63 protein-coding genes (2 of these 63 only partly in view) are annotated in these 57671 nt (G+C 33.3%); 56 read left to right on the top strand and 7 right to left on the bottom strand.

Translation table 11 applies throughout. The features are described 5' to 3' along the window. On the top strand, window positions 1–87 hold the 3' portion of the coding sequence (locus tag PY770_RS05300; RefSeq protein ID WP_103428406.1) for a DNA translocase FtsK. 2223 nt of this gene lie to the left of the window's left edge; the window shows 87 of its 2310 coding nt (coding positions 2224–2310); the start codon falls outside the window, past its left edge; it ends in the stop codon at window positions 85–87. A 36-nt stretch (window positions 88–123) separates the two neighbouring features. Here PY770_RS05300 and PY770_RS05295 read toward each other — a convergent pair whose 3' ends face one another. After that, window positions 124–258: a DUF4044 domain-containing protein gene (locus tag PY770_RS05295; RefSeq protein WP_225361439.1), complete on the bottom strand. Its 135-nt coding sequence runs from the start codon at window positions 256–258 to the stop codon at window positions 124–126. Window positions 259–342: 84 nt separating this feature from the next. Here PY770_RS05295 and PY770_RS05290 point away from each other — a divergent pair, with 84 nt between their 5' ends. The 28 genes from PY770_RS05290 (at window position 343) to PY770_RS05155 (ending at window position 27495) form a co-directional block, all read left to right on the top strand. Then, a complete protein-coding gene (locus PY770_RS05290) occupies window positions 343–732 on the top strand; it encodes a DUF3397 family protein (protein WP_103428407.1) in 390 nt (129 codons plus the stop codon). 145 nt (window positions 733–877) lie between these two features. Further along, window positions 878–1303, top strand: coding sequence for a division/cell wall cluster transcriptional repressor MraZ (gene mraZ / locus PY770_RS05285; protein WP_014082275.1), 426 nt, complete (start codon window positions 878–880; stop codon window positions 1301–1303). Window positions 1304–1318: 15 nt separating this feature from the next. Beyond that, window positions 1319–2263, top strand: a complete 945-nt coding sequence (gene rsmH, locus PY770_RS05280; protein WP_056957551.1) for a 16S rRNA (cytosine(1402)-N(4))-methyltransferase RsmH — start codon at window positions 1319–1321, stop codon at window positions 2261–2263. 13 nt (window positions 2264–2276) lie between these two features. Further along, a complete protein-coding gene (locus tag PY770_RS05275) occupies window positions 2277–2648 on the top strand; it encodes a hypothetical protein (RefSeq protein ID WP_103428408.1) in 372 nt (123 codons plus the stop codon). After that, a complete protein-coding gene (locus PY770_RS05270; protein WP_139562621.1) occupies window positions 2645–4798 on the top strand; it encodes a penicillin-binding transpeptidase domain-containing protein in 2154 nt (717 codons plus the stop codon). Before PY770_RS05275 ends, PY770_RS05270 begins: the two co-directional genes overlap by 4 nt. A 27-nt stretch (window positions 4799–4825) precedes the next feature. Then, window positions 4826–5779, top strand: a complete 954-nt coding sequence (mraY, locus tag PY770_RS05265) for a phospho-N-acetylmuramoyl-pentapeptide-transferase (RefSeq protein ID WP_103428410.1) — start codon at window positions 4826–4828, stop codon at window positions 5777–5779. A 19-nt stretch (window positions 5780–5798) separates the two neighbouring features. Continuing rightward, window positions 5799–7172, top strand: a complete 1374-nt coding sequence (gene murD / locus PY770_RS05260) for a UDP-N-acetylmuramoyl-L-alanine--D-glutamate ligase (RefSeq protein ID WP_139562622.1) — start codon at window positions 5799–5801, stop codon at window positions 7170–7172. Between the two features lie 2 nt (window positions 7173–7174). Further along, window positions 7175–8281 (top strand): undecaprenyldiphospho-muramoylpentapeptide beta-N-acetylglucosaminyltransferase, encoded by a 1107-nt coding sequence (gene murG / locus PY770_RS05255; protein ID WP_014082269.1) that lies wholly within the window; start codon window positions 7175–7177, stop codon window positions 8279–8281. Window positions 8282–8293: 12 nt separating this feature from the next. Continuing rightward, window positions 8294–9109: a cell division protein FtsQ/DivIB gene (locus tag PY770_RS05250; RefSeq protein WP_103428412.1), complete on the top strand. Its 816-nt coding sequence runs from the start codon at window positions 8294–8296 to the stop codon at window positions 9107–9109. Between the two features lie 91 nt (window positions 9110–9200). Beyond that, the gene (gene ftsA, locus PY770_RS05245; RefSeq protein WP_103428413.1) at window positions 9201–10565 is read left to right on the top strand and encodes a cell division protein FtsA; all 1365 of its coding nucleotides are present in this window, start codon (window positions 9201–9203) and stop codon (window positions 10563–10565) included. 16 nt (window positions 10566–10581) lie between these two features. Next, a complete protein-coding gene (ftsZ, locus tag PY770_RS05240) occupies window positions 10582–11784 on the top strand; it encodes a cell division protein FtsZ (protein ID WP_103428414.1) in 1203 nt (400 codons plus the stop codon). Between the two features lie 15 nt (window positions 11785–11799). Further along, window positions 11800–12231, top strand: coding sequence for a cell division protein SepF (locus PY770_RS05235; protein WP_225361218.1), 432 nt, complete (start codon window positions 11800–11802; stop codon window positions 12229–12231). Further along, entirely contained in the window at window positions 12215–12496 is a 282-nt protein-coding gene (locus tag PY770_RS05230) for a YggT family protein (RefSeq protein ID WP_014082264.1), read from the top strand. Before PY770_RS05235 ends, PY770_RS05230 begins: the two co-directional genes overlap by 17 nt. Next, window positions 12496–13287, top strand: a complete 792-nt coding sequence (locus PY770_RS05225; RefSeq protein ID WP_056957543.1) for a YlmH family RNA-binding protein — start codon at window positions 12496–12498, stop codon at window positions 13285–13287. The genes PY770_RS05230 and PY770_RS05225 overlap by 1 nt, the downstream gene beginning before the upstream one ends. A 12-nt stretch (window positions 13288–13299) precedes the next feature. Further along, window positions 13300–13971 (top strand): DivIVA domain-containing protein, encoded by a 672-nt coding sequence (locus tag PY770_RS05220; RefSeq protein ID WP_014082262.1) that lies wholly within the window; start codon window positions 13300–13302, stop codon window positions 13969–13971. A 200-nt stretch (window positions 13972–14171) separates the two neighbouring features. Then, window positions 14172–16973 carry an isoleucine--tRNA ligase gene (gene ileS / locus PY770_RS05215; protein ID WP_103428415.1) on the top strand — a complete coding sequence of 934 codons (2802 nt, stop codon included), beginning with the start codon at window positions 14172–14174 and terminating at the stop codon, window positions 16971–16973. Between the two features lie 51 nt (window positions 16974–17024). Next, the gene (locus tag PY770_RS05210) at window positions 17025–17228 is read left to right on the top strand and encodes a cold-shock protein (RefSeq protein WP_041817883.1); all 204 of its coding nucleotides are present in this window, start codon (window positions 17025–17027) and stop codon (window positions 17226–17228) included. A 38-nt stretch (window positions 17229–17266) separates the two neighbouring features. After that, window positions 17267–17812 carry an NUDIX hydrolase gene (locus PY770_RS05205; RefSeq protein ID WP_103428416.1) on the top strand — a complete coding sequence of 182 codons (546 nt, stop codon included), beginning with the start codon at window positions 17267–17269 and terminating at the stop codon, window positions 17810–17812. 9 nt (window positions 17813–17821) lie between these two features. Then, window positions 17822–18088: a hypothetical protein gene (locus PY770_RS05200; protein ID WP_139562233.1), complete on the top strand. Its 267-nt coding sequence runs from the start codon at window positions 17822–17824 to the stop codon at window positions 18086–18088. A gap of 17 nt (window positions 18089–18105) precedes the next feature. Continuing rightward, window positions 18106–18795, top strand: coding sequence for a 5'-methylthioadenosine/adenosylhomocysteine nucleosidase (locus PY770_RS05195; RefSeq protein ID WP_103428417.1), 690 nt, complete (start codon window positions 18106–18108; stop codon window positions 18793–18795). 14 nt (window positions 18796–18809) lie between these two features. After that, entirely contained in the window at window positions 18810–19970 is a 1161-nt protein-coding gene (locus tag PY770_RS05190) for a cysteine desulfurase family protein (RefSeq protein ID WP_103428418.1), read from the top strand. After that, a complete protein-coding gene (locus tag PY770_RS05185; protein ID WP_041817881.1) occupies window positions 19970–20314 on the top strand; it encodes a hypothetical protein in 345 nt (114 codons plus the stop codon). The genes PY770_RS05190 and PY770_RS05185 overlap by 1 nt, the downstream gene beginning before the upstream one ends. Before the next feature lie 145 nt (window positions 20315–20459). Continuing rightward, a complete protein-coding gene (gene mnmA, locus PY770_RS05180) occupies window positions 20460–21584 on the top strand; it encodes a tRNA 2-thiouridine(34) synthase MnmA (protein ID WP_041817879.1) in 1125 nt (374 codons plus the stop codon). An 89-nt stretch (window positions 21585–21673) separates the two neighbouring features. Further along, complete coding sequence (locus PY770_RS05175; RefSeq protein ID WP_103428419.1) at window positions 21674–22330, top strand: histidine phosphatase family protein; 657 nt, start codon at window positions 21674–21676, stop codon at window positions 22328–22330. A 10-nt stretch (window positions 22331–22340) separates the two neighbouring features. Next, window positions 22341–23012 (top strand): tetratricopeptide repeat protein, encoded by a 672-nt coding sequence (locus PY770_RS05170; RefSeq protein WP_014082252.1) that lies wholly within the window; start codon window positions 22341–22343, stop codon window positions 23010–23012. Window positions 23013–23021: 9 nt separating this feature from the next. Beyond that, on the top strand, window positions 23022–25487 hold the full coding sequence (gene recD2 / locus PY770_RS05165; protein WP_103428420.1) for an SF1B family DNA helicase RecD2: 2466 nt from the start codon (window positions 23022–23024) through the stop codon (window positions 25485–25487). Between the two features lie 49 nt (window positions 25488–25536). Next, the gene (locus tag PY770_RS05160) at window positions 25537–26487 is read left to right on the top strand and encodes a ribose-phosphate diphosphokinase (protein WP_103423110.1); all 951 of its coding nucleotides are present in this window, start codon (window positions 25537–25539) and stop codon (window positions 26485–26487) included. Between the two features lie 12 nt (window positions 26488–26499). Then, the gene (locus PY770_RS05155; protein ID WP_103428421.1) at window positions 26500–27495 is read left to right on the top strand and encodes an aldo/keto reductase; all 996 of its coding nucleotides are present in this window, start codon (window positions 26500–26502) and stop codon (window positions 27493–27495) included. Window positions 27496–27584: 89 nt separating this feature from the next. Here PY770_RS05155 and rnjA read toward each other — a convergent pair whose 3' ends face one another. Then, the gene (gene rnjA, locus PY770_RS05150; protein WP_275045840.1) at window positions 27585–29273 is read right to left on the bottom strand and encodes a ribonuclease J1; all 1689 of its coding nucleotides are present in this window, start codon (window positions 29271–29273) and stop codon (window positions 27585–27587) included. 2 nt (window positions 29274–29275) lie between these two features. Further along, window positions 29276–29491 (bottom strand): DNA-directed RNA polymerase subunit epsilon, encoded by a 216-nt coding sequence (locus tag PY770_RS05145; RefSeq protein ID WP_014082247.1) that lies wholly within the window; start codon window positions 29489–29491, stop codon window positions 29276–29278. 177 nt (window positions 29492–29668) lie between these two features. Here PY770_RS05145 and PY770_RS05140 point away from each other — a divergent pair, with 177 nt between their 5' ends. After that, on the top strand, window positions 29669–30130 hold the full coding sequence (locus tag PY770_RS05140) for a hypothetical protein (RefSeq protein WP_103428423.1): 462 nt from the start codon (window positions 29669–29671) through the stop codon (window positions 30128–30130). A gap of 28 nt (window positions 30131–30158) precedes the next feature. On the opposite strand, the gene def is transcribed toward PY770_RS05140, so the two are convergent. After that, window positions 30159–30719: a peptide deformylase gene (def, locus tag PY770_RS05135; protein WP_103428424.1), complete on the bottom strand. Its 561-nt coding sequence runs from the start codon at window positions 30717–30719 to the stop codon at window positions 30159–30161. 221 nt (window positions 30720–30940) lie between these two features. Here def and PY770_RS05130 point away from each other — a divergent pair, with 221 nt between their 5' ends. From PY770_RS05130 to holA, 16 genes are all read left to right on the top strand, one after another. Beyond that, window positions 30941–31816: a Rossmann-fold NAD(P)-binding domain-containing protein gene (locus tag PY770_RS05130; RefSeq protein WP_225362108.1), complete on the top strand. Its 876-nt coding sequence runs from the start codon at window positions 30941–30943 to the stop codon at window positions 31814–31816. After that, window positions 31800–32096 (top strand): UPF0223 family protein, encoded by a 297-nt coding sequence (locus PY770_RS05125; RefSeq protein ID WP_056957530.1) that lies wholly within the window; start codon window positions 31800–31802, stop codon window positions 32094–32096. The genes PY770_RS05130 and PY770_RS05125 overlap by 17 nt, the downstream gene beginning before the upstream one ends. Before the next feature lie 204 nt (window positions 32097–32300). Next, entirely contained in the window at window positions 32301–34142 is a 1842-nt protein-coding gene (typA, locus tag PY770_RS05120; RefSeq protein WP_275045839.1) for a translational GTPase TypA, read from the top strand. Window positions 34143–34245: 103 nt separating this feature from the next. Then, window positions 34246–35424: an FtsW/RodA/SpoVE family cell cycle protein gene (locus tag PY770_RS05115; protein ID WP_168852537.1), complete on the top strand. Its 1179-nt coding sequence runs from the start codon at window positions 34246–34248 to the stop codon at window positions 35422–35424. Between the two features lie 14 nt (window positions 35425–35438). Continuing rightward, the gene (locus PY770_RS05110) at window positions 35439–35702 is read left to right on the top strand and encodes a YlbG family protein (RefSeq protein WP_014082240.1); all 264 of its coding nucleotides are present in this window, start codon (window positions 35439–35441) and stop codon (window positions 35700–35702) included. Between the two features lie 2 nt (window positions 35703–35704). After that, entirely contained in the window at window positions 35705–36259 is a 555-nt protein-coding gene (gene rsmD, locus PY770_RS05105; protein WP_056957526.1) for a 16S rRNA (guanine(966)-N(2))-methyltransferase RsmD, read from the top strand. 9 nt (window positions 36260–36268) lie between these two features. Further along, window positions 36269–36769 carry a pantetheine-phosphate adenylyltransferase gene (coaD, locus tag PY770_RS05100; RefSeq protein ID WP_103428427.1) on the top strand — a complete coding sequence of 167 codons (501 nt, stop codon included), beginning with the start codon at window positions 36269–36271 and terminating at the stop codon, window positions 36767–36769. After that, a complete protein-coding gene (locus tag PY770_RS05095; protein WP_156843364.1) occupies window positions 36744–37793 on the top strand; it encodes a SepM family pheromone-processing serine protease in 1050 nt (349 codons plus the stop codon). Before coaD ends, PY770_RS05095 begins: the two co-directional genes overlap by 26 nt. 93 nt (window positions 37794–37886) lie before the next feature. Continuing rightward, complete coding sequence (locus PY770_RS05090; RefSeq protein WP_103428428.1) at window positions 37887–38378, top strand: glutathione peroxidase; 492 nt, start codon at window positions 37887–37889, stop codon at window positions 38376–38378. A 420-nt stretch (window positions 38379–38798) separates the two neighbouring features. Further along, window positions 38799–39113: a hypothetical protein gene (locus PY770_RS05085; RefSeq protein WP_014082235.1), complete on the top strand. Its 315-nt coding sequence runs from the start codon at window positions 38799–38801 to the stop codon at window positions 39111–39113. 117 nt (window positions 39114–39230) lie between these two features. Then, the gene (locus tag PY770_RS05080; protein ID WP_103428429.1) at window positions 39231–39500 is read left to right on the top strand and encodes a GNAT family N-acetyltransferase; all 270 of its coding nucleotides are present in this window, start codon (window positions 39231–39233) and stop codon (window positions 39498–39500) included. A 40-nt stretch (window positions 39501–39540) separates the two neighbouring features. Further along, window positions 39541–39672: a hypothetical protein gene (locus PY770_RS05075; RefSeq protein ID WP_263850692.1), complete on the top strand. Its 132-nt coding sequence runs from the start codon at window positions 39541–39543 to the stop codon at window positions 39670–39672. Between the two features lie 278 nt (window positions 39673–39950). Next, on the top strand, window positions 39951–40634 hold the full coding sequence (locus PY770_RS05070) for a helix-hairpin-helix domain-containing protein (RefSeq protein ID WP_103428430.1): 684 nt from the start codon (window positions 39951–39953) through the stop codon (window positions 40632–40634). A 50-nt stretch (window positions 40635–40684) separates the two neighbouring features. Beyond that, on the top strand, window positions 40685–41170 hold the full coding sequence (locus PY770_RS05065) for a ComE operon protein 2 (RefSeq protein WP_103428431.1): 486 nt from the start codon (window positions 40685–40687) through the stop codon (window positions 41168–41170). A 119-nt stretch (window positions 41171–41289) separates the two neighbouring features. Then, the gene (locus PY770_RS05060; protein ID WP_103428432.1) at window positions 41290–43428 is read left to right on the top strand and encodes a DNA internalization-related competence protein ComEC/Rec2; all 2139 of its coding nucleotides are present in this window, start codon (window positions 41290–41292) and stop codon (window positions 43426–43428) included. Further along, on the top strand, window positions 43415–44443 hold the full coding sequence (gene holA / locus PY770_RS05055; RefSeq protein ID WP_103423101.1) for a DNA polymerase III subunit delta: 1029 nt from the start codon (window positions 43415–43417) through the stop codon (window positions 44441–44443). The genes PY770_RS05060 and holA overlap by 14 nt, the downstream gene beginning before the upstream one ends. 15 nt (window positions 44444–44458) lie before the next feature. On the opposite strand, the gene rpsT is transcribed toward holA, so the two are convergent. After that, a complete protein-coding gene (rpsT, locus tag PY770_RS05050) occupies window positions 44459–44719 on the bottom strand; it encodes a 30S ribosomal protein S20 (RefSeq protein ID WP_056957514.1) in 261 nt (86 codons plus the stop codon). A gap of 218 nt (window positions 44720–44937) precedes the next feature. Between rpsT and rpsO the strand changes: the two genes are divergently transcribed. From rpsO to yihA, 7 genes are all read left to right on the top strand, one after another. After that, window positions 44938–45207 carry a 30S ribosomal protein S15 gene (gene rpsO / locus PY770_RS05045; protein WP_014082227.1) on the top strand — a complete coding sequence of 90 codons (270 nt, stop codon included), beginning with the start codon at window positions 44938–44940 and terminating at the stop codon, window positions 45205–45207. A 157-nt stretch (window positions 45208–45364) separates the two neighbouring features. Further along, entirely contained in the window at window positions 45365–47071 is a 1707-nt protein-coding gene (locus tag PY770_RS05040) for a ribonuclease J (protein ID WP_103428433.1), read from the top strand. A 54-nt stretch (window positions 47072–47125) separates the two neighbouring features. Next, window positions 47126–48028 carry a hypothetical protein gene (locus PY770_RS05035; protein WP_103428434.1) on the top strand — a complete coding sequence of 301 codons (903 nt, stop codon included), beginning with the start codon at window positions 47126–47128 and terminating at the stop codon, window positions 48026–48028. A 168-nt stretch (window positions 48029–48196) separates the two neighbouring features. Then, the gene (gene tuf / locus PY770_RS05030; RefSeq protein ID WP_014082224.1) at window positions 48197–49384 is read left to right on the top strand and encodes an elongation factor Tu; all 1188 of its coding nucleotides are present in this window, start codon (window positions 48197–48199) and stop codon (window positions 49382–49384) included. A 151-nt stretch (window positions 49385–49535) separates the two neighbouring features. Beyond that, window positions 49536–50843, top strand: a complete 1308-nt coding sequence (tig, locus tag PY770_RS05025; RefSeq protein ID WP_103428435.1) for a trigger factor — start codon at window positions 49536–49538, stop codon at window positions 50841–50843. 148 nt (window positions 50844–50991) lie between these two features. Then, the gene (gene clpX, locus PY770_RS05020) at window positions 50992–52287 is read left to right on the top strand and encodes an ATP-dependent Clp protease ATP-binding subunit ClpX (RefSeq protein WP_103428436.1); all 1296 of its coding nucleotides are present in this window, start codon (window positions 50992–50994) and stop codon (window positions 52285–52287) included. 21 nt (window positions 52288–52308) lie between these two features. Continuing rightward, window positions 52309–52896: a ribosome biogenesis GTP-binding protein YihA/YsxC gene (gene yihA, locus PY770_RS05015; protein WP_103428437.1), complete on the top strand. Its 588-nt coding sequence runs from the start codon at window positions 52309–52311 to the stop codon at window positions 52894–52896. 36 nt (window positions 52897–52932) lie between these two features. Here yihA and PY770_RS05010 read toward each other — a convergent pair whose 3' ends face one another. Further along, the gene (locus PY770_RS05010) at window positions 52933–53109 is read right to left on the bottom strand and encodes an SPJ_0845 family protein (RefSeq protein ID WP_163601518.1); all 177 of its coding nucleotides are present in this window, start codon (window positions 53107–53109) and stop codon (window positions 52933–52935) included. Window positions 53110–53226: 117 nt separating this feature from the next. Here PY770_RS05010 and uvrC point away from each other — a divergent pair, with 117 nt between their 5' ends. Together uvrC and obgE are read left to right on the top strand one after the other, a co-directional pair. Next, window positions 53227–55035, top strand: a complete 1809-nt coding sequence (gene uvrC, locus PY770_RS05005; protein ID WP_275045838.1) for an excinuclease ABC subunit UvrC — start codon at window positions 53227–53229, stop codon at window positions 55033–55035. A 15-nt stretch (window positions 55036–55050) separates the two neighbouring features. Further along, a complete protein-coding gene (obgE, locus tag PY770_RS05000; protein ID WP_163601197.1) occupies window positions 55051–56361 on the top strand; it encodes a GTPase ObgE in 1311 nt (436 codons plus the stop codon). Window positions 56362–56399: 38 nt separating this feature from the next. Here obgE and PY770_RS04995 read toward each other — a convergent pair whose 3' ends face one another. Further along, window positions 56400–56687, bottom strand: coding sequence for a hypothetical protein (locus PY770_RS04995; protein WP_163601196.1), 288 nt, complete (start codon window positions 56685–56687; stop codon window positions 56400–56402). 102 nt (window positions 56688–56789) lie between these two features. Between PY770_RS04995 and rnz the strand changes: the two genes are divergently transcribed. After that, on the top strand, window positions 56790–57671 hold the 5' portion of the coding sequence (gene rnz, locus PY770_RS04990; protein WP_275045837.1) for a ribonuclease Z. Its footprint extends 57 nt past the window's final position; 882 of the gene's 939 nt are visible here — the first part of the coding sequence; it begins with the start codon at window positions 56790–56792; its stop codon lies beyond the right edge, outside the window.

Raw genomic sequence — 57671 nt, 5'->3', positions numbered from 1 at the left:
GATATGTACAATCGAGGTTATATTGGTGAACAACGAGGTAGTACACCGCGTCCAGTCTATAAGCAGAAATCTAAAAGTGATTCCTAATAAAAAAGACTGGGGCATAAACTCCAGTCTTTTTTATTACATATTTTCAAATACAGCAGATGCAGATACAAGAATCACACCTAAGAGAGTAATAATAATCATAATCCATACAAATATGTATAAAATCTTTTGAAAAGTTGTTTTATCACGCCATTTTGTCAAAGTTAACACCACTTTCGTTATCTAATATTCTTTATTTTAACTTTGGATTTAAGACATTGCAACTATCTAATTGAGAATGAAATGAGGTAAATTATGAGTTTAATTTCATATCCACAAACTTTAAGTGAATTATTTGCTAGCCAATGTAAACCACTATTGGGATTAATCATTAGTTGCTTAATTTTAAGCATTATAAAAAGGATGTTGAATAACCGGCATTTGAATCGTGTTAAATTAATTGATCTTTTTCCCGTTTTTGCAATTATTGCTATTCCAATCTTAACAATTAATGGTCAAGGAAATACATTTTTACCCATATTAATTTTTATTTGGATGATTATTGGAATTATTTGGATCATTTATTTAATTTTTTCAAGGGGAGAATTAGTTCTAAAAAAATATTTGATTGCCTTCTGGCGATTTGGCGATCTTTATTGGTTGTTTTTTTATTTTTTATCTTTTGCCATAAAAATCATAGTGTAGAAGTCTTTTAAGGACATTGAGAATTTGTTCTCAATGTCCTTTTTTTTATAAATTTTATTTTTGTGGTAAAAAGTTGGGGAAAAGTGGTTCAAAGTGACAGATTGTGGTAGACTAAAATTATTATTAGGAAGAAAGTGATGCTGCCATGTTTATGGGTGAATATCGTCACAATATTGACTCCAAAGGCAGAATCATCATTCCTGCTAAATTTCGGGAGCAATTAAGTCAAGTTTTTGTTATAACACGTGGTTTGGATGGATGTTTATTTGGATATTCCGCTGAAGAATGGGAAAAAGTTCAAGCAGAAGTTGATAAATTACCATTTAATAAAAAAGATGCAAGAACTTTTTCACGTTTATTTTTCTCGGCAGCAACTGAATGTGAAATTGATAAACAAGGACGAGTTAACCTCCCTTCTTCACTTGTTAAGTATGCTGGATTAGTTAAAAATTGCGTTTTAACTGGTGTATCAACGCGTTTTGAAATTTGGGATGCGGATAAGTGGGATACATATACAGAAGAATCTCAAGATGACTTTAATGAAATTGCAGAAAATTTATTAGATTTTTAGAAAAGGAGGTAAAAAATGACAGAATTTAATCATGTTACCGTTATGTTGAATGAGGCAATTGATGGATTAGAGGTTAAACCAGATGGTATTTATGTTGACTGTACACTGGGAGGAGGAGGACATAGTGCTTTATTGCTTTCCCATCTAACCAATGGTCATTTATATTCGTTTGATCAAGATGACCACGCAATTGAATACAATAAAGAACATCTAAAAAAATATTTAGCTGAAAATGAATTAACTTTTATTCATGATAACTTTCGTAATTTAGCCAAAGACTTGAGCGAACAAGGAGTTAGTGAAGTTGACGGAATTGTTTATGATTTAGGAGTTTCGTCGCCTCAGTTTGATGATGCTGAACGTGGATTTAGTTATCAAAAAGATGCTCGTTTAGATATGCGAATGGATCAACGCCAAAAACTTGATGCTTGGAAAGTAGTTAATGAATGGCCATATGAACAACTGGTAAGAATTTTTTTCCGATATGGAGAAGAAAAATTTTCTAAACAAGTAGCTAGAAGCATCGAAAGAATTAGAGCTGACCAACCAATTAATACTACTACTGAATTAGCCGAAATTATTAAAAATGCTATTCCAGCGGCTGCTAGACGACATGGTGGTAATCCAGCTAAAAAAGTTTTTCAAGCAATTAGGATTGCTGTTAATGATGAACTAGGAGCTTTAGAAGAATCTTTAGAGCAAGCGATTGACCGTTTGAAAATTCACGGAAGAATCAGTGTAATTACTTTTCAACCTTTGGAAGATCGGTTAGTTAAAAGAATGTTTAAAGAAAAAACAACTATCGAAAATTTACCGCCCAATATTCCCGTGATTCCTGAAGAGATGCAACCTCATTTTAAGATGGTCCAAAAAAAGCCCATCTTACCTAGTGAAGGTGAACAATTAGAAAATCGTCGATCACATAGTGCAAAATTAAGAATTATAGAAAGAATTAAATAGGGGGATTTAGGCTATGGCACAAGGTGGACTAGCTAGAAAGGAAATTTCTAGTCATACATATACAGTTTCACACGAACAAAAACCGGCTAATGTAACTACAATTGAAAATGGACAATTAACATTATCAGTATTTGAAAAAATGTTAATTGGAATTGGCGTATTTGTATCGTTTTTTTTACTTGTTTCAATTGTTTCAACTAAAAATGCAATTAACGTTTCACAACGTTCTTTACAGAATATTACATCACAAAATAATCGGCTTAATGATGAAAATCAAAGTATGAGCCAAACATTAGACGGAATGGAAAATGATGCTATTAATCGAGTGGTAAAAAAAGATAATCTTTCAATTGCCAATTCCAACGTAAGGGATGTAACAAGATGATAAATAAGCAAAATCAGCTGCATAATCAACAACAAGCCGCAAGAAATCGAAGAAACTTTGGAAGAATCTTTTTGTTTTCGGTATCTTTAATCTTTGTTGCGATTATCGGCTCTTTTTCGACTAAAGCACTTTTTAAAACTGCAAACGGAGTTGACTTAGTTCATAAAACGAAGCTTTTATACAACCAAAGTAGTATCATACAAGCTCAACGTGGAAAGATTGTTGCTAATAACAATGATCCTTTGGCAGAGGATACTAACACATATTCGCTTTACGCTGTAATTAGTAAAAAACAAAAAAGTGCTTCTGGGAAACCTGAATATGTACAGAATAAAAAGAAAACAGCAAAGATTTTATCAGAAAACTTACCTGTTTCTTATGATGCTGCATATAAGGTACTAAACCCTAAAAATAAAAAAGCTTTTCAAGTTGAGTTTGGTAACGCTGGAAATAATATTGGTTTGATGACTAAGAAGAAAATTGAAGCCCATCATTTGACGGGCTTAAACTTTGTTGCTAAACCTGCTCGTTTATATCCAAACGGTGTTTTTGCTTCTCATATTGTTGGACTAGCGTCGCTAATTCAGAATGTTAAAACGAAACAAAATAATTTAGTTGGTCAAATGGGTATTGAACAATCGTTTAACAAATTTTTAACAGGGAAAAACGGATTTAAATCTAGTCAAGAAGATAATTATGGATATAAAATTCCATCTGGTGATAGCAAAGAAATCCCCGCTAAAAATGGAGATAATGTTCATACTACAATTAACCCTAGTCTTCAGTTGTTGCTAGAAAATCAAATGAATAAGGCCCAACAAGAAGCAAACCCTAAAAGTATGAATGCAATTTTAATGGATGCCAAAACTGGAAAGATTGTAGCAGCTTCACAACGACCAACTTTTAATCCAGAAACTGGTAAAGGACTGGGGGATGTTTGGCGAGATACATTAACCCAAGATCTTTATGAACCAGGTTCAACTATGAAAGTCTTTTCGCTTGCCTCAGCCATTGATAGTGGTCACTACAATGGGAAGGCTACATACCAATCTGGTAAGTTTCAAATTGGAGATGCAATTGTTCCCGATTGGAATCCAAATGGTTGGGGAATTATCTCATTTAACCAAGGTTTTGCTATGTCAAGTAACGTTGCCATGGCTCATGTTGAACAATTGATGGGTGCAAGTACTTGGAAAAAATATATTAACCGTTTTCAATTACTAAAAAATAATACATCACAAATTGATAAACAAGCTCATGGAATAATTCAATTTAAAGAGCCAATTGAACAGGCCAATACTGCATTTGGACAAGGGATTCAAGTAACAGCTTTACAAATGTTACAAGGATTTACGGCCATTGCTAATAATGGTGAAATGATTCAACCACAATTTATCTCTAAAGTAACAGATTCAAAAAATAAAAAGGTTGTTAAGTCATATTCTAAAAAGGTTGTTGGTCATCCAATTAAAGCATCAACAGCAATTTCAGTAAGAAAACATATGGAAGATGCGGTTTATAAACCATATGCAGTTGGACAAGACTTTAAAATTGATGGTTATAAAGTAGCAGCTAAAACCGGTACAGCTCAAGTAACTGATAGTAGTGGTCAATATGGTAATGGAAATTCTAGTTATCTATACTCAGTAATCGAAATGGTACCAGCTAGTCATCCGCGGTATATTATGTATGTGACAATGAAACAACCCCAAAACATATCTACCCCAACAACTAAAGTAATGGGTGATAATTTTAATGTGGTTATGAAAAAAGCGTTGGAGAATAAAATTACCAAAGTAAAGACCGCAAAAATTCCTAAAGTAGCTGGAGATCCTGTGTCAGCAGCACAAAATAAATTAAATTCTAAGGGAATTCAAAATGTTGTCATCGGAAAAGGAAATACGGTTGTTAAACAAAATCCATCAGCTGAAGCGCCAAAAGACTTGTCTCGAAGAGTAATGTTGTTAACTGATGGTCGGATGACAATGCCTGATTTAACAGGATGGTCTCGTGAAGAAGTGGAAGACTTTGCATCCTTGACCAACATCAAAGTATCGTTTAATGGTGAAGGAAACGTAACTGCACAAAGTATTAAAGCAAATGATGAGTTTGATGAGCATGCACAATTAGATGTTAATTTAAGTAATTAAATCAAAATATGAAAGGAATTTTTAATTATGAAATGGCTTTTACCTCTACTTGGAGGGTTTATTTTAACTTTATGTATTACTCCATTTTTAATTTCGTACTTTAGAGCACATAAGGAAGGTCAAGTTATTTGGACTCAGGGACTAAGTTGGCACAAGAGTAAAGGTGGCACTCCTACTATGGGAGGACTAGGTTTTATTACAGCAACCTTAATTATTGGAATTGCTTATGGTGTTATGTTCCATGATTTAAATGCAAATTTAATGATTTTATTATTTGTTTTCTTGTTTTTCGGTTTGATTGGAATGTGGGATGACAGTATTAAAGTTTTTAATCACCAAAATGACGGCTTTAAGGCGTGGCAAAAATTTGCATTACAAATCTTTGGTTCATTGATTTTTGCACTTGTGTATTGGGCAAATGGTTTTCCAATGGCAATCAATGTCTTTGGAAGTGATTTGCATTTAGGCTTCCTATATATCTTATTCATAATTTTTTGGCTAACTGGGTTTTCAAATGCCGTAAACTTAACTGATGGTTTAGATGGTTTAGCTAGTGGGTTATCAGCAATTTCATTTGCGGCCTATGCAGTTGTTGCTTATTCTCAATCTCAATATGAAGTAATGGCATTTTGTTTAGCAATCGTTGGATCGTTATTAGCATTCTTATTGTTTAATCATAAACCTGCCAAAATTTTCATGGGTGATATGGGTTCATTAGCTTTAGGGGCAATTTTAGCAGCTGTTTCAATTATGCTTCACCATGAATTATCCTTGGTTTGGATTGGATTAATGTTTGTGGTTGAAACACTTAGTGTGATGATTCAAGTTTCTTATTACCGTTTAACTGGAAAACGAATTTTTAAAATGACACCAATTCATCATTCATTTGAAATGAGTGGATGGAGTGAATGGAAAATTGATATTGTATTTTGGTTGATTGGGCTTTTTACCTCAATCACCGGTGTTTATGTAATGCTATAATTCCGCAGGAGAATTTAAAATGAAACAAATTAATGATTATAAAGATAAAAATGTGTTAGTTTTTGGTGCTGGACTAAGTGGTACTAATGCAGCAAAATTATTGATTAAACTAGGTGCTAATGTGACTTTAACAGATGCTAAACCAGCATCTGAAATTGCTGATTTTGATGAACTAGTTAAGGCTGGTGTTAAAGTTGTTGCTGGAAAATCACCGTTATCATTGCTTGATAATGTTGATTTAATGGTAAAAAATCCAGGAATTAATTATGACGTTCCTTTAGTTAAAGCCGCTGAAGATAAAAAGATTCCAGTAATTGTTGAAATTGAATTAGCTGGTGAAATTGCCAATGCCAAGTTGATCGGCGTTACTGGTAGTAATGGGAAAACTACGACGACTACAATGATTGCTGAAATGCTAAATGCAGGAAATGAAAAAGGAAAGGCATACAGAGCAGGAAATATTGGAATTTCAGCTACTAAAGTAGCCGAAAAAGCAACTTCTAATGATGAAATTGTTATGGAACTTTCTAGTTTTATGCTTTTAGGAATTATAACTTTGCATCCCCATATTGCCGTTATTACTAATATTTTTGAAAATCATTTAGATTATCATAAAACACGAGAAAATTACATTAATGCTAAAATGCAAATTACAAAAAATCAAACTGCGGATGATTATTTAGTAATGAATTTTGATCGTGAAGAATGGCGTAAGTTGTCGAAACGTAGCAAAGCTAAGGTCGTTCCTTTTTCAGTAAAAGGTAATTATGAAGATGGCGCATATCAACGTGATGGTAAGTTATATTTTCGCGATGAATACATTATGAAAGCCAAAGACATTCGGATTCCAGGAGAACAGAATGTTGAAAATGCTTTAGCAGCAATTGCGGTAGCAAGATTATCTGGAGTTTCTGCAACTGAAATCGTAAAAGTACTTAAAAATTTTGGTGGAGTTCGGCACCGTAATCAGTTTGTGCTTTCATCAAATGGACGCGATTTTTACAATGATTCAAAAGCTACTGATATTGAAGCAACACAAATGGCTATCGAAGGGTTCAAAAAGCCAATCATTTTATTGGCTGGTGGATTAGATCGAGGGTATACTTTTGAAAAGTTAGAACCAGATTTCAAAAAGCATTTGAATGGAATTGTTCTATTTGGAGAAACTGCTCAATTATTAAAAGATAGCGCTCAAAAAGCTGGAGTTCCACAAATTAAAGTGGTCGATAATCTTGATGAAGCAGTTCCCGTAGCTTACGAAATGAGTAAGCCAGGTGAAATTGTATTGTTGTCACCAGCTAATGCAAGTTGGGACCAATTTCCAAGTTTTGAAATTCGTGGAGATCAATATATAAAGGACGTTGAAAAGTTGACCGGTAAAAAGGAGGAATAACCATGAAAATGATTGTATCCGGTGGTGGAACTGGAGGACATATTTATCCAGCTTTATCACTAGTTGAGGCATTACAAGCTCAAGATAAAAATGCGGATGTCTTGTATGTCGGTTCTGAACGGGGACTTGAAAAAAATATTGTTCCTGAAAAAGGATTAAAGTTTAAACCCTTAAAAATTCAAGGTTTTAAGCGTAAATTGCTAACAATGTATAACTTCAAGACTATTTACTTATTTTTAGAAAGTGTCCATAAAGCTAAGAAAATAATTAAAGATTTCAAGCCTGATGTAGTAGTAGGAACAGGTGGTTATGTATCTGGAGCGGTTTTGTATGCTGCTGCTAAAATGGGTATTCCAACGGTTATTCATGAACAAAATAGTGTAGTTGGTTGGACAAATAAATTTCTTAGTCGTTATGTTGATAAGATTGGAATTGCATTTGATGAAGCAAAAGCACAATTTCCAGAAGAAAAAGTAGTTTTTACCGGGAATCCACGTGCCCAGCAAGTTGCTAAGATTAAAAGCAATTTTTCTTGGTCAGAAATTGGCTTACAAGATAATGTACCAACTGTTCTAATTTTTGGCGGTAGCCAAGGTGCTCTAAAAATCAATAGTGCAACCGAACAAGCCATTCCAGCTTTTGATGACAAAAATTATCAAGTTGTTTTTGTAACTGGTAAGAATCGTTTTGATGGTGTTAAAACTGCTTTGAAGGACGTTAAAGTTAATGAAAACATTAAAATTTTGCCATACATCTCTAATATGCCAGCAGTTCTTCCTAAAGTGGCTTTAATTGTTGGAAGAGCGGGGGCAACAAGCTTAGCTGAAATCACAGCTTTAGGAATTCCTTCGATTTTAATTCCTAGTCCATATGTTACTGCTGACCATCAAACTAAAAATGCCATGAGTTTAGTTAAAAACTCTGCCGCAATTATTGAAACAGAAGCTGATTTAAATGGAGATTCTTTAGTATCTAAGGTCGATTTATTAATGAATGATGATAAGCGTCGTAAAGAAATGGCAGACAATGCAAAAGAAATGGGTGTTACTGATGCTGCAGATCAACTACTTCAGGTTTGTAAGAGTGCCATTGCTAGTCATCGTAAATAAGTAGGTGAGTTTATGAAAGAAGACCAGCAGTTTTCTAATGATCCTATCGAAAATGAACATTTAAATAAATATATTGAAAAAAAAGTGAGAAAAAATAGTCGATTACGGGTTGGAAGAAAAAATAAAGAAATAAAAAAGTATCGACGTCGACTTATTTTTAAAACGGCTTTACCACTATGTTTATTTTTTATAATAATTGCTTTAATTTCAGGATATTTTGTTTCTCCATATAGTAAAGTGAAAAATATTAGCATTGAGGCTTTACAAGATCAAAATCAACTAAAAAATAATTTACCAATTCAAGTTGGAGACTCACTAATGATGGTTAAGCTTAATGAACCAAAAGTTATTAAGCTGGTTAAACAAAATGATATTAATGTAAAAAATGTAAAAATCAACTGGAAAAGGCATAACGAAGCTATTTTGAAAATTAAATTTTATGATTTTTATGCATATTTTAAACACGATGGTCATTATTATCCGGTTAATGATCGTGGTGAGACGGTTAAGCAACCCGCTTCGATTAACAATAAAAAGAATGTGCTTATTTTACAGGGATTTTCAAATAAAAAACGAATTAAGACTACTCTACTTCAATATGAAAAATTGCCCAATGATTTAAAGGCAGATGTCAAAGAAGTAAAAAAAGAAACGACCGTTGATGATCCTCAAAAAGTTAAAGTGTATTTAAACGATGGAAATCAAGTTGTTTTACAAAATGATCAATTAGCAAAAAAAATGGCATATTATCCAAGCATCAAAACAACATTAAAACGGCCAAGTGTTGTAAATATGGAATATGGGGCATATGCAACACCAATTAAGTAATGTATACTTTTTTAAAATGAATTCTATTATATGGTAAACTTAAGCTATATATTAGTTAAAGGTACCATTAGATAAGTAGGAGGTCCAAAGCATGAATGATTCAGATATTTACATTGGTTTGGATATTGGAACAACTTCAATCAAAGTCATTGTTGCTCAACAAGTTGATGGACTAGTTAGTGTAATTGGATTTGGAAATGAAGAGTCTGCTGGCGTTAGTCGGGGGATTATTGTTGATATTGATAAAGCAGCTCAAGCGATTAAAAAAACGATTTCTCAGGCTGAAACAAAGTCTGGAGTTGAAATTAGTAGTGTTGTTGTTGGATTGCCAGCTGATAAAATTTCAATTAGTCACTGTTCAGGAATGATTAATCTTCCTGATAGTTCTCAAGAAATTAATAACCAAGATATTGCTGATGTTGCGCAAGCCGCTATTACTAATAATATTCCGCAAGAACGCGAATTAATTGATTTAATTCCAGAAGAATTTAAAATTGATGGTTTTGATCAAATTTTTGATCCACGTGGAATGGTGGGATCACATCTTGAACTGGAAGGTCGGATTATTACCGGACCCAAAACAATTATACATAATGTGAGAAAAGCAGTTGAAAAAGCTGGATTAAACATTGATATGATGTTGGTAAGTGCTGAAGCTGAAGGCCGGACAATTCTTAGTGATCCAGAACAAGATTTTGGAACAATTTTAATTGATCTTGGTGGTGGTCAATCAACTGCTGCTGTCATTCATAATTATGAACTTAAGTACGTTGATGTTGACCATGAAGGTGGTCAATTCATTACTAAAGATATTTCATCAGTACTTGGTACGTCATTTAAAGATGCCGAAAACATTAAGAATGAATATGGATTTGCTAACGTCGACCAAGCTTCTGCTGAAAACAATTTTCCAGTTGACATTGTTGGTAAAAGTCAACCAGAAAACGTATCAGAGAAACTGCTAGCACAAATTATTGAAGCTCGTTTGGATCAAATCTTTGGACGCCTACGTGATAAACTTGTTGAAGCTAATGCTTTAGGAATGCCTGGTGGAATCGTAATGACCGGTGGTGTTTCTTCAATGCCTGGAATTGCGGAATTAGCTGCAAATACATTTGGTGTTAATGTCCGAATTTATACCCCTAACCAAATGGGAATTCGGCATGCATCGTTTGCAAATGCTCTAGCTTTAGTAGAGTATGCAAATAAGATGGATGAAATTATTAAGGTTGTTCGTTCTGCTTTTGATGATAATTTTTACTTAGAAGAACCGTTAACTGAAGAAAATGAAACAGTTGAAGAAATAAGACAAACACGTCGTGAAACCCCACAGGTTACTGGAACAAATGAAGAAGATCATGAAGGTATCTTTGCTTCACTAAAAAAACTAAAAAAACATGATAAGAAATCCAAAAAGGCAAAGTCAAGATTTGCTTTAAAGAATTTCTTTGAATGACTCGGAGGATGAAATAATGGATTACTCAATTGATCAAAATGCTAACAAAGGAGCTAACATCAAAGTTATTGGTATTGGTGGTGGTGGTGGAAACGCCGTTAACCGTATGATTGAAGATGGTGTTAAAGGAGTAGAATTTATTGCTGCTAACACTGATGTTCAAGCTTTAAATGATTCTAAGGCTGAAATTAAAATTAATCTTGGACCTAAATTAACCAAAGGTCTAGGAGCTGGATCTAATCCTGAAGTTGGTGCAAAATCAGCCGAAGAAAGTCAAGAAGATATTACCAATGCTCTAAAAGGCTCTGACATGGTATTTGTTACTGCTGGAATGGGTGGTGGTACTGGTAACGGTGCTGCTCCAATTATTGCTAAAATTGCTAAAGGCATGGGTGCTTTAACCGTTGCAGTTGTAACTCGTCCCTTTACTTTTGAAGGACCAGCTCGTTCACATAATGCCAGTGAAGGTCTTGAAGCATTAAAACAAAATGTTGATACCATGGTTGTTATTTCAAATAATCAAGTATTAGAAATGGCCGATAAGAAGACCACATTTTTAGGTGCTTTACATGATGCTGATAACGTTTTGCGTCAGGGTGTTCAAGGAATTTCTGATTTAATCACTCGTCCTGGATACGTGAACCTTGATTTCGCTGATGTTACCACCATTATGAAAGACAAAGGAACTGCTTTAATGGGTGTTGGTTCAGCAACTGGAGAAAACAGAGCTGCTGAGGCAACTAAAAAGGCAATTAATTCACCATTACTTGAGGTTTCAATTGATGGTGCTAAGCAAGTATTGCTAAACATTACTGGTGGAACTGATTTAGGAATTTTTGAAGCACAAGATGCTGCAAATATCATTCGTGATGCCACTTCGGATGATACAAACATTATTTTTGGTACTTCAATTAATGAAGACATGGGTGATGAAATTCGTGTATCAGTGATTGCAACAGGAATTGATGATGATTCAAATCCAATTGTAAATACACCGGGACTTAACACTTCAATTAAATCAAATAATCAAGTAGTTGAACCAACTAAACCAGTTAGTCCTAGCTTAGATAATTCTCAGAACAATGATACTGTTGATCGTCGTTTTGCTAACGTTGAAAAGAAGGATTTTGAACCATTTAAAACCTCTGAAGATGATGATAATGGTGATAATTCAAATGATGATATTCCACCATTTAATTTTAAATACCGTAACAATTAGTAGTGAGGTGTAGTCATGGCAAAAAATATTTTTAATAGTTTTTTTGGAATGCCAGATGAGGCTGATAATGAAAACTATGAAAATTTAAATAGAAATGTTAATGGAAGACCTAATCTTAATCCAAGGAAGGTTTTTTCTATAACAGAAAATAGAATTCCCGATAGTCAGATTAATATTATGGAGCCACGTATTTTTGCTGATGCTAAAAGCATTTCAAACAAATTAATGAGTGGAAATGCTGTTCTAATCAAAATGAATAATGTTCAGCCAGCTACAATTCGTCGTATTGTTGATTTTCTTAACGGAACTGTGTTTGCAATTGATGGTAGCATTCAACAAATTGATGAACATGTTTATCTTTGTGCACCCAAAAATTTCGCGATTGATGGTGACGTAAAGCAACGATTTAACAAACGTTTGGAGAATAAAAATGATTACAGCAATTAATTTAATTGGAACTTTATTGTATTATGCTATTAACGTTTATATTTTTTTGATTGTAATTTGGGCACTATTATCTTGGTTCCCAGGAGCAAGTGATTCCTGGCTTGGTCGTTTAATTAATCGATTAGTTGAACCGTTTCTTAATTATTTTAATTTTATCCATCTGGGAATGATTGGCTTTGGTCCCATGGTAGCAATTATTGCTTTATGGTTTATCCAGTATGGAGTCGTTGGAATTACTAATTTTTTAATTAAATTGGCAATGTAATGAAAATTAACGAGAACGTTCAACAACATTTTCGGCAAAGTGAAATTCCATTTATGCAATTAGCTAGTGACTGGATTGAACGTGCTAACACTGAGTATCGTCCGATCTTAACTGATTTTTTAAATGGTCGGGAGATTTATTTATTACAAACATTAGTTAATCGGTACCCCAACCTCAGATTAGCATCCAATGGTGGTTATATTAATTCGGAAATGAAACGTGGCTTAATTTATCCGGATTATTTTTCACCACGATCTGCTGATTTTGAATTGGCAATTTTGAAAGTTGATTACCCAGTTAAATTTGCTACTCTCAAACATAATCAAATTTTAGGAACCGTAATGGGAGCCGGAATTGAAAGAAATGTTTTAGGTGACATTATTACTGATGGTGAAAAATGGGAAATGGTAGTTGAAAAATCAATGGCGCCTTATTTGATTAATTCAATTGACCAAGTTGGTCGAATTAAAGTTAAATTAGTTTCAATGCCAAATAACGAAGTTTTAAATGTGATTGATGATTCAAAGGTGGTTAATTTAACGTTGCCATCTTTAAGAATGGATGTCATTATTGCTGCTGTTTTTCACATTTCACGAAATGTTGCTAAAGAATTGATTCTGCATGAAAAAGTGCGTCTCAATTGGTTTACATATAATAAGCCGGATTATGATATTGCAGTTCACGATTTAATTTCAGTTCGCGGACACGGTCGAATTAAAATGACTGCAAATAACGGTTTTTCAAAAAAAGATAAGTATAAAGTAACTTTTCAAGTTATAAAAAACAAATAAGGAGGGATTTACATGGTACTATCAGCTGAGGATATCCATAAGAAAAAGTTCAACACAAAAATGAGAGGTTACAATATTGATGAAGTTAATGATTTTCTTGATCAAGTAACCAAAGACTATCAGATCCTAAAAGATGAAAATGAACGGTTAAATGAAAAAGTAAAGAAAATTTCTGTAGAGTTAACCAATTATGATAATCATAAAGATGCTTTAAATTCTTCTATTTTAGTTGCCCAAGAAGCAGCTGATAATTTACGAAAACAAGCTAATCGAGATGCTGAAGAAACAATTGCGGTTGCTCAAAGCAAAGCGAATGAACTAATTGAAAATGCTACGTCAGAAGCTAATCGAGCAATTACTGAAAGCTCTAAAGAAACAGCTGCATTAGCAATTTCAACTAATGATTATCGCGAACAGTTGAAATCTTTCCGGCAAAAAATGATTGGTATGTTAGAAAGTCAATTAGATTTTGCTAAAAATTCTGAGTGGACTGATTTAGTTGACGGAATTGATTATAAAAATTTAGATACGATTAAATTATCTGTTGAAAACCTTGACAATGGAGTTATCCAAAGTGTAAACTCTGGAAGTAATCAAACTTTACCAAAGGGAATTGAAAAAAGTAGTTATTTAAAACCTACTGTACTTATTCTTCCTAGTGGTGAAGTGAGAACATTATATTAAAGACGGAAAGCAATTTATTAATACTTAAGCGAATTGGGATTCGGTGTAAGCCCAATAGTCACTATTAAATTGAAGATCACTTTAATAATAATTAAATAGTAAACAATGAGTGAATCGCTTGCGATTCTAAAATTGGGTGGTACCACGAAGACTTCGTCCCTTGTAGACGGAGTCTTTTTGTACATTTAAGGAGTAAAATTATGCGAATCAAAGATACTTTGAATCTTGGTAAAACCAAATTCAAAATGCGTGGAAATCTTCCTGTAAAAGAGTTGGAACGAGAAAAACTCTGGGAAGATAACCAACTTTATCAACAACGTCAAAAATTAAACGAAGGAAAACCATCATTTGTACTTCACGATGGTCCTCCATATGCCAATGGTGATATTCACATGGGTCATGCCATGAATAAGATTACCAAAGATTTTATCGTTCGTTACAAATCAATGAACGGTTTTCGTGCACCTTTTGTTCCAGGATGGGATACTCACGGTCTTCCAATCGAACAACAACTTAAAAAAGCTGGTTATGATCGCAAAAAAATGTCGACCAATGAATTCAGAAAGTTATGTCATGATTATGCTTTAGAACAAGTCAATCGGCAAAGAACTGAATTTAAACGTTTAGGTTTACAAGGTGATTGGGATAATCCATACCTTACTTTAATGCCTGAATTTGAAGCAGCTGAAGTACGTGTGTTTGGGAAAATGGCAGAAAAAGGTTTAATTTACAAAGGATTAAAACCAGTTATTTGGTCATGGTCATCTGAATCTGCTTTAGCTGAAGCAGAAGTTGAATATCATGATGTCGAATCACCATCAGCTTTCTTTGCTGAAAAAGTGGTTGATGGTAAAGGTGTCTTAGACAATGATGATACATACATGGTCGTATGGACTACGACACCTTGGACGATTCCTGCTTCAGAAGGAATTACAATTTCAGCCGATTTTGATTATGCGGTTGTACAACATGATGATGATCCTAAGAAATATGTTTTAGATACTGAATTATTAGATAAAGATGTAGAAATGTTTGGTTGGAAAAACGTTAAAGTTCTTAAAAACGTTAAGGGTGCAGAATTAGAAAATGTGCTTGCTGAACATCCATTTGATAGCAGTAAAAAGTTAGTTACTATGCTTGGTGATTTTGTGACCAATGATGCAGGTACTGGTCTTGTGCATACCGCTCCTGGTTATGGGGAAGACGATTACATCATTGGAAAACAATATGGTCTTCCAATCTTTGCTCCAGTGGATAATAAAGGTTACTTAACCAAAGAAGCCGGTCCTGATTTTGCTGGTGTTTTCTATGAAGATGCTAATCAAATTGCCTTAGATAAACTTAAAGAACAAGGTCAATTAGTATACTACATGCCATATAAGCATAGTTATCCATTTGACTGGAGAACTAAGAAACCAGTTATTTACCGTGCAACTCCACAATGGTTTGCTTCCGTATCTAAGATTCGTCAAAATATTCTTGATGCCATTGATACAGTTAACTTCAATCCAAGTTGGGGTAAACAAAGACTTTACAACATGATTCGTGACCGTGGGGATTGGGTAATTTCTCGTCAACGAGTTTGGGGTGTTCCACTTCCAATTTTTTATGGCGAAGATGGCGAACCAATCATGGATAAAGATGTCATTGACCATGTTGCAGATTTATTTGCAAAATATGGGTCAGATGTTTGGTTTGAACGTGAAGCCAAAGATTTACTTCCTGATGGTTATACTAACGAACATTCTCCTCATGGTAAATTTACCAAAGAAAACGACATTATGGATGTTTGGTTTGATTCTGGCTCATCACATCAAGGTGTATTAGCAGAACGTCCCCAATTGACTTATCCAGCTGATTTATACCTTGAAGGTTCTGATCAATATCGTGGTTGGTTTAACTCTAGTTTAATTACCAGTGTTGCTTACGATGGAATCGCACCTTACAAGAATCTTCTATCACAAGGATTTACCCTTGATGGTAAAGGTCACAAGATGAGTAAATCACTTGGAAATACCATTGCACCTGAAGAGGTTATCAAACAAATGGGTGCCGATATTATCCGTCTTTGGGTTACAAGTGTTGATACATCAGCTGATGTTCGCGTTTCAATGGGTAACTTTAAAACCGTTGGTGACTCATACAAGAAGATTCGGAATACAGTACGTTACTTATTAGCTAACACCAGTGATTTTGATCCAGAAAAGGACTCAATTTCATATGATGAGTTAACTTCCGTTGATCAATATATGTTGGTTAAATTAAATCACTTAATTGAAAACGTGAAAAAATCTTATGATAACTATGATTTCATGGCAATTAACAAAGAGATCATGACTTTCTTAACAGCTAACCTATCAGCTTTCTACTTAGATTTTGCTAAAGACATTCTTTATATAGATGCAGAAAATGACAAACGTCGTCGTGGGATGCAAACAGTTATGTACGAAGCATTAGTTGCTTTAACTAAATTATTAACGCCAATCTTGCCACATACGACGGAAGAAATCTGGGGCTTCTTGCAAGAACCAGAAGAATTTGTTCAATTATCTGAAATGCCAGAACCAAAACATTTTGCTAACGAAAAAGAAGTTACAGCAGAATGGAATAATTTTCTTAACTTCCGAAAAGACGTCTTAAAGGCCATGGAAGATGCACGAAATGATAAGGTAATTGGTAAACCTTCAGAAGCTAAGCTAATTTTATATGTTGATGAAGATACCAAAAAAGCTTTGGCTGACTTAAATGTTGATGTTGCCCAAATTTTGATGGTTTCCGAACTTGAAATTAAATCAATTGAAGATGCTGAAGATGATGTAACTACTTTTGGTGATAAATTTGCTATCGAAGTGCAACACGCTGATGGTAAAGTTTGTGAACGTTGTCGTTTGATTAAGACTGATGTTGGTAGTGATGCGGATTATCCTGAATTTTGTGCACGATGTGCTAAAATTGTACGTGATGAATTCCCAGAAACTGCCACAACTGGCTTTGAAGAATAACTAATCAAAAATCGGGATTTTGTCCCGATTTTTTTGTTTTTACGGAGGTTTATGATGGAAGGTAAAATTAAAAGTTACGATAATTCACGTGGATTTGGTTACATTGTTGATCCAGAAGGTAATGATGTTTTTATGCATATTACTGGTATTATTTCAGGAACACCCAAGGCCATTCAAGTTGGGGATGTAGTGAAATTTGTTAAAGCAAAAGGCGAACAAGGATTTCAAGCTGCTAAAATTGAATTAGCTCGTTAATAATCTAAGAAAACCTAATTTTAGGCATGGAGGAAATCATGGATTTAAAAGAAACCGAAATTAAAAGTGATTTAAAATATGATGGTGAAATCATTCGAGTTGAACAGGAAACTGTCCGTTTGGCTAACGGTGAAATTACTCACCGTGATGTTGTTCATCATGCAGAAGCAGTTGCCATGCTAGTAATTACAGACGATAATAAAATCATTTTAGAAAAACAGTGGCGGGAACCTGCTAAAGCAGTTTTACTTGAAATTCCAGCTGGTAAGTTGGATGAACGAGATAAAGGTAATGAAATGCATGCAGTACAGCGAGAATTGAACGAAGAAATTCGCTATGATGCCAAATTAATTCGAGAGTTATACTCTTTTTACACTTCTGCTGGATTTGCCGATGAATATATGTATTTATACTTAGCTACTGATCTCGTACCAGTTGAAAAGGAACTTCCACGTGATAATGGTGAATTCTTAGAATTAGTTGAATATACTTTACCAGAAGCAAAAAAATTAATTAACGATGGTAAAATTGTTGATGGTAAAACGATTATGGCGATTCAATACTGGGAATTAATGCAAAAGTAGGAAAATGATATGAATGACGAAAATGATCAACAAAATGAGGGGCTAACTAGATCACAATTAAAAAAAAAACATCATATTTTCGGTAGAAATAAACTAAATCATTTTAAAGATGAGTTGGACAAAGATCTTTCTGGACAAGCAACTGTAGGCAGTCGTTCAGAACGTGACACGTCTGAATTTAAACAAAAACGACTTGGTCGCCGTTTGAATGTTGCAATTTTTATTTTAGCTTTATTATTGATTTTAGTATTATTAATTATGCGATTTATGGGTTAATAAAAAGGAGTAGACTTTTGAAAACATTTGGAATTATTTGTGCAATGGACGAGGAAATCAAGGAATTGAAAGACGCCCTTGAAAATGAAGAAGAAATTACAATTGGTACGCTTCCTTTTTACAAAGGAACGATTAATGGGAAAAACGTTGTGTTGGTTAAATCAGGAATTGGAAAAGTTGAAGCTGGAATCACTGCTGCTTTATTACTAACCAATTTTAAGATTGATGTAATGATTCATTCTGGATCAGCCGCTGGAATTGGCGATGGCTTAAAGGTTGGTGACATTGTCATTGCCACTGAAACAGCCTATCACGACGTTAATTGTACGGCTGATGGTGAAGTGTGGGGTCAATTACCTGGTCAACCAGCTCGATTTAAAGCTGATTCTGAGTGGGGTAAAAAAATTGGTAATGCATCAACTGATAGTGGCTTGAATGTTCACTATGGGTTGATTGTGACTGGTGATCAATTTATTGCTGGAAAAGCAATGGTTGCTGAAATTAAAAAACATTTCCCCGATGTCTTAGCTGGAGAAATGGAAGGTGCTGCTGTAGGTCAAGTTGCACATCAATTTAATGTACCTTATGTGGTAGTACGAGCAATGTCAGATACTGGTGATGAGGATGCCAATCAAAGTTTTTCTGAATTTCTTGTTCAAGCTGGACACCAATCAGCACAAATGCTTTTGAATTTATTTGAAAAATAAAAAGAAGGTTAACTATGAGTGAAGTTTATTTAGATAATGCAGCAACAACGCCCATTTCAGATGAAGTTTTGACTGAATTAACTGATAAATATAAAAAATTATTTGGAAACGCTTCAACTTTATATGGATTGGGCCGGCAAGCTAAAGCAGTTTTGGAAGATAGTCGACATGTAATTGCACAAAGTATCAATGCCGATGATGACGAAATTGTTTTCACTTCTGGTGGGAGTGAAAGTGATAATACGGCTGTCCTTAGAACGGCAGAAGCACGAAAAACACTGGGGCGGCATATTATTACCACTGCTGTTGAACATGAAGCAATTTTAAAACCTATGCATTATTTAGAGAAACATGGATTTCGTGTTACTTATTTGCCAGTTGATGAAAACGGGCAAATTTCAATGGATGATTTAAAGGATGCGTTGGATGATGACACGATTTTAGTTTCCATCATGTCAGTTAATAATGAAGTGGGAAGTATCATGCCAATTCATGAAATTGGTGAGTTGCTAAAAGTCCACCAAGCTTGGTTCCATACGGATGCAGTGCAAGCCTATGGGTTGACTGATATTGATGTTAAACGTGATCACATTGATTTATTATCAACTTCAGCCCACAAAATTAATGGTCCAAAAATGATGGGATTTTTATACCGAAAAGATGGTTTAAAATTCACTAGTTTTGTTTTAGGTGGCGATCAAGAAGAAAAGCGAAGGGCTGGGACGGAAAATGTGCCCGGAATTGCAGGGTTTGCGGCGGCGGTTAAGACTTTAATGCCAACGGAAAAAGCCAAACGAGAAACACGTTTTCGTGGCTTTAAACAACAAATTGTCGCGGGATTGAAAGCTCACAAGGTTGATTTTGATGTGAATGGAAGTTTAGATACCAATAGTTCACCACATGTTTTAAATTTGTGGATTAAAGGAATTTCAACTTATGTCATGCAAAATAATCTTGATTTGGATGGTTATGCAATTTCTGGTGGATCAGCTTGTACCGCTGGTAATTTAGAGCCTTCACATGTTTTAATTGCAATGTATGGTAAGGATAATCCAAGGGTTAGTGAATCAATTCGGGTTAGTTTTGGTAGATATACCACTGAAGCGGATGTAAATGGTTTTATTGAAACTACAGCTAAAATTGTAGAACGTTTAAACAAAAGAAGGGCAAGATAATGGCATTTAACGAAGTAGTAAGATTAAAGGGTGATGATCACCAATATCAACTTAGTTCTGAATTAAAATTATTTACCTTAAGTGATTTAGGTTTTACAAAAACGCGGAATGGTAATTTTGAATTTAAGCGTTCATTAGATCCTAATTCACCTTATCTTAAAAAATCAATTAAACTAAAAGTGATGATTAAACAGGATTTAAAATCATTTAAGTTATCTGTTGTGGATGGTTCAGAGTTGAAAGAAGTTGATATTTTTTCAACTGATAAGTATGAAAATGAAAGAACTCAATTTGATTTTTTGATGGATAATTTTATATTGCGAAAGGTATTTATTAAATCATAAGTAACTGAGAAAATCATTCGTGGTTTTCTTTTTTATTAATTATAATCACTTGCAAGCCGGGCGTTCTATATCGTATGATAGATTGTACTGGAATTACGACCTTCAAATCGTGGATTTCTGAATCTATAAGAATGATGGTGATGTTATGAAAGATAATAGTAAAACCCGTGTCGTTGTTGGAATGAGTGGGGGAGTTGATTCGTCAGTAGCTGCTTATTTGCTCAAAAAACAAGGATACGATGTAATTGGGGTCTTCATGAAGAATTGGGACGACACTGATGATAATGGTGTCTGTACCGCTACAGAAGACTTTAAAGATGTTGCACATGTTGCTAATCAAATTGGAATCCCATATTACTCGGTTAATTTTGAAAAAGAATATTATGACCGTGTCTTTACGTATTTCCTTGATGAGTATCGTCGAGGCAGAACGCCAAATCCTGATGTTTTATGCAATACTGAAGTAAAGTACAAAGCCTTCTTAGACTATGCAATGGATTTAGGTGCAGATTACATTGCGATGGGACATTATGCACAATTAAAACGAGACGAAAATGGTAAGAACCATTTGTTACGCTCTACTGATTTAAACAAAGATCAAACATATTTTTTAAGCCAATTATCTGCAGAACAACTTGATCGGGTCATGTTTCCAATTGGTGGAATGACTAAACCGGAAGTTCGGGAAATTGCTCATGAAGCTAATCTATATGTAGCTGACAAAAAAGATTCAATGGGTGTTTGTTTCATTGGACCAAACAACTTCAACCAATTTCTTAGTAACTATATTCCTGCCAAGTCAGGTAAGATGATGACAATGAATGGAGAAGTGAAAGGTGAACATGTTGGGTTGATGTATTACACTATTGGTCAACGAAAAGGGCTTGGAATTGGGGGAGACGGACAAGATAATCGTCCCTGGTTCGTGATTGGAAAAGATCTTTCTAAGAACATTTTGTACGTTGGCAAAGGTTACGAAAATCCATACCTCTATGCTGATTATTTAACCGCCTCTGATGTTTCTTGGGTAGATGGTAACGACCGTGGAAACGATTTTCGTTGTACCGCTAAGTTCCGTTACCGTCAAACCGATGTTCCAGTGACAGTGCATTTATCAGATGATGGAAAACAAGTTAAAGTTGAATTTGATGACCCAGCTCGAGCAGTTACTCCAGGACAAGCCGTGGTGTTTTATGATGGTGATGAATGTCTTGGTTATGCAACAATCGATGCTGCGTTTAAAGACCAAAAAGAATTACAATATGTATAAGTAAAAGCCCGACTTTTCAGTCGAGCTTTTTTGATTATCAATGAATAAACTGGCATAATAGCAGTATATTAATATTTAGGATGGAAGCCATGAACTTATACTTTGTTAGACACGGAAAAACTGAATGGAACCTTGAAAGCCGCTACCAGGGTGCTGGGGGAGACTCCCCTCTATTACCACAAAGTTATACTGAAATGGCTTTAGTTGGAAAATATCTTAACCCAGTTAAATTTAAGCACATTTATGCAAGTCCGATTAAACGAACTAGAATTACAGCAGAGCACATTAAAGCTGAGCTTAATAATAATGTCCCCTTGTCATTAGATAATCGGTTAGAGGAATTTAAATTAGGTAAAATGGAAGGGATGAAGTTTGAAGAAGCAAAGAAACAATTCCCTGAAACTTTCGATAACTTTAGAAATCATCCCGATCTTTATGACCCCAGTGAAATTGGGGGAGAAACCTTTCCCGAATTAATTAAGCGAATGAGAAGTAAAGTTATGGAAGTAGCAAAAAATTTCAATGACGATGATAATATTTTATTTGTCAGTCATGGGGCAGCTTTAAATGCTTTAATTAATGATTTAGTGGGAGTTCCTCTAAAAGATTTACGAAAACGTGGGGGACTAGCTAACACTAGTACTACCATCATTGAAACGCATGACTCCGGTAGAACTTTTACCATGAAACAATGGAATGAAACTGGATACTTAAAGCATAAATTAGATAAATCAGATTTAGTTTAAGAGGCTAATTATGAATAATGATAAAAAACAAAAACAAGCAGAAGAAACCCTTCACAAATTAGTAAAAGATATTGATAATCATCCGCATGATTATCGGACCTACTATGATTTAAGTGCCTTTTTGATTCAATTGAAAAGTTATACCCAAGCTGAAGAATTACTAATGAAAGCCTTAGGACTTTTTGCAAATCAAAGTAAAAAAGCCAAAAACGTTTTAACTTATGGATTAGGGAATGTTTATTATTCCGCTGGAGAATTTGAAAAAGCAATTCAACAATTTCAACAAGTAACGAACAAAAATTTACAATCAGATGCGTATGTAATGTTAGCTCAAAGTTATATGGGACAAAAGAATTACAAAAAAGCACTTGTTTTCCTTTTAACTGCTCAAGAAACCGCAAAACAAGACCCGTCCATTAATTTATTAATCGGACAGTGTTTAATTGCTTTAGGTGATTTTAAACAGGCCAAGGGGTACTATGATTTGGTTTTAAAAAGTAATCCACATAACGGTGAAGCAAATTTTAATCAAGGCTTAATTGCGATGGTTTTAGGCGAACCGTTTGAAGGATATTTTAAGAATGCAGAAAAATATGACAAGCTTTATTTTGATAAAGAACAAGGAAAACTAAGTGATATTGAAAAATTTATTCAAATTCGGAAAGAAAAACAAGATAAATAGGAGCTTAAATTGCCAACATCAATAAACCTCTTTGACGAGCCACAATTGAATAATAATCAAGCGGAAAAACCATTTGTGATTGGGAAGGTAGTTACTACCTTTTTTGAGGGTGCAGATAGTTTTTATAAAGTTTTATTGGTGAAGGTTGAAAAAACTAACACTGATTGGACTGAAGAGGAAATTGTGGTGACAGGTAATTTTGCAGATATTGCCGAAGAAACTAGCTATCGATTTGTGGGAAAATTGGTTGACCACCCTCGTTACGGGAAACAATTTCAAGCGGACAACTATGAACGGGCGAGTCAAAGCTCACCTGAGGGATTGATAAAGTACTTAGCGAGTGATGATTTTCCGGGAATTGGTCAAAAAACAGCCCAAAAAGTGGTTGAAACTCTTGGAACAGATTTAATTGAAAAAATAATTTCAGATCCTACAACGATTAAAAAAGTCGGATTAAATTCCAAACAAAACCAAACGATTGTTGATGGTTTACGGAATAATAACGGTGCTGAGCAAGTGATTGTTGGGTTAAATGGATACGGATTTGGAAGTGCTTTAGCAGCTGCAATTTTTAAAAAATACCATGAAAAAGCCTTGGAAGTAATCCAAGAAAATCCTTATCAATTGGTTGAAGATATCAAAAATATTAGTTTTAAACGAGCTGATCAAATTGCCAGTAAAGTAGGAATTGAATATAATTCAGCGGGAAGATTGCGAGCTGGATTATTAACGACTTTAACTCGGCTCTCAATTAGAAACGGAAATACTTACTCTAATTCAAAGGAATTGATTAATGCTAGTTTTGAAATCCTGGATACTGATCCACAACAACAGATCGATAATCAAAAGTTAGCTCAAGAACTAAAAGAGTTAGTTAAAGACCATAAAATCGAAGTTGACGATGGAAAAATTTATCTTAAATATTTATATGATGATGAGTGGAAAATTGCAGAAAATGCAAAACGGATTATTGATGATAAGCAAAGTTCTACAAAAGATTACAAAACCACCATTCACGAAGTTGAAAATGAAGCTAAAATCAAATATGATGATTCTCAAATTGCCGCAATTAACGCTGCGTTAGAGAATCAAATTTTTATTTTAACTGGTGGACCGGGAACTGGAAAAACGACCATCATTAATGGAATTGTTAAATCCTTTGCAAAAGTTAACAAATTATCTTTAGACGTTAATAAATACAAAGATGATGCATTTCCGGTTCTATTAGCTGCTCCAACTGGGCGAGCTGCCAAAAAAATGAGTGAATCAACTGGTATTCCGGCTGCTACAATTCATCGTTTGTTGGGCTTGAATGGAAATGATGAAGAAGACGGGAATGATATTGACGGGCAATTATTGATTATTGATGAAATGTCGATGGTCGATACCGAATTATTTACTAAATTAATGAAATCAATTCCGACTGGAATGAAGGTTATTTTAGTCGGAGATAAAGATCAACTTCCATCAGTGGGACCGGGGCAGGTTTTTTATGATTTAATTCGTTCGGAAGTAATTCCCAAAATTGAATTAAATCAAATTCATCGTCAAGGTGATGGATCAACAATTATTCAATTGGCTCATGAAATTAAAAATGGGGAAATTCCCCAAACTTTATTAGATAAAGAAAAAGATCGTAGTTTTATTCAGTGTAATACTAGCCAAGTTGTAAAAGTAATTGACCAAGTGGTTGCCAAAGCCAAAGAAAGAAAGTTTACAGCAACTGATATTCAAGTCTTAGCTCCGATGTATCGTGGTGAAGCAGGAATTGATCGTTTAAATAATGACGTTCAAGCAATTATGAACCCACCAAAAGGTGAGCAGCAAAAGCAAGTTGAATATCAAAACGTTAAATATCGAATTGGGGACAAAGTCTTACAACTTGTTAATGCACCCGAAGATAACGTTTTTAACGGCGACATTGGTAAGGTAGTTGGAATTGAAATAAATAAAGATCAGAAAAAGTATCTTGATAAATTGGTAGTTGCCTTTGACCAAACTGAAGTTTCTTACACGAGAAATGATTGGAACCAATTGACTTTAGCATACTGCACTTCCATCCACAAAGCTCAAGGAAGTGAGTTCAAGATGGTAATTTTACCGATTGTTCCTCAATATCGGCGGATGCTGGAAAGAAATTTGTTGTATACCGCTGTTACTAGAGCTTCTCAAAAGTTAATTATGGTCGGGGATGTTAATTCCTTTGCTGAATGTATTTCACATGTTTCTAGTAATCGAAAGACATCTTTAAGAGAACGCTTAGATAAAATTTTTAATCCAAAACCAGTTTCAGAAAAACCAGAATTAGTGGATAAAAAAGTTTCAACTGATATTGAATCAGAGGAGCCCAAAAAGGATGCTGAACCAGATAAGTATATTTTAACTGAAGCCAAAATTCTTTCTAATCAAATTGATCCAATGGTTGGAATGGATGGAGTGAAACCTAACGATTTTATGGATGAAAAGTTGGAGTAAATTGATTATAATGAAGTTAGTAAAGAACTTACATTGAGGGGATTTTAAATTGTCTAGTAATACAAAACACAAACCAATTATTTTTGCATTAAATTCTAACAAACCTTTAGCAGAAAAAATTTCTGCTACTAGTGGAATGCCACTAGGTAAATCAACCATTAATCATTTTAGTGATGGTGAAATTAAGATCTCCATTGATGAAAGTATTCGGGGAGACGATGTTTACATTGTCCAATCAATTACTAATCCGGCTAATGATAATTTGATGGAACTATTAATTATGATTGATGCTGTTCGGCGGACTAGTTCTCATTCAATTAATGTGGTAATTCCATATTATGGATATTCAAGATCAACTAAGAAAACAGAAGCAAGAGCTCCAATTACAGCTAAGTTAATTGCATCATTTTTACAAAACAGTGCTGCTGATCGAGTAATTGCTCTCGACTTACACGCTGCCCAAATTCAGGGATTCTTTGACATTCCACTTGATCATTTAAGAACTGATCGCTTGATGAGTGAATATTTGCATGAAGAACACTTGGATGATAATGCAGTGGTTGTGGCTCCTGATCACAACGGGGTAGCAAGAGCACGTAATATTGCTGATCGTTTAGACTTACCTTTAGCAATTGTTGATAATCGAGATCCAGAATCAAATACCTATGTCCCAAAAGAAATTATTGGTGATGTTAAGGGAAAAAATGCGATCATTATTGATGATATGATTGTTACCGGTCGAAAGATGAAAGTATCCGCAGATGTTTTGAAATCAGCTGGTGCTAAAAATGTTTACGCAGCAGTCACACATCCTGTTTTTTCTGACTCAGCATTAGAAAACTTGAGTGATGATAATCTTGCTCGTATAATTGTTACTGATTCAATTGTAATTCCTAAAAAATTTAAATTAGATAAACTAACCGTTTTATCAGTTGGTAAGTTAATTGGTGAAGCGTTAAAGTTGATTCAAAATGATGAATCAACTCATGTTTTATTTTAATGGAGGATAAAAATGGTTTTTAAAGCAAGCGATAATCGTTACGATAATATGAAAGTAAGAAGAGCAGGAAATAGTGGTTTACAATTGCCTGCTTTGTCATTTGGAACTTGGCATAGTTTTGGGGACGATGCTAACTTTAAAAATAGCCAAAAAATTATGTTAGCCGCCTTTGATCGTGGTATTTTTAGTTTTGATTTGGCTAACAACTATGGTCCTGGTTCTGGTGCAGCTGAAAGAATGTTCGGTCAAGTCTATCAACAAGACTTAAAACCTTATCGTGATGAATTAATTATCACAACTAAAGCCGGTTTTCACATGTGGCCCGGTGTTTATGGTAACTTTTCTTCAAAGAAAACTTTGACGGCTGCTCTTGATCAAAGTCTAGAACGAATGGGATTGGATTATGTTGATATTTATTATTCACATCGTTTTGATCCAAATACTCGTTTAGAAGAAACTGCCGAAGCTTTAGATTTATTGGTACGTCAAGGTAAAGCACTTTATATTGGAATTTCTAATTACGATGGTCCACAAACTGAAAAGATGATTAAACTTTTCAAAGAATTACATACCCCATTTGTGGTTAACCAAAGTTCATATAACATGTTAAATCGTGAACCAGCAAATGATGGTACTTTAAAAGCACTTGCTGATAATCATGATGGATTTGTTGCATATGGTCCTTTAGCTGAAGGCTTATTAACGAGCAAGTATCTTGGAGGGATTCCAGAAGATATTCATCTTCACTGGACGAATAACTTTATTCTTGAAAATGGTCAAGATAAAGCAATTGCTAAGTTGAATAAACTTAATGAAATTGCTAAGAATCGTGATCAAACTTTAGCACAAATGTCATTGGCCTGGTTATTAAGTGATCCAACAGTTGTGAGTGTTGTTACTGGAGCTTCAAAGGTTAACCATTTAGATGATAACTTAAAAGCATTAGATAATTTAGACTTTACAACAGATGAACTTGAAGCGATTGATAAAATTGTAAAAGAAAAATAAATAAAAAAATCTCATTTTGATGAGATTTTTATTTTCAATAATTTAGTCCATAATAAAAGACTTACTTTCGAAAAAAGTAAGTCTTTTATTTATTTGTTGTTGTCATTCATAATTAACATTGGCAAAATCAAAGGACGTCGTTCCGTTTTTTCAAACAAGAAGTTTGAAAGTTCGTTAACGATTGCTTTTTTGATTGATTTTTCATCAGCGTTTTGAGTGTCCATAGTTCTTCTAATTGTTTTGAAAACTAACTTGCGACCCTGATCTAATAATTCCCCAGATTCGCGCATGTAGACAAAACCACGAGAAAGAAGATCGGGACCAGATTGAATTTCTTTATCTTTAAGATTAATTGTCGCAACAACGACCACTAAACCTTCTTCTGATAGAAGCTGACGATCCTTGATAACGTTTTTGTTAACACTATCAACACCATTTCCATCAATGAAGACATCACCTGCAACAAAACTATCAGCTAAACGGGCAGTATCTTTGGTAAGAGCAAGAACTTCACCATTTTTAAGGATGAAACAGTGGTCAGCAGGAATTCCACATTGTTCAGCAAGACCAATGTGAATTTTTTGCATCCGATACTCACCATGAATAGGAACGAAAAACTTAGGCTTCATTAAACGAATCATAAGTTTTTCTTCTTCTTGACCACCATGACCAGAAGTATGAATTTTATTTTCATAACCCTTGATAACGTGAGCACCAGCTTCTTCAAGTTCGTTTAAAACTCGGTTAACGCTTAAAACGTTACCAGGAATTGGGTTACTTGAAAGAACTACAGTGTCACCTGGTTCAATTGAAATTTGTCGATGAGTTCCATTAGCAATTCTTGAAAGAGCTGCCATTTGTTCACCTTGAGAACCAGTACATAAAATCATTACTTTATCAGCAGGTAATGATTTTAGTTCTGAAGCATCAGCAAATGCACTGTCAGGAACTTTAATGTAGCCTAATGCTCTTCCGTTAACTACTGCAGATTCCATACTTCTACCAAAAACAGCAATTTTACGTCCGTTTTTGTAAGCTGCATCGATGGCAGTCATAACTCGTGAAAGGTTAGAAGCAAAGGTCGCAAAGATGATTCTGCCATGAACTCGTAAAAAAATCTTACGGACAGAGTCACTAACGTATCTTTCTGACTTAGTCCAAACTGGTTTTTCAGCATTGGTACTATCAGCCATTAGACAAAGCACACCTTCTTCACCTAATTTAGCCATTGCTTGTAAATCTGGTGGAGTATTTGTAACCGGGGTTAAATCAAATTTATAATCTCCAGTTTCAACGATTACACCATCGGGAGTATGAACAGCAACACCAAGTGTATCAGGAATTGAATGAGTAGTTCTAAAGAAAGAAACACTAGTCTTTTTAAATTTAAGTACTGATTTATCGTTAATTTCATGTAGCTCAGTTGATTTGAGCATTCCATGTTCTTCAAGCTTACCTTTAATCATAGCTAGAGCTAGAGGACCGGCATAAACAGGTACATTGATAGCTTGTAAAATAAAGGGAATCCCACCAATATGGTCTTCATGACCATGGGTGATAACTAATGCCTTAATTTTACTTTGGTTTTCTACTAAAAATTGGTAATCAGGAATTACGTAATCGATTCCTAGTTGACCTTCTTCGGGGAATTTAATTCCAGCATCAATTAATACAATTTCATCTTGAAATTGAACACCATAAGTATTTTTACCAATTTCACCAAGTCCACCAACGCCGTAAATTGCAGTTTCGTTATTTTTGACGTTTAGTTTATTCATTTTTATTTAAACTCCGTAATTTTAAAACCTGGTTCTTTTTGTTCGAACTCTAAGTGTTTGCCCGCAAGTGGTTGAATGTATTCAACTGTGTAACTTGTGTTATCGCGAATTAAATCTCTTACTTCAGCTTCTGTGTTAGCGTTTAAGTAAAGTGATTTTGTTGATTCACGTTTAGGGTTTTCTTGAGGATTAGGTTGATATAAAACTTTGTAGATCATTATGATTACTCCTTTTTGCTTCTTTTTTATTTGTCGATCTTAATGTCGAATAATTCGACTACTGTTTCAATTTTACCATAATCTAAATTTTAAGTATATAATACACAATTTCGACGATTATCAAGTTACATGGTAGTATTAAGCGTACTGATTAATTATGATGAAGGAGTAATAAAAATGGTTTTTGAAATAATTATTGGAATAATCGTTGCCTTATTTATTTACGGTGTTTTACATCATTTTTTTGTAATTAATCCAGAAAAAGAGTATCAAGCAATTAATAAAGACCATGTTGATGCAGTTGTATTCAAAATGGTAAGTGACTTGCAATCCCAAAAACAAAACATTAATTTTTATCAGTTCATTTCTTCTACTGTACTTACAGATGTTTGGGGCAGGGGCGTAATGGTTTATGAATATAAATATCAGATTCAAAGTGATTTGGAACTTTTGAAAATTAGATTTATTTTAGAAGGTTCTTTAGCAAAACAACCTCATGAAATTAAGCAAATTGCACATAAATTGATTATTACTGATTGTTGGTTGAACGATCATTTGTTAACCTTTGATGTTGCTGATGAACAAAATGATGCAACCAAAGAATACGTTAAAGATATTAAAAAAATTGACCAAAAATAAAAGACCTACAACTGTAGGTCTTTTTAAGTTAATCAATAAAAATTTCATCATCCGAGCGGCTAAATGGATTGGCTTTATCAATATGATCGTAAAATAATGTTCCATGAAGATGATCGATTTCATGTTGTGCAATGATTGCAGGGTAGTGTTTTAGCCGTACCTTATGTTCATTACCTTCTAAATCTTGATAGCGAACAGTAATTCTATCGGAACGTGAAACGTATCCCTCAATATCACGGTCAACTGATAAACATCCTTCACCAACTGTTAATGCAGCTCTTTGAACAGAATTTGAAACAATCACAGGATTTATCATGATTGCTTTAAATGGTGATTTCTCATCATCACCTTCTGGGGGAGTTAAGACGGCTGCCATTAGCTTTGATACCCCAACTTGAGGGGCAGCTAATCCAACTCCCGCACGTAAATGATACTTTTTACATAACTCATCATCTTGACTAACTTCAAGATACTCCATCATTTTTTCACCAAGCTGACGATCTTCATCACTTAATGGAAATTGTACTTTTTCGGCTTGTTTTCTTAAAACTGGATTTCCATCTCTAGTTATATCTTTCATTAAATACAAAAGATTACCTCCATTCGTTTCATAATCTTACAATTTAATTATATGGTAATTTCGTATTTATTGTAAGTGAGATAATTAATTAAAAAAAGTTTGCATTTTCGTAACCGAATGTTATTTTATAATAACATATACAATTTATCTTTTTGAGGAGTGTTATCATTTTAAATTCTAAAATAATTATTAAAGGTGATCAGCAAAGAATTTCTAATCTTTTAAGTGCGATGGAAGTTAAAGACACGCCTGTTACTATCTTATTAGACAATCCAGAAATTTATACGAATGAAATTTTGGCAACTGAAATGTGTCATAACTTTCGGATTGAAGTTATGGAATTAGATGCAAAGTTAGGCGAAATTGATGGGATGATTTATCTACCTGATAATCCATTCTATGATCCAGAAATTATCGATGCCTCAACAATCGCTGAAAATATAAGAGAGCCATTGATGCAATTTAGAATGGCAATTAATGACATTATTAGTCGTGGTTTTAATGGTAAAATTATGATTGACTGTCCACATGATGAAATTTTTGTTTATTTTGCTGCCTATTTTTCAGGTTTAGATGTTAAAAAAATTATTGGCTTGGGTACACTTCCACAAGAAATCATTTTAAGAGAAGCGTTGGTACGAAAATTTAATGTGAGCGGTGACGATATTAACGTCAATACGCTAGGACTCAATACCCACAATTTAGTTGCCTGGAGTAGAGTTTATATTGGTCCTTCAACATTACTTTCATACATTGCAGATGATAGTAAGAACTATGATGATAAAATTATTAATAATTTTAGTGAACAAATTGGTAATCATAAGATTGTTTCTAACTCTGTGATTCAAAGCAAAGCAGTGATGCGTTTATTAACATGTGTTTATGGTGAAAACTCTCTAATCTGTTCTGTTACTAGTTTAAAGAAAGAAAATGATAAATTGAGTTTGAGCTTAGGACCCAAATTGGTTAATCAATTTGGAATTTTTCGTTCTATTAATTTACAACTAGCAGATAATGAACAGGAAGAATTGACTCATGATGCTGAATGGTCAATGGATATTATTGAAAACATAAAAAAAGGTAATAAAAATGGCAAAAAAAACTGATCAAAATTATGCATATCCAATCGTTGAAGACTGGTCAATGCAAGAATTAATTGATGTAACTGAATTTTTCCGCAATATCGAACGAGCTTATGATGAACATGGGGTTAATCGTCAAAAATTAATCGATAGTTTTCGACGGTTTCAAGAAATTAATCCGGCTCGGACTGAACAAAATAACTTACGTCGTGATTTTGAAAAAAATTCTAATTTAGATATTTATCAAGTATTAAAAAATGCTCAGGAACATCCAAAGACAAAAAACATTAAACAAATGGACTAATTGTTACTAGTTCAATTGACTAATTTATAAATCTAGTGCTATAATTGAATATAGTTTTTATAGCGATAAAAAGAGTGCAAAACGATTAATAAATTAATATTCAAGGTATTGATGGGGCTGTGACAGTGTCACGGCTTTTTTATCTGACTACTAGTTCAGAATTGGATTGCTAGCTTTTAACTGCTTTTTGAGGAGGAAACATTTTTGAAAACAAGAGACGATATTAGAAATATTGCAATTATTGCCCATGTCGATCATGGTAAGACGACTTTGGTTAATGAATTATTGAAACAATCTGATACCCTTGACGGTCATGATGAAATTCAAGATCGTGCGTTAGATTCAAATCCAATTGAACGTGAACGTGGTATTACTATTCTTTCAAAAAATACCGCCGTTAAATACGATGGTAAACAAATTAACATTCTTGATACACCCGGACATGCCGATTTTGGTGGAGAAGTTGAACGTATCATGCGAATGGTTGATGGTGTTCTTTTAGTTGTTGATGCAGCTGAAGGTACAATGCCACAAACTCGTTTCGTATTGAAAAAGGCTTTGGAACAACACTTAACTCCAATTGTTGTAATTAACAAGATTGATAAGCCAGGTGCTCGTCCTGAAGAAGTTGTTGATGAAGTGCTTGATTTATTTATTGAATTAGGTGCAGATGAAAGTCAACTTGAATTCCCAGTTGTTTATGCTTCAGCTATGAATGGAACTTCAAGTCTTTCACCTGATTTAGATGATCAAGAACACACTATGAAACCTATTTTTGATACTATCCTAGAAAACATTCCCGCTCCAATTGATAATTCAGAAGATCCATTACAATTCCAAGTTGCAATGCTTGATTATGATGACTTCGTTGGTCGTATTGGAATTGGTCGTGTTTTCCGTGGAAAAGTCAAAGTTGGTGACAACGTTGTTGTTATGAAACTTGACGGCTCACAACAAAAATTCCGTGTTACAAAAATCATGGGATTTGTTGGATTGAACAAAGTTGAAATTAATGAAGCTAAGGCCGGTGATTTAATCGCCGTTTCTGGTATGGAAGATATTAATGTTGGTGAAACAGTTGTTTCTCCAGATTCACTTGAACCACTACCAATCCTTAGAATTGATGAACCAACCATGCGTATGACCTTTGGTACTAACACTTCACCATTTGTTGGTAAAGAAGGTAAGTTAGTTACTGCCCGTCAATTAATTGATCGTCTTGAAAGAGAACTTCATACTGATGTTTCACTTCGTGTTGAAGAAACTGATGACCCAGGTTCATGGGTTGTTTCTGGTCGTGGTGAACTTCATTTGTCAATCTTGATTGAAACTCTTCGTCGTGAAGGTTTCGAACTTCAAGTTTCTCGTCCTGAAGTTATCTACAAAACTATTGATGGCGTTAAATCTGAACCTTTTGAATCTGTACAAATTGATACTCCTGACGAATACTCTGGTTCAATTATTGATACACTTTCACAACGTAAAGGTGAAATGCAAAACATGGAAAGTGTTGGTAATGGTCAAACACGTATGACTTTCTTAGTTCCATCACGTGGTTTGATTGGTTACTCAACTCAATTCCTTTCAATTACCCATGGTTACGGAATTATGAACCATACTTTTGAAAAGTACGCACCTGTAGTTAAAAACTGGAACCCAGGTCGTCGTAATGGTACTTTAGTATCAATCAACACTGGTAAAGTTACTACTTATGCAATTATGGCTATTCAAGATCGTGGTAAGATTTTTACTGATCCAGCTACTGAAGTTTATGAAGGTATGATTGTTGGTGAAAACTCACGTGACAATGATATTTCAGTTAACATCACTCGTGGTCGTAATCAAACCAACGTTCGTGCTGCCGGTTCTGAAGATATTGCTAAGGTTAAAGCACCATTTCATTTAACACTTGAAGAATCACTTGAATTCTTAAATGAAGATGAACTTTGTGAAGTAACCCCTGAACATGTTCGTTTGAGAAAACGTATCTTAAATACTGGTGAACGTGAAAAAGCAGCTAAGAAAAATAAACACAAAAATAGTTAAGAAAAATTTAAAAGGATTACTCATTTGAGTAGTCCTTTTTTTTAGGTGTAATTACTAGTACAATAATAATAATCACTTAAAAATAAACTCGTTGGGGATAGTTATGAAAAACAAATCTAAGATTGATTGGTATTTAATGATACCTTATATATTTTTATGCTTATTTGGGATTGTAATGGTTTATTCTGCTAGTGCAGGAATTGGATTATCATTTGGTCAAGGAGAAGCGAAAACACTTGCTGAAAAACAAACTTTTTATTTTATAATTGGATTAGGCATTATTTTTTGTGTTAACAAATTCTTTTTTAACAAATTCTTTTTTAAACTTATTTTATCGCATAGATTTGTAATTTATTTTTTTGGGATTCTCATGGTTGCTTTACTGTACGTTAAGTTATTAGGAAAAACAATTAATGGGGCTGCTGGCTGGATTTCAGTAGGTTTCTTTAGTTTACAACCCGCTGAATTTTGTAAGTTTTTCTTTATTATTTTCTTTGCTTTTATTTTACGTAAGCGACAAACTACCATTGACATGGATGGATTAGGTAAATCATTTAAAGAAAATTGGCAGCCCCTTGCCATTCCAGGAGTTATTTTATTTTTAATTGCTGTTCAACCAGATATGGGTGGAGCAATTATTAACTTTACTATTGTTTTTGTAATGTTACTAGCCGCAACGAGAAGTTGGAAAACTTTACGAGCTTGTACAATTATTATAATTTTACTCGTGCCTGTCTTTTATTTTGGAATTGAATTTTTGGCTAAACATGGTCAGAATATACATAATTATCAGTTACAAAGAATTGTGGCATTTTATAATCCATTTTTACATGCCCAGACGTCAGGAGCTCAGTTAATTAATTCGTTTTATGCTGTTAGTAACGGAGGACTTTTCGGTCGTGGATTAGGTAATAGTATTCAAAAAATGGGATATTTACCTGAAGCTAATACTGACTTTATTTTATCAATCATTTCTGAAGAATTTGGATTAGTAGGAATATTATTTGTGCTAGGACTACTTTATCTTATGATTGTACGTATGATTAAGATTGGCCAACGAACAAATAATTTACAGTATAGTTCAATTTGTTATGGAACAGCAGCATATCTTACAATTCAGACTTTATTTAATGCTGGTGGTGCGATTGCATTAGTTCCTTTAACTGGGGTAGCTCTTCCATTCATTAGTTATGGTGGATCTAGTATGTTAACATTAAGTTCTTGTTTTGCTTTAGTATTAAAAATTAGTAGTATTGAAAAACAGAGTCGCACGCAAAAATAATAGGAGATTGTAATTTGGAAAATATTCAAAATCGAGCAGAATTACTAGTTTCAATTTTTTCATTGAAACAATCAAAAAATTTAAAAAAATTTGGTGATATTCGCTTTATTTCAAAAAAAATGCATTATGTAATTTTATTTGTTAATCGTGATGATTTAGATGACATTATTGAAGAGTTAAAAAAACAACGTTTTGTAAAACGGGTTGAAAAAACGCCGACAATTGCATTAGTTGAAGAACTTAATGAATTAAACCTTAATGCATTAGAGGGGGAATAGTTATGAGAATTATTTCTGGTAAATTTGGTGGAAGAAAGATTTCTCCAGTTCCTGGAACTAAAACTCGGCCAACAACGGATAAAGTGCGTGAATCGCTATTCAATATGATTGGTCCATACTTTACTGAAGGCTCATTTTTAGATTTATTCGCTGGATCTGGTGCAGTAGCTATTGAAGCAATTTCACGTGGAATGAAGCATGCTGTGTTAGTTGATAGACAATATGCAGCATTTAAAACAATTAAAAAAAATATTGAAATAACTAATGAAGAGCAAAGCTCATTTAAAGTTTTAAAAATGGATGCCGAACAGGCTTTAAAAAAATTAGCAAGTAAGGGTGAAAAATTTGATTATATTTTTTTAGACCCGCCTTATGCAGCTCAACAAATGATTAAGCAGTTAGCTGAAATTAAAAAATATAACTTATTAAATCCCAAAGGAATTGTAATTTGTGAGACTGACAATCAAACTAATTTGTCTCAAGTTTCAAATTATGATTTAATTAAACAAAAAGATTATGGACTAACAGTAATTACCATCTATCAAGCAGAAGAATAGGAATTAAATATGAAAAAAGTGATTTATCCTGGAAGTTTTGATCCAATTACAAATGGTCATTTGGATATTATAAAAAGAGCTGCACAAATTTTTGATGAAGTGGTAGTTGCGGTTGGAAATAATCCAGATAAAAACACTTTGTTTTCTGATAAGGAACGAGTCGAATTAATTAAAAAGTCGGTTTTTGACATCAAAAATGTTGCAGTTACTGAATATAGCGGATTAACTGCTAATTTCGTTAAAAGTCAAGGTACCAATTTAATTATTCGTGGAACTCGTGATTCTCGTGATTTTGTTTTTGAAAAAGAAATTGCTAATTTGAATAGTCTTTTAGATAACCAAATTGAAACACTATTAATTTTTGCTAATAAGGATTATGAATTAATTTCATCATCTATGGTAAAAGAAATTATTCGTTTTGATGGTGATGTTTCTAAATTTGTTCCTAAACCAGTTTTATCAGCATTGAAAGTGAAGGTTAAACATGAAAAAAATAAAAAAATTTATTAAAAAGCATAAAATATTATTATGCTTAACTGTTTCAATCTTATTTCTTTTATGGTTATTTTTGTGGCCAATAAATGCGCTTGTTGAAGCTCCAGGTGAAGCAATTTCATTACAGCCAATGGTTAAAATTGAAAATGTACAAAAGTTAAAGAAAACTAAGTTTATGATAACTGCAGTTTCAATTTCGCAAGCCCATCCGTTTTCATATTTAGAAAAGCAGTTTAATCCCCATCTATCAATTGAAAGCACTAAATCAATTACTGGTGGACAAAATGATGAACAGTTTAGTAATGTGCAAAATGTTTACATGAATACCGCAATAAATAATGCGATTTATGTTGGTTATCATAATGCCCATCGTCAAGTAGCTAAAAGTTACCAAGGTGTTTATGTATTATCATTGTTGCCTAATTCTGATTTTAAAGGGAAACTCGAACCAGCTGATTTAGTGGAGTCGATTAATGGTAAACGACTTAAGCAAAGTATTGAATATGTTAATTACATTAAAAGTTTACCCAAAAATGCTACTTTAACGATTCAATTCAAACGTAATGGTAAAAACCATGAAGTAAAGGGTCAAAAACGAGAAATTGTCCCTGGATTTAATGGAGTTGGAATGACAATGACTGACGATATGACTGTTAAAACAAACCCTGGTATTAAAGTTGATCCTGGTGAAATTGGCGGACCATCAGGTGGTTTGATGTTCGCTTTACAAATCTACAGTCAACTTGAACAAAAGTCATATTCGTTTAGTAAAATTGCAGGAACAGGGACGATTGCTCCTAATGGTGAAGTTGGTGAAATTGGTGGAATTGACAAGAAAATTATTGCAGCAAATGACAGTGGAACACAAATTTTCTTTGCTCCATATGTAAAACCAACTAAAGCAAATTTAGCGATGGAAGACGAAAAAGAAACTAATTACCAAGTTGCTAAAAAAACGGCTAAAAAATATGCACCACATATGAAAGTTGTTCCAGTTAGAAACTTTAAAGATGCACTAAATTATTTGAATAATCACTAAAAATAACACTCTATAAGTTGGAAAATAACTTGTAGAGTGTTATTTTTGATGTGATTATCATTACTCATTAAAAAATAGAAAGAGAAAAGTAAAATGGCAGAAATAAAATCTTTAAATTCAATTTACGATTTTAAAATTAAAGAAATGAATGGTCGAGAAATTGATTTTACTAAATTTAAAAATAAAGTTATTTTAGTTGTAAATACGGCTAGTAAATGTGGGCTTGCTCCTCAATTAAAAAATCTTGAATATTTGTATAAAAAATATCATCAAAAAGGACTAGAAGTAATTGGTTTTCCTTCTAATCAATTTCATCAAGAACTTGATAGTAAAGATATCGATGAATATTGTAAGATACATTATGGGGTTACGTTTCCAATGACAGAAATGATAAAAGTAAACGGAAATGAGGAATCTCCACTTTTTACTTATTTAAAAGGACTTTCTGGTCACAAAAATATAAAATGGAATTATACTAAATTTTTAATTGAAAAAAAGGGAAACTTGATTCATCGCTATGCTCCAGTAACTTCTCCATTAAAGATTGAACCAAAAATTATTGATGCATTGAACATTACTGATTAAGAAAAAATAATTATTATTATTTAAAAATTTCCAAATGACACCACCGATAAATGCTGTTATTAGAATAAAAATAAATAAAATTAATAAAATCTCACTAGGTAAATATATTCCTAAAACAAAAATGATTGGGTATAAAATGAAACTAAAGATGAATATCACTGTATCAATAAAACAAATAACTTGACCACAGTCAGACCAGGCAATTTTATAAGCTGGTTTTTTCATCAATTTATCAATTCCCCACAAACAAGCTGTAATAATCCACAACACAAGATTTGCAACTAATAAAAAAATTAATACATTTAAAGAACTCAAAAAATTAAACGATAAAATGTTTTTTGGGTATACAATACAGTTACAAATGATAATTGCAACGTTATATTAACAAACAATTAAAATAAAAATGGGTAGGTATGTTTTATGAAAATTAAAAATATTAGTTTAAAAAAACCCAAGGACCGTGACGAAATCATCACTGGTACTTTTTCGATTGATGATTTTAAGATTAAATATGAAATTAGTCCTAATATGAACAAAAAATTTGTTTATAATGTTCGATTTTATTCAATAACAAATGATAAATTAGATTCCACAAATTATGCAGTTGAACAAACCATTAGGTATAATGAACTAAATTTTAAAGATGAATATGACGTTTACGATTGGGACGATTTTTTAGATAGAGCACCAATAACTAATCAAGGAACGCCTTTTGTAATTAGTTTCAACGATTAGTTTAGCTGATAAGCAAAAATTAAAATTATAATTATAATTATTGTAGTATCTGGTAGTATTTTAGCTGACAAGAAATTGTTTTTATAAATATTTAAATTTGAAAGGAGCTTTTTATAGATGAAATTTGAATATAAGCCCGGCCGTTTTTATACTGAAAAAGATGGTAAAGTGATTGCGAAACTGATTTTTACGATTGACAATAATGTTGTATCAATTAACCATACTTTCGTTGATCCATCATATCGAGGCCGTGGAATTGCAGGTAAATTAATGTTAGAAATTATTAATTATGCTCAAGAACATCAATTTATGATTGAACCGGTTTGTACCTATGCAAAACAATTTTTTACACGAACCGATAAATATAACGACTTGCTTTTAAAATAATATCGCTAAACTTGATTTTAAATGATTGGAGTCGGAAATTTTGATTAACGAAGAACTTAATGAAAAAATGAAGATTTTAAGAAAATCAGCTGCTAAAGCTAGCCATAATAAAATCGGCAAACGAAACAGAAGCGGGATTGTCGGGGTTACAAAATTAGTTAATCGAAACTAAGATGGACGTGAATATATTTATTGGCAAGCTAGTATTAATGTTAAAGGGAAACAATATTTAAAGCGCTTTAAAGAAAATGAAAGAAAAGATGCAATTATTCAAAGAGGACTATGGGAGCAAAATTTTTTAGGTGAATTACAACCTTCCATTAAAGCATACGTGTTGAATTATTTAAAGCCTAATAATGATTTATAAAATTGATAGACACAAAGTTGTTTATCAATTTTTTTGCGTATATTTCCAATTTTTCCGTATATATAATAAGAAAGGGGAGAAAGATGGATAAGTATATTGGAAAAGTTAAAGAAGCAATCGAGGAATATAAATTTCAAATAATTTTTGGTTTGTTGATTTGTATTGTATTGACGGTTGCCTACTGTTTTATTAATAAAAATACTGAAGCAACTGCTACATCAGGGCAAACTACTCAGGTTCAATCAAAATCTAATGGTAGTAAGGAAATCAATCAGCATGCCGTAAAATCAAATCAACATGAACAAATTTTTGTCGATGTAAAAGGAGCTGTGATTAATCCAGGTGTTTATCAAGCATCTACTAATATGCGTGGAACTGATTTAATAAAAATGGCAGGAGGGTTTAATAATTATGCAGATCGTAATCATGTAAATTTAGCAAAAAAAGTAACCGATCAGGAAATACTTTATATTCCAATTCAAGGAGAAGTTATAGGGACACCTGTTACTAACCTTGGAAGTACTGAATCAAGTAATAACGATGATAATGCCGGATTAGATTCAAAATCTAGTGGAGATAAAGTTAATTTAAATGAAGCTGATTCTACTAAAATTCAAACACTTAATGGCATTGGACAAAAAAAGGCCGAAAAAATAATCGATTATCGAAAACAAAATGGTCCTTTCAAGTCGGTTGATGATTTAAAAAATGTGCCAGGATTTGGGGAAAGAACTGTAGCTAATTTAAAGCCATCTGTATCAGTTTGATTAGATTTGCTATAATTATAGTAATTAACGAATTGTGAAGGAGCATAATTATGAAAAAGAAAAGAATTCCTTGGGACCAATATTTTATGTTGCAAGCAATTTTAGTGGCTAGTAGAAGTACCTGTGAGCGTTTATCAGTCGGGTCAGTCCTCGTTCGCAATAAACGAGTAATTGCTTGTGGGTACAATGGGTCGGTTTCTGGTGATGTTCATTGTATTGATGAAGGTTGTTATATGGTCGATGGACATTGTCAAAGAACCATTCATGCCGAAATGAATGCAATTTTGCAATGTGCAAAATTTGGTGAATCGACTGATGATGCTGAAATTTACGTTACAGATTTTCCATGTTTACAATGTACAAAAATGTTGTTGCAAGCTGGGATTAAGACAATCAAGTATCTTCGAGAATATCATAATAGTAAATATGCCGAAGCACTGTTAAAAAAGGAACACGTTAAAGTTGAAAAGGTTCAAATTGAAAGAGAACAAGTTGATAATTTACCATTTAGTGAATACTTATCCTTCGATAAATAATTAAAAAGAATTTTTATGTATTTAGTGCTTTGCTGTGGGGATGTATATCATTAATTTTTGCAAATCAAATTTTATATGGAATCATTGGAATTGGATTAGTTTTATGTAGAATTTATTGTTTGAAAATTAAAGAATTTTTTTGGAAAAATATTTTATTAACATTAATTCCATTATTGTTTTTTTGTATGTATTATCGATCTGAAATGCAAAAACAAACAATAATTGAAAATTTAAGTAAATCTTCTAAAACAATGAAAATAGATATTTTACCTGATGAATTACATATACATGATAATCAGTTTCGTGTTTTAGCTTATTTACCTGAAGCAAAACAATCTGTTTTGTGCTTTGGAACAATGAAGACGCAGGCAGAAAATGATTTAATTAGAAAAATCAAACAGAAAACACAACTAGAGGTAGTTGGAGATTTAACCGTTTTAGAAATTGCTCCAAATGTTAATCAGTTTGATTCAAAAAAGTTCTATGGTCAGCAAGGAATTTATGGTCAAATAAAAATAACTACTCTTAAAAGTAAAACTGAAATTACCAATTCTTCATTAACTGATAATGTTCATCAATTTAGATTTTGTGGACTAGAATTATCTGATAGATTACCCAAGTACTTGAAATTATATGTTCAAAGTTTGGTGTTTGGTTATAAAAATACCGATTTTAAAGAAGAGATGGATGGTGTTCAGCAACTTGGATTAATTCACTTGTTTAGTATTTCAGGAATGCATGTTTATTTTTTGATTGATTTAATTTTAATGCTAGCGTCATTGTCGTATATCAAACGAGAACACGTTCAATGGGCAATGATTATTGGATTGCCATTTTACTCTATAATTGCTGGCTCAGCTGTGGGATTAATTCGTGCAATCTTAATGATTGAGGAACGCTTAATAGCTGGTAAATTTAAACTTTATTTTACTAGACTAGACATTTGGTCCGTAGCTTTGATGATTAACTTATTAATTAATCCCATGCTTTTATTGGAATTTGGCTGTCAACTTTCCTATGGGTTGTCTTTAGCATTGATTTATACAGGAAATGTTGGAAACTTAAAGAGAACTATTTTATTAGAATTAGTTAGTTTTCCAATTGTTATTTATTATATGTACGAATGGCATGCGTTATCATTATTAGCAAACTTATTGATTATTCCATTCTTTACTGTCGTAATTTTTCCATTAGTGTTAGTTGGATTTGGTCTGAGTTTATTTAATTTGCCTGGCGTTAATTTAGTTGATTATTTTTTGATGAGTTTTGATCACTTTACAACTTTAATATCATCTTTTCCAGGAAAGATTACATTTGGTAAGCCATGGATAATTTTTGTGATTTTTATGATTGCTTGTGGATTGCTATACATGGAAAATGCCAAAATAAAATATTTATTTATGATTGTTTGCTCTAGTTTAGGGATGTATTGTATTATTCATTTTCCTATTAGTGGTGAAGTAACCTTTTTTGATGTTGGTCAAGGTGATAGTATTTTACTTAGAGAACCATTTAACAAATCAGTTACTTTAATTGACACCGGAGGTAAACCTAATTTTTTTGTTAAACAAGGACAAAAAGATGTTTATTTAGCACCGAATACTTCAATTAGATATTTAAAAAGCATTGGAATTAATCATATTGATAATATTTGTTTAAGCCATCAAGATGCCGATCATATTGGGGATTTACCTTCTTTTTTGAAATTAATGAAGGTTGATAGGGTTTATATTCCATTTGGTATGGAGCATAACCAACATTTTATGAAGAAAATTAAACCATTTAATAATTTTAAACTTGTTAGTGTAAGGGATGGAGATACAATTTTTGGAACACCGCTAAAAGTTATTCATCCATTTATTGCTGGATTAGGAAAAAATGAAGATTCAATGGTATTATATAGCCAAATTAATAATTTGAATTGGACATTCACAGGGGATTTAGATCGACTAGATGAATTAAAAATTTTAGATAAATACCCTAATTTGAAAACGGATATTTTAAAATTGGGTCATCACGGAAGTAAAACAGCCTCTGATCCCCAGTTTATTCAAGCAATCAAACCTAAAATTGGAATTATTTCAGCTGGAAGAAATAATCGTTATGGACATCCTAATCAAGAAACGTTAGACACAATGAAAAAAGAACAAGTGAAATTAATTAGCACGCAAAAAGATGGAATGATTTCATATCGTTATTCAAGATTTGAAAGTTATTTTACAACAAAATGGAAGGGGGATTTAAATGACCTTAATTGATAAAATAAAAACGATTTCAAAAAATCAAGAACCTGTTTATTTAATCACAGGGAAAAATGATTATTGGGAAAATGAAGTAATGAAACAAATTAAAAAGATTATTCCAGAAGAAGAGCAAACTATGAATTTTGCTACTTTTGACATGGAAGAAACCCCATTATCTGTGGCAATTAATGATGCTCTCTCGATTCCATTTTTTGGAGAAAAACGATTAGTTTTAATTAAAAATGCCTATTTTTTAAGTGGTAGTCATTCTAAAAGCAAGATTAAACATAATATTGAAGAATTGGAACAGTATCTGGATAATCCATCGATTGAAACTGTTTTAATTATATTAGCTCCTTATGATAAATTAGATGGACGAAAAAAAATTGTTAAAAAACTGAAGTCTAAAAGTTCAATGATTACATTAAATGATTTTTCTGAACGTGAAACAATTGATTTTGTTCGTAACCAAGTAAAAATGCAAGGTTATCAGATTAATTCAGATGCAATGAACGAATTTTATGCACGTACATTAGGTGATTTAAGCAAAATGATGAATGAATTACAGAAAATTTTCATTTATTGTAAAGATTCAAAAGAAATTACAGTTGAAGTAATTGATAAGTTAGTTTCAAAGTCATTAGATCAAAATGTTTTTGCACTAGTAGATTACATTGTAACTGGTAAAACGACTCAAGCAATCCATTTTTATCATCAATTACTAGAACAAAAACAAGAGCCAATTCAAATTAATGCTATTTTAGAGAGTCATTTTCGATTATTGTTACAGGTTAAGATATTGATGCAACATAGTTATAGTCAAAACATGATGACGACAACTTTAAAAATTCATCCTTATCGAGTTAAATTAGCAATGCAATCAACTCAAAGATTTTCTTTGAATTATTTAAAGGACGCTTACCTACATTTGGTTCAAATTGAATGTAAACTAAAAAGTAGCACCGATAATCCGGAACTACTTTTCGAAATGTTTGCAATAGAATTAGGACAAAAAAAGAACTCATACTAAGTGAGTTCTTTTTTATTATGATAATTTATTCATGATGTTAGCTAAGTGAGACTTCTTACGATTGGCACTGTTAGTCTTAATAAGACCTTTTGATTTTGAATGATCAATTGCAGCAACTGCTTTACGGTAGAAAGTATCAAGATCACTGACACCTTGAGCACTAGCTTTTTCAAATTCTTTAACAGCAGTTCTCATACGATTCTTTTCAGAAGCGTTCTTTTTACGAGCGATTTCGTTAGTCTTCATACGTTCGATAGCTGATTTAATAACTGGCATATTTTTTTCACCTCCACATAGTGAAATTAATCCTAACTTCACAGTTTTAACATTCCTAATTATACAAAATATCAGCTATAATTGCAATACAAGCTAAGATTTGTTTGAAATTTTGTTTAGAATGTTGTATATTTAATAAGTAACTGGTTCTTAGTTTTACGAGTCACTGACGTAATACTCAGAACTGAGGGATTTTTATTGAAAGGTGGTAAAGCATAATGGCTTTAACTAGAGAAAGAAAAACTGAAATTATCAAAAAGTTCGCTACACATGAAGGAGATACTGGTTCAACTGAGGTACAAATCGCAGTTTTAACAGCAGATATCAACGAAATTAACGAACATATGAAAGAACACAAAAAGGATTTCCATTCACAACGCGGACTTATGAAAAAAATTGGTCACCGTCGTAACTTATTAACTTACTTACGTAAGAGAAATGTTCAAAGCTACCGTGAATTAATCAAAGAATTAGGATTACGTCGTTAATCTTAACTTTAAAAAGGATGAGGCATTTTGCCTCATCCTTTTTTTAACCAATTTTTTACTTAAATATGTTACACTAAAGTTACATGTTAGATTTTGAACGAGTGCATAATTGATAACAATTAAAACAGTAACTGTAATATATTGAGGTGTAAAAATAATGAAAAAGAATATTAAAATCATACCGCTGGGCGGTGTGCGTGAAGAAGGCAAAGACTTATTTGCTGTTGAAGTGAATGAAAGTAGTATTTTCATTCTTGATTGTGGTTCTAAGTTCCCCTTAGATGATATGCTAGGAATTGACTATGTAATCCCTGATTTTTCATATCTTCGGGATAACAAAGAAAAGATTGTTGGAGTATTTTTAACTTCCGGACATCTTGATTCAATTGGTTCATTACCATATTTTCTTAGTGAATTTAATGTACCAGTGTTTGGTACAGAACTTTCAATTAAAATTGCGGAAAAATTAGTTAAGAAAAATCGTCAATCGAAAAAATTTGATGATTTTCATATTATTAATGATAAAAGTGAAATAACTTTTGATGATGGAACGGTTAGCTTCTTTGGAGTTACTCATTCAATCCCAGATGCAGTTGGAATTGTTATTTCAACTGAACAAGGTAGTGTTGTTTACACTGGTGACTTTAAGTTTGATCAAACCGTTCCAGAGCAATATCGGACTAATTATGCATCAATTTCTGAAGTTTCAAATAAAAATGTTTTAGCTTTACTTTGTGATGCTAGAAATGCTGAAGATAACTCTAAGGCGGCTGATGAAAAGAAGGTTGAAGAATTTTTAATTGATAATTTTGATTATCAAAATAAACGAGTAATTATTACTTGTTTATCAGGTCACATTTTAAGACTTCAAGAAATTATTGATGCGGCAGCTAAAACTGGTCGAGTGATTTACGTTGCTAATGAAAAATCTAAGTTTATGATTGATACTGCCATAGAAAATGGAAAATTAAAACTTCCAGATCAAGAAATATTTGTTCCATCAATTGAAGAATTAGATAAATTGAAACCTGATCAAACAATCATACTTCACGTTGGACAACCAGGTGAAGCGATGCTATCACTTCAAAAAATGGCTAGTCAACGTAATAAGAAACTTAGAATTGAACCAGGAGATTTAGTATTGTTGGCTACGTCACCATTACGTGCAATGGATAATGCTTGGGCAAAAACTAGAGATATGGTTTATAAAGCCGATGGAACAGTGGCATCAATTGATGAAGAACTTGATTTATCTAGTGATGCAAGTAGAAGTGATATTCAAATGATGATTAGTTTGATAAATCCTAAGTTCTTAATTCCGGTTCAAGGAGAGTATCGTCAGTTAGCAGCTGAACGTGAAGCTGCAATTGATGCTGGTTTTCCTAGCGACCACATTATTATTCCTGCCAAAGGCGATGTAATTCAATTTGATGGTGACGACATGTTCCTTTCTCAAGCTGTTTCTGCTTCTGATACAATGATTGATGGAATTGGAGTGGGTGATATTGGAAATATTGTCCTTCGTGATCGAAATGTGCTTTCTCAAGATGGTGTTTTTATTGCGGTTGTAACTATTGACCGTAAAAAGAAAGAAATTGTTGAAGGATCTAAAGTTACTTCACGTGGTTTTGTTTATGATCAATCAAATCGGGCTCTTTTAAAAGAAGCATCTGATTTAGTTGAAACAACGGTGCAAAATAATCTTGATAATAAAGATTTTGATTGGAGTCATTTAAAACAAGATGTTCGTGAAAAGTTAAGTTCTTTCCTTTACAAGAAAACTGATCGTCGTCCAGTGATTCTTCCAGTAATTATGGAAGTTAATCAACATCATCGTCGATTTAAAAATAATAATAAAAACTAATTAAAAAGGATTGAGCATTTGCTCAATTCTTTTTAATTATGAAGAGGAGTCATAATGAATGAAAAACAATTAGAAAAATTTAAAAAAGCCAAGGATGAAGTTAAAAACCATGACTTTAATACTGCTACAGATATTTTGTTAGATTTGTATGATGAAACAGATGATCAACAAGTAGTTTTGTTACTTGGTGAAACGTTATTTATGGACCAGAAATACGTTGGTGCAAACCGATTTGTAGAAGATAATTTTGATGTTTTTTTGCAGCAAAACTTTGAATTACTAACTCGTATTTATGAAAAAAATCATCGTTATCTCCAGTTGAGAATTATTGCAACTGGCTTGCAAAATGAAGATAAGATTAATTTATTAGAGGAAATTGAGCAAAGTGAAAAAGAATATGAAATGAAGGAGCCAAATTCTATTGCAAGCAATGCAAGAGAATTTATGCATTTAGGAGCTTTTTCAGCAGATCGTCAAAGAGAAGTGATTAAGGATGCAGAAATGCTTCCAATAAAACAATATTTAGCAGGAAGTAAAATCAGTTTGATTGATCCAGATGTTAATCCGGTTTGGCGAATGCAATTGTTAAATAATTTAATGAGGCTGGAATTTGACGAACCGGTGGATTTTATTTGGATTGATAATGCTAAACATCAAATAATTCCAAAAGAAGTTGCGGATGTTGAACAAACTAATGCTTTTAAAGAAATTCAAAGAGAGGTAAATGAAACAATTGGACAGCAAGATCCAATTAAAGCCGCTCAATTACAAGTAATTATTAAAGTTGATATGCAAATTTTGTTTCCATATATTGATCAAGTGGTTGTTGAGCCCCACAAGTGGGTTGAAGTAATTATGCAGAAAATGTTTGGAGATGTTTCAAAAACAACTTCTGATAAAGATGTGCTAAAATGGTTGAGTCTGATTGATTCGATCATGCAAACACTAGTTAACTAATTAAATTAGCGATTAGTGTTTACAAATTTAGTTTCAATCTATATAATATGTTAGTGAATTCTTTGAGAGAACCACTTTATTTTTCGAGTAATTGTAGTATAATTACAAGTAAAGATACTTTGGGTTTCTCCAAAGGACGTCTTACGAAAATAATAGGAGGGTTTCATAATGGCAAAAGAACATTACGAAAGAACAAAACCCCACGTTAATATTGGTACTATTGGCCATATTGACCACGGGAAGACTACTTTAACTGCAGCAATTTCAAAAGTTTTATCAGACAGAGGTTTAGCTAAGGCTGAAGATTTTGCTGATATCGATGCTGCTCCAGAAGAAAAAGAACGTGGTATCACTATCAACACTGCCCACATCGAATACGAAACAGAAAAGCGTCACTACGCTCATATCGATGCTCCTGGACATGCCGATTATGTTAAAAACATGATCACTGGTGCTGCTCAAATGGATGGTGCCATCTTAGTTGTTGCCGCAACTGATGGTCCTATGCCACAAACACGTGAACACATTTTGTTAGCTAAACAAGTTGGTGTTGATTACATCATTGTTTTCCTTAACAAGACTGATATGGTTGATGATGAAGAACTTATCGACTTAGTTGAAATGGAAGTTCGTGATTTATTATCAGAATACGGTTACGATGGTGACAACACACCAGTTATCCGTGGTTCAGCTCTTAAAGCCCTTAACGGTGACAAAGAAGCCGAAGAACAAATCATGAAGTTGATGGATACTGTTGATGAATACATCCCAACTCCAGAACGTGACGAAAGCAAACCTTTCATGATGCCTATCGAAGATGTATTTACTATCACTGGTCGTGGTACTGTTGCATCAGGTCGTATCGAACGTGGTGTTATTAAACTTGGTGACGAAGTTGAAATCGTTGGACTTGTTGAAGACGTATTGAAGACTACTGTTACTGGTATTGAAATGTTCAGAAAAACTCTTGATGAAGGTCAAGCCGGTGATAACATTGGTGCCTTACTTCGTGGTGTTAACCGTGAACAAGTTGTTCGTGGACAAGTGCTTGCTGCACCTGGTTCAGTTCAAACTCACGAAAAATTCTCTGCTGAAGTATATATCATGAGTAAAGAAGAAGGTGGACGTCATACTCCTTTCTTCTCAAACTACCGTCCTCAATTCTACTTCCATACCACTGATGTTACTGGTGTTATCGAATTAGATAAAGGTACTGAAATGGTTATGCCTGGTGATAACACAACATTCCACGTTGAGTTAACTAAACCAGTTGCAATCGAAAAAGGTACTAAATTCACTATTCGTGAAGGTGGACACACTGTTGGTGCCGGTACTGTTACAAGTATTGACGACTAATATTTATCTATAAAAAGATCAAAGACTTTGTCTTTGGTCTTTTTTGTTTACTTCGAATATGTTTACATTTTATTGTGCATAAGTTAGAATAATAGATGTATATAAATTACTTGAAAAAGTTTTATTATTTTTCATGTTGGAGGAATTTAAAATGGCTGATTGGTCAAAAAAAGAATTAAATAAAGGTGAATTAACTTTTAAAATTGACCTTGATAAAATCAAGGAAGGTTTAGATAAAGCCTTTGATAAGAACAAGAAAAACATTAAAGTACCTGGCTTCCGTAAAGGTAAAGTTTCACGCCAAGTATTTAACCAAATGTATGGTGAAGAAGCATTGTACCAAGATGCTTTAAACATCATGCTTCCAGAAGTTTACGCTGAAGCAGTTGCTGAGGCAGGAATTGATCCAGTTGGTCAACCTAACATTAGTGTTGAATCAATGGAAAAAGGTAAACCTTGGGTACTTAAGGCTGATGTTTCTGTTAAACCAGATGTTAAATTAGGTGAATATAAAGGTGTAGAAGTTCCAAAACAAAACACTCGCGTATACAAGAAAGACATTGATGCTAAATTAGATTCAATGCTTCAATCACAAGCTGAACTTGTTTTAGTTGATCGTCCTGCTAAAGATGGTGATACAGTAATTATTGATTTTGATGGTTCAGTTGACGGTAACCACTTTGAAGGTGGAAAAGCTAACAACTACTCTCTTGAATTAGGTTCAGGTTCATTTATTCCTGGTTTTGAAGATCAATTAGTTGGTCATAAAGCTGGCGATGATGTTGAAGTTAAGGTTACTTTCCCTGCTGATTATCCACAAAAAGATCTTGCTGGTAAAGAAGCACTTTTCGAAACTAAGATTCACGAAGTGAAAGAAAAACAATTACCAAAACTTGATGATGAATTTGCTAAAGATGTTGACGAAGACGTTGATACTCTTGAAGCATTAAAAGAAAAAATCAAGACTGAATTAAAAGAACAAAAAGAAGCAGCTGCTCACGATACAATCGAAAATGATGCTATCGATGCTGCTGTTAATAATGCAACTGTAAAAGACATTCCACAAGTTATGCTTGATGAAGACGTTGAACGTCAAATGGATCAATACTTAGCTGGAATCCAACAACAAGGTATTCCTGCTGATATGTACTTCAAGATGACAGGTACTTCAAAGGATGATTTGAAGAAACAATTCGTTGCTGGGGCAGATAAACGTGTTAAAACTAGTTTAGTGTTAGAAGCAATTGTTAAAGCTGAAAAAATCAATCCTTCGGAAGATGATGTAAATGCTGAAGTTGCTGACTTAGCTAAACAATATGGTATGAAAGAAGAAGCCGTTCGTGGTGCATTATCTGATGATATGCTTAAACACGATATTGGTATTCAAAAAGCTGTTTCTGTTGTTGTTGACAACGCAAAACAAGTTTCTAAGAATACTTCTTCATCTGATGAAAAATAAAGTTTAATTACTTTAAATAAAAGTCCGTTTAACGATTATCGTTACGGACTTTTTTGTTTCAAACCAACTCTTTTGCAACATTAAATCTTTGTGGTATAGTTTTGAGAGTTGAAAAAATGACTTAGATAAAAATGAGGAGATTTTTTATATGTTTGATGATGAAACAAACAAAACAGTTACATGCTCATTTTGCGGAAAATCCCAAGACCAAGTAAAAAAAATTGTTGCTGGTCCTGGCGTTTACATTTGTAACGAGTGTATCGATTTATGTGAACAAATTATGGATACTGAAATTAAATCCCAAAGTGCAGATGAAGAAATTGATGTTTTAACTCCTAAAGAAATCGTTGATCGTTTAGATCAATATGTAATTGGACAAACTGAGGCTAAAAAAACATTAGCAGTCGCTGTATATAACCACTACATGAGAATTAAAGAATTAGCAAAGCGTGATCAAGAAGATACTGAAGGTGATTCAGATATCTATAAGACTATTGAATCAGAAACTGAAATTCAAAAAAGCAATATTGCAATGATTGGACCAACTGGTTCAGGAAAAACTTATATCGCCCAAACGTTGGCTAAAATTATTAACGTTCCATTTGCAATTGCAGATGCTACAACTTTGACAGAGGCTGGATATGTTGGCGAAGATGTCGAAAATATTCTCTTAAAATTATTACAAAACGCTGACTTCAACGTTGAACGTGCTGAACATGGAATTATTTATATTGATGAAATTGATAAAATTGCCAAAAAAGGCGAGAATGTTTCAATTACCCGTGATGTTTCTGGTGAAGGGGTTCAACAATCACTTCTTAAAATCCTTGAAGGAACTATTGCAAATGTTCCGCCAAAGGGTGGACGTAAAAATCCACAACAAGAATTCATTAAAATTGATACAAAAAACATCCTCTTTATTGTAGGTGGAGCTTTTCCAGGAATCCAAGATATCATTCGTGAACGTTTAGGAAATAAAACTATTGGGTTTGGAACTGATTCAGTTCATACTGTAATTACAAATGATGATGATATCATGCAAAAAGTTATTCCGGAAGATTTAATGAAATTTGGATTGATTCCTGAATTTATTGGTCGTCTTCCAATCTTAACTGCTTTAAATAAACTTGATGAAGAAGATTTAGTTAAAATTCTAACTGAACCTAAGAATGCTTTAGTAAAGCAATATCAAAAGCTCCTAGCTCTTCAAGGGGTTAAATTAACCTTTGATAAAGCTGCTCTTCGAACGATGGCACAACAGGCTATTAAACGAAATACTGGTGCTCGTGGTTTACGTTCAATTATCGAAAGTGTAATGAGAGATGTAATGTTTTCATTGCCTAGTCGAGATGATGTAGCTGAGGTTATTATTACTAAAGCTTCTGTTAATAAGCAGGAAGAACCACGTTTAATTTTAAAAAAAGACGTTAAAAGTGCTAAATAAGAGTCGAATGGAGAAAACACAATGAATGTTACCGATGTAGACTTAGTCATGAGTGCCGTTGATCCAAAACAATATCCCAAAACTGGTTATCCAGAGATTGGTCTTTTGGGAAGGTCTAATGTGGGGAAATCATCATTAACTAATGTATTAATTAATCGGCGTGATTACGCACATACTTCAGGACAACCTGGTAAAACACAAACTTTGAACTTTTATGAAGTTAATCATAAGTTATACTTTGTTGATGTCCCTGGTTATGGGTATGCTAAAGTTTCAAAAACAGAACGTGAAAAATGGGCCAGCATGATTGAAACTTATCTAACTCAACGTGATACTTTGCGAGGAGTAATTAGTTTAATCGATGGTCGTCATGAACCAACTGAATTTGATTTACAAATGCGAGATTGGTTAGAATACTATAATATTCCAGTATTATACGTAGCAACCAAAGTTGATAAAATTTCTAAGAGTAAATTTAAGCACCAAGAAACAATCTTACGTAATAAATTACAATTAAAACCCGATGAAGAATTAGTGATGTTTTCTGCTAAAACTAAAGTAGGTAAAGACCAGATTTGGAATTGGATTGAAAATAAAATTAAAGCGTAAAAAAATCAGCTGTTAAATTAACAGCTGATTTTGTGTTTATTTAGATTGGTCACGCTTAAAAAATTTATTTCTTTCTTTAGCTTCAATTTGTTTATCTTCAATTTCTTTTTCGCTTTCAACTTGATTAGAATTTGAACTGTTTTTAGGGTTGAATTTGGCAAATTTATTTAACATGGCGTCTAAGTCTGCTTGTTTATTAATGTGTAAACCCATTTCATCACTTCCTTTGCTACATCATAGCAAAAAGTTGATTAATTGTCATTTAGTTATACAAGTTGACTTAAAGTCATTATAATTTAGGTAATGGATAAAAACGGAAGGAGGACCAATATGGCATCTGAACATATCGAAAATAAATTAAAACTTTTACCTGAAAAACCGGGAGTTTACATCATGAAAGATGATGAAGGAAAAGTTATTTATGTGGGTAAATCAAAAAATTTAAAAAATCGGGTTCGATCATATTTTAAAAGTAAACAGTATGGTAGACGGGCAAAGTTAGTTGAAAATATTGCGGATTACGAAACGATTATTACAGATACTGATAAAGAATCTTTTCTGCTAGAAATAACCTTAATTCAAAAATATCGTCCATATTATAATGTTCGGTTAAAAAATGGGAATACCGGTTATCCGTACATTAAAATAACTAATGAAAGAGATCCCCAAATTCAAGTAACTAGCTATGTTAAAAAAGATGGTGCCTTTTATTATGGTCCTTATCCAAATGTTTATGCAGCTGATGAAACCATGCATTTTTTACAAAAAATGTACCCACTTCGCCGTTGTAACGGGCGGCAATCACGGGCCTGTCTTTATTACCACATGGGTCAATGTTTGGGAGCATGCTTTAAAGATGTTCCTGAATCAGAGTATAATGAACAAATCAAGAAGATTAAATCATTCTTGAATGGAAATGTGGCAAATGCTAAACGAATTATAAAAAAGCGCATGAAGGATGCTTCTGATAAAATGGAGTATGAGCGGGCTGCTGAATTACGGGACCAGCTCCATTACATTGAAGCTACAGTAGAAAAACAAAAAATTATTTCACATGATTATACACAACGTGATGTTTTCAATTATTATGCTCATAATGGTTGGTTATCAATTCAAGTTTTCTATATTCGTCAAGCACGACTAATGAAAAGAACTAAGCGTCTTTTTCCAATTTTAAGTACTCCAGAAGAAGAAATGACAAACTTTATTGTTCAATTTTATAAGCAACAGGGACAAGTAAAACCACGTGAGATTTTAGTTCCTGGTACAATTGATACAGATGTGATTACAAAGTTAACTGATATTCCTGCAAGAACTCCGGTTAGAGGACAAAAGAGAGCGCTGCTTAAAATGGCACGTGAAAACGCTAAATATGTCTTAGATGAGAAGTTTAGGCTATTAGAAATGAATCGTCGTAAGACCACTGGAGCTATGGAAGAATTAAGTAAAGCCTTGGATTTACCTTCTCTTCATCGTATTGAAGCTTTTGATCATTCTCATATTGATGGGGCTGATTTAGTTTCTGCAATGGTAACCTTTGAAGACGGGAAACCCAATAAAAAGAACTATCGTAAGTATAAACTTCAAACAGTTGACCATGCGGATGAAGCTGCAAGTACTCGTGAAGTTGTACGCCGTCGGTACACCAGACTATTAAAAGAACATGCTGAAATGCCCGATTTGATTTTAATGGATGGTGGGGTTATTCAAATGAATGCAGTTAAAGATGTGTTAGAAAATGAATTAAACCTAAATATTCCAGTTGCTGGGATGGTAAAAAATGATAAACATAAAACCGCTGATTTATTATTTGGTGATGATGATCAACATATTTATCTAAATCCCAAAAGCCAGGCTTTTTATTTAGTCCAACGAATTCAAGATGAAGTGCATCGATTTGTAATTAATTTTCATCATGATTTACACAGTAAAAATTCAATGACTTCAAGGTTAGACAGTATCAAAGGTGTAGGACCAAAGACGAAAAATAAATTGATGCGTCATTTTGGTTCTATGAAAAATATTGAAGCAGCAAGTGTTCCTGATTTACAGGAATTAGGAATTTCAAAAACAGTGGCGCAAACGATTGTGCTCACTTTCCAAAATTCGAAACCCAAAGCAGTAATGCGTAAGATGTAATAGAACGGAGAAAATATGTTTGTAGATCGAGTTAAATTTAATGTTAAAGCCGGTAAGGGTGGCGATGGGATGGTTGGTTTCCGTCGCGAAAAATATGTTCCAAATGGTGGACCTTCAGGTGGTGACGGAGGTCGTGGGGGAAACGTTGTCTTCACAGTTGATCCTGGAATGAGCACCCTAATGGATTTTAAGTATAAAAAATTATTTAAAGCCCAAAATGGTGGTAATGGTGGAAATAAACGAATGACAGGTGCCAGTGCCGATGATTTAATTATTCGTGTCCCAGAAGGAACAACAATTTTTGATACAGCAAATGACAAAGTAATTGCTGATTTAACTAAGCCAGGTGATAAAGCAGTGATTGCTCGTGGTGGTCGTGGGGGACGTGGGAATACCCACTTTGCAACTGCGAAAAACTCAGCTCCAGAAATTGCTGAAAATGGTGAACCTGGTGAAGAGTTACAAGTTAATTTACAACTTCGTTTATTAGCAGATGTTGGTCTAGTTGCCTTTCCATCTGCTGGTAAATCAACTTTACTAAGTACAATTACCAGTTCAAAACCTAAAGTTGCGGAATATCATTTTACGACGTTAGTTCCTAATCTTGGAATTGTTCGTAATGATGATGGAAATGATTTCGTAATTGCCGATTTACCTGGATTAATTGAAGGAGCTTCTCAAGGTGTTGGGCTCGGATTTGAGTTTTTACGTCACATTCAAAGAACTCGAGTAATCCTCCATTTAGTTGATATGAGTGGTAATGAGGGCAGAGACCCATATGATGATTATGTTAAAATTAACAAAGAACTTGGTGATTTTGATGAGTCATTGTTGAAACGTCCTCAAATCATTGTAGCAACGAAGATGGATCTACCAGGATCAGAAGAAAATCTTGAAAAATTTAAAAAAGAACTAAAAGAGCATGATGATAAAATTGCAATTAGAGTAGACGCAATTTCATCAGTTACTCATCAAGGGCTAGACCAATTGATTAGAGATACTGGTGATTTATTATCTAAAACTCCTCAGATTCCATTTGTGGAAGAAGGTCAACTTCAAGAAGATAACGATGGTGATGTTCTTTACACTGCTAAGGAAGAAGAAAAACCATTTGAAATTCATCGTGATGAAGACGGTGTTTGGATGTTAACTGGTAAAAAAATTGAACGACTATTCCAGATGACCAATACAGATCATAATCAAAGTATGATGCGTTTTGCTCGTCAGTTAAGAGGAATGGGCGTTGATGATGCGCTTCGTGCTGCTGGTGCAAAAGATGGTGATTTAGTTGGTATTTTAGATTTCACTTTTACTTATATGGATTAAAAGAAAAAAGTAGTTAACCAATGTTGTTAACTACTTTTTTAGCCGAAAATGATTTGATTGTTTTCTAAACGATAACCAAAAATTCTTAGTTTTTCAGGTTTGTCAAGATAAAGTATGAGATTCTTGTCGAATTTCATGGTTTGCTGATTAACCTGATTAAGGTTTAGTGGTTTTTGTTTTTTTCCCGACCCTAAAATTAATTTTTGTTTATTAATGCTTAAATTAGTGACTGGGCAAATAGTCGATTGATTTTGGATGAAAATTGTTCTTGCTCGATCTAAATCTTGTGAAGAAACTTTGAACTCACTAAGTTTGATGATAATCACCTGATTTCTATTTTTGGCACTTTTCTTATGCTACAATAATTATATAGCAGATTATACGAATTTAAATTAAAAGAATGCTTCCTAGAAGGAACGGTAGAAAATATGCAGTTAGAGTTTTTTGGAACAGGGGCAGGAGTTCCCGGTAAGTTTAGAAATGTTTCAAGTGTTGCGTTACGCTTACTTGATGAAATTAATGAGGTATGGTTGTTTGATTGTGGGGAAGGAACCCAGCAACAGATTTTGCGTTCGACTTTAAAACCACGAAAAATCAATAAAATTTTCATCACCCATCTTCATGGTGATCATATTTTTGGATTACCAGGCTTACTTTCAAGTCGGTCATTTCAAGGCGGAGACGAACCGCTTACAATATATGGTCCAAAAGGAATTAAAGAATTTGTTCAAGTATCACTTAGAGTTTCACAAACTAAATTGGGTTACAAAATTAATTATGTTGATCTTGATGAACCAGGAATAATTTATGAAGGACCAAAATTTACAGTGATTGCTGCAAAATTAGAACATCAAGTTGAATCTTGGGGATATCGTGTCGTTGAACATAGTCATCCAGGTGAATTAATGGTTGATAAATTAAAGGCGGATGATATTCCAGCTGGTCCAATTTATGGTAAATTAAAAAAAGGCGAGACAGTTCAACTTTCAAATGGGCGCGTGATTGATGGAAAAGAGTACATTGGACCGGCACAAAAGGGTCGAATTGTAACTATTTTAGGTGATACACGTAAGACACCAAACATTCAAAAACTTTCACAAAATGCAAACGTAGTTGTTCATGAAAGTACTTTTGGTAAAGGAGAGGCTAAGCTAGCTCGTAATTATTATCATTCTACCAACGTACAAGCCGCCATTATGGCGAAATCAAGTGGAGTTGAGCGGTTGTTGTTAACACATATATCAGCACGTTATACGGCTAAAATGGCACGTGAATTGCAAAAGCAAGCACGTGAAATTTTCCCCAATACT

This window comes from Fructilactobacillus sanfranciscensis (genome assembly GCF_029023685.1).
GTDB lineage: Bacteria > Bacillota > Bacilli > Lactobacillales > Lactobacillaceae > Fructilactobacillus > Fructilactobacillus sanfranciscensis.
The sequence above is the reverse complement of the archived record's forward strand: the minus strand, read 5'-3'. Positions and strand labels throughout refer to the sequence as shown.

Excerpts from the sequence above, each read along its gene's own strand:
- PY770_RS05290 (WP_103428407.1), top strand. The coding sequence starts at position 343 with ATGAGTTTAATTTCATATCCACAAACTTTAAGTGAATTATTTGCTAGC.
- mraZ (WP_014082275.1), top strand. The coding sequence starts at position 878 with ATGTTTATGGGTGAATATCGTCACAATATTGACTCCAAAGGCAGAATC.
- rsmH (WP_056957551.1), top strand. The coding sequence starts at position 1,319 with ATGACAGAATTTAATCATGTTACCGTTATGTTGAATGAGGCAATTGAT.
- PY770_RS05275 (WP_103428408.1), top strand. The coding sequence starts at position 2,277 with ATGGCACAAGGTGGACTAGCTAGAAAGGAAATTTCTAGTCATACATAT.
- PY770_RS05270 (WP_139562621.1), top strand. The coding sequence starts at position 2,645 with ATGATAAATAAGCAAAATCAGCTGCATAATCAACAACAAGCCGCAAGA.
- mraY (WP_103428410.1), top strand. The coding sequence starts at position 4,826 with ATGAAATGGCTTTTACCTCTACTTGGAGGGTTTATTTTAACTTTATGT.
- murD (WP_139562622.1), top strand. The coding sequence starts at position 5,799 with ATGAAACAAATTAATGATTATAAAGATAAAAATGTGTTAGTTTTTGGT.
- murG (WP_014082269.1), top strand. The coding sequence starts at position 7,175 with ATGAAAATGATTGTATCCGGTGGTGGAACTGGAGGACATATTTATCCA.
- PY770_RS05250 (WP_103428412.1), top strand. The coding sequence starts at position 8,294 with ATGAAAGAAGACCAGCAGTTTTCTAATGATCCTATCGAAAATGAACAT.
- ftsA (WP_103428413.1), top strand. The coding sequence starts at position 9,201 with ATGAATGATTCAGATATTTACATTGGTTTGGATATTGGAACAACTTCA.
- ftsZ (WP_103428414.1), top strand. The coding sequence starts at position 10,582 with ATGGATTACTCAATTGATCAAAATGCTAACAAAGGAGCTAACATCAAA.
- PY770_RS05235 (WP_225361218.1), top strand. The coding sequence starts at position 11,800 with ATGGCAAAAAATATTTTTAATAGTTTTTTTGGAATGCCAGATGAGGCT.
- PY770_RS05230 (WP_014082264.1), top strand. The coding sequence starts at position 12,215 with ATGATTACAGCAATTAATTTAATTGGAACTTTATTGTATTATGCTATT.
- PY770_RS05225 (WP_056957543.1), top strand. The coding sequence starts at position 12,496 with ATGAAAATTAACGAGAACGTTCAACAACATTTTCGGCAAAGTGAAATT.
- PY770_RS05220 (WP_014082262.1), top strand. The coding sequence starts at position 13,300 with ATGGTACTATCAGCTGAGGATATCCATAAGAAAAAGTTCAACACAAAA.
- ileS (WP_103428415.1), top strand. The coding sequence starts at position 14,172 with ATGCGAATCAAAGATACTTTGAATCTTGGTAAAACCAAATTCAAAATG.
- PY770_RS05210 (WP_041817883.1), top strand. The coding sequence starts at position 17,025 with ATGATGGAAGGTAAAATTAAAAGTTACGATAATTCACGTGGATTTGGT.
- PY770_RS05205 (WP_103428416.1), top strand. The coding sequence starts at position 17,267 with ATGGATTTAAAAGAAACCGAAATTAAAAGTGATTTAAAATATGATGGT.
- PY770_RS05200 (WP_139562233.1), top strand. The coding sequence starts at position 17,822 with ATGAATGACGAAAATGATCAACAAAATGAGGGGCTAACTAGATCACAA.
- PY770_RS05190 (WP_103428418.1), top strand. The coding sequence starts at position 18,810 with ATGAGTGAAGTTTATTTAGATAATGCAGCAACAACGCCCATTTCAGAT.
- PY770_RS05185 (WP_041817881.1), top strand. The coding sequence starts at position 19,970 with ATGGCATTTAACGAAGTAGTAAGATTAAAGGGTGATGATCACCAATAT.
- mnmA (WP_041817879.1), top strand. The coding sequence starts at position 20,460 with ATGAAAGATAATAGTAAAACCCGTGTCGTTGTTGGAATGAGTGGGGGA.
- PY770_RS05175 (WP_103428419.1), top strand. The coding sequence starts at position 21,674 with ATGAACTTATACTTTGTTAGACACGGAAAAACTGAATGGAACCTTGAA.
- PY770_RS05170 (WP_014082252.1), top strand. The coding sequence starts at position 22,341 with ATGAATAATGATAAAAAACAAAAACAAGCAGAAGAAACCCTTCACAAA.
- PY770_RS05155 (WP_103428421.1), top strand. The coding sequence starts at position 26,500 with ATGGTTTTTAAAGCAAGCGATAATCGTTACGATAATATGAAAGTAAGA.
- rnjA (WP_275045840.1), bottom strand. The coding sequence starts at position 29,273 with ATGAATAAACTAAACGTCAAAAATAACGAAACTGCAATTTACGGCGTT.
- PY770_RS05145 (WP_014082247.1), bottom strand. The coding sequence starts at position 29,491 with ATGATCTACAAAGTTTTATATCAACCTAATCCTCAAGAAAACCCTAAA.
- PY770_RS05140 (WP_103428423.1), top strand. The coding sequence starts at position 29,669 with ATGGTTTTTGAAATAATTATTGGAATAATCGTTGCCTTATTTATTTAC.
- PY770_RS05130 (WP_225362108.1), top strand. The coding sequence starts at position 30,941 with ATGGAAGTTAAAGACACGCCTGTTACTATCTTATTAGACAATCCAGAA.
- PY770_RS05125 (WP_056957530.1), top strand. The coding sequence starts at position 31,800 with ATGGCAAAAAAAACTGATCAAAATTATGCATATCCAATCGTTGAAGAC.
- PY770_RS05115 (WP_168852537.1), top strand. The coding sequence starts at position 34,246 with ATGAAAAACAAATCTAAGATTGATTGGTATTTAATGATACCTTATATA.
- rsmD (WP_056957526.1), top strand. The coding sequence starts at position 35,705 with ATGAGAATTATTTCTGGTAAATTTGGTGGAAGAAAGATTTCTCCAGTT.
- coaD (WP_103428427.1), top strand. The coding sequence starts at position 36,269 with ATGAAAAAAGTGATTTATCCTGGAAGTTTTGATCCAATTACAAATGGT.
- PY770_RS05095 (WP_156843364.1), top strand. The coding sequence starts at position 36,744 with ATGAAAAAAATAAAAAAATTTATTAAAAAGCATAAAATATTATTATGC.
- PY770_RS05090 (WP_103428428.1), top strand. The coding sequence starts at position 37,887 with ATGGCAGAAATAAAATCTTTAAATTCAATTTACGATTTTAAAATTAAA.
- PY770_RS05085 (WP_014082235.1), top strand. The coding sequence starts at position 38,799 with ATGAAAATTAAAAATATTAGTTTAAAAAAACCCAAGGACCGTGACGAA.
- PY770_RS05080 (WP_103428429.1), top strand. The coding sequence starts at position 39,231 with ATGAAATTTGAATATAAGCCCGGCCGTTTTTATACTGAAAAAGATGGT.
- PY770_RS05070 (WP_103428430.1), top strand. The coding sequence starts at position 39,951 with ATGGATAAGTATATTGGAAAAGTTAAAGAAGCAATCGAGGAATATAAA.
- PY770_RS05065 (WP_103428431.1), top strand. The coding sequence starts at position 40,685 with ATGAAAAAGAAAAGAATTCCTTGGGACCAATATTTTATGTTGCAAGCA.
- holA (WP_103423101.1), top strand. The coding sequence starts at position 43,415 with ATGACCTTAATTGATAAAATAAAAACGATTTCAAAAAATCAAGAACCT.
- rpsT (WP_056957514.1), bottom strand. The coding sequence starts at position 44,719 with ATGCCAGTTATTAAATCAGCTATCGAACGTATGAAGACTAACGAAATC.
- rpsO (WP_014082227.1), top strand. The coding sequence starts at position 44,938 with ATGGCTTTAACTAGAGAAAGAAAAACTGAAATTATCAAAAAGTTCGCT.
- PY770_RS05040 (WP_103428433.1), top strand. The coding sequence starts at position 45,365 with ATGAAAAAGAATATTAAAATCATACCGCTGGGCGGTGTGCGTGAAGAA.
- PY770_RS05035 (WP_103428434.1), top strand. The coding sequence starts at position 47,126 with ATGAATGAAAAACAATTAGAAAAATTTAAAAAAGCCAAGGATGAAGTT.
- tuf (WP_014082224.1), top strand. The coding sequence starts at position 48,197 with ATGGCAAAAGAACATTACGAAAGAACAAAACCCCACGTTAATATTGGT.
- tig (WP_103428435.1), top strand. The coding sequence starts at position 49,536 with ATGGCTGATTGGTCAAAAAAAGAATTAAATAAAGGTGAATTAACTTTT.
- clpX (WP_103428436.1), top strand. The coding sequence starts at position 50,992 with ATGTTTGATGATGAAACAAACAAAACAGTTACATGCTCATTTTGCGGA.
- yihA (WP_103428437.1), top strand. The coding sequence starts at position 52,309 with ATGAATGTTACCGATGTAGACTTAGTCATGAGTGCCGTTGATCCAAAA.
- PY770_RS05010 (WP_163601518.1), bottom strand. The coding sequence starts at position 53,109 with ATGGGTTTACACATTAATAAACAAGCAGACTTAGACGCCATGTTAAAT.
- uvrC (WP_275045838.1), top strand. The coding sequence starts at position 53,227 with ATGGCATCTGAACATATCGAAAATAAATTAAAACTTTTACCTGAAAAA.
- obgE (WP_163601197.1), top strand. The coding sequence starts at position 55,051 with ATGTTTGTAGATCGAGTTAAATTTAATGTTAAAGCCGGTAAGGGTGGC.